This is a genomic window from Spiroplasma kunkelii CR2-3x (assembly GCF_001274875.1).
Lineage (GTDB): Bacteria > Bacillota_I > Bacilli_A > Mycoplasmatales > Mycoplasmataceae > Spiroplasma > Spiroplasma kunkelii.
This window is the reverse complement of record NZ_CP010899.1, coordinates 173015-230685: the sequence shown is the minus strand read 5'-3', so window position 1 is coordinate 230685 and position 57671 is coordinate 173015. Positions and strand designations below refer to the sequence as shown.

The window sequence follows — 57671 nt, the reverse complement described above, 5'->3', positions numbered from 1 at the left end:
CTTTACCAGCTGTTTTTCCTAATCCTGATGAAGTTCCTCGTCCTAGTCGTTTTTTACTATGACGGGCTCCATCAGTATATTGTAATCCGTTTAATTTCATTGTTATGTCCTCTTATCCTTGTAACTCTTCTACGGTTTTACCACGTAATTTTGCAATTTGATCAATTGTTCGTAAATTACTTAAACCATCTAATGTTGCACGAATCATATTAATTGGGGTATTTGATCCTAATGATTTTGTATAAACATCTGCTAAACCTGCTAATTCAATCACAGCTCGGGCTGGTCCTCCAGCAATAACTCCTGTCCCTTTGCGAGCTGGTTTAATTAATACTTTTCCTGCTCCAAAATAACCAATAACTTCATGTGGAACAGTTGTTCCCAATAGTGGTACTTTTACTAATTGTTTTTTTGCCTCTTTAATTGCTTTTTTGATTGCATCAGGAACTTCGTTTGCTTTTCCAGTCCCAAAACCAACGCGACCTTTTTTATCACCAATCACAACAACTGCCGCAAAGCGGAAATGACGTCCTCCTTTTGTTACTTTAGTAACCCGACGAATTGTTACAACTTTTTCTTCAAACATATTTTCATCACCACGACGATCATTATTACGTTCAAAACGTTGATTACCTTGCCGAAAATTATGTTGTGGTCCTTCTTTTTTTGCTGCTGGTTGATCTAAGTTTCCTGTATTTGGTTTTAAATCTGTTTTATTCTCTGCCATATCTTCTTATTGCTCCTTTTAAAATTTAAGTCCTGCTTTACGAGCAGCCTCTGCAAATGCTTTTACTTTGCCATGGTATAAATATCCACCACGATCAAATACTACCGTTGTAACTTTTTTATCAAGTGCTTTTTTTGCAATTTCATCGCCAACTTTTTCTGCCGCTGCAATATTGCTTGTTGATTTTAAACCAGTCATTTTTAATGTTGAGGCTGCAACAATTGTTTTTTGTTTCACATCATCAATTAATTGAGCATAAAAATGCCCATTTGATTTAAACACATTTAAACGAGGAACAGATGTTGTACCATTAATTTTGGCACGAACACGAAAATGTCTTCTTTTTCGTTTTGCACTACTACTTTTACTTTGTAAATTTGCCATTGTTGATATTCCTTTCTTCTGCTATTTACCAGCAGATTTTCCTTCTTTACGGATAATGTGTTTGTTTTTGTATTTAATTCCTTTACCTTTATAAGGTTCTGGCTTACGATAATTTCTGATGTTTGCAGCTACTTCCCCAACTAATTTTTTTGAAATTCCTTCTACAATAATTTGTGTTGGTTTTGGAAGTGTAATTGTAATTCCTTGCGGAATTTTATATTCAATTGGATGAGAATATCCTAAACTTAATGTTAACTTATTACCAGCTAACGCCGCACGATACCCTACTCCATTAATTTCTAATTCTTTTTTGAAACCTTTGCTGACACCTTCTAACATTCCTTGAATTAAAGAATTAATTGTGCCATGTAATTGCTTACTATGTTTCACATCATTTGCTCTAGTTGTTGTCACAACACCTTCTTTGGCGGCAACAGTAATAACACTTGGAATTGCTTGTTCTAATTGTCCTTTTGCGCTTTTTACAATAACATTATTTGGTTGAATTGTTACTTCAACACCAACTGGAATTTTTAACTCTCTATTACCAATTCGAGACATTGTTTTGCTCTCCTTTAAATATTTCTATCACACATAAGCAATAACTTCCCCACCTAAGTGAGCTTTTTTTGCTGCTTTGTCTGTCATAATTCCTTGGTTTGTTGAAATAATTGCAATTCCCATTCCATTTAAAACTTGAGGTACTTCTTCAACGGTTACATAAACTCTTAAACCTGGTTTTGAGATTCGTTTTAATCCTGAAATAACTTTTGTTTTACCTTTATACTTTAAAGTTAACGTTAAGTCTTTTTTAATATCTCCTGATACTTTAAAGTCTTCGACATAGCCTTCTTTTTTCAAAATTTCAGCAATTCTTACTTTCATTTTACTTGACGGCATTTTTACACTTTTGTGTAAACGTTGATTAGCATTGCGAATTCTTGTTAACATATCAGCGATTGTATCAATCATCATAATTAATTAGTCTCTCTTTCTATCATGAAGCTTTTCTAACCCCAGGAATTTGTCCTTTACTTGCTAAATTTCTAAAGCATAAACGACATAAATCAAATTTACGTAACACAGCATGAGGTCGTCCACAGTTGTTTCCACATCGAGTATAACCTCTTACCTTGAATTTTGGATGGCATTGTTGTTTAACTTTTAATGATTTTTTGGCCATATCTTCTTTCCTCCTATTTTTTAAATGGCATTCCCATTTTTCTTAATAATGCTCGAGCATCAGCATCATTTGTTGCACTTGTGACAATTGTAATATCCATTCCCCGTACTCTTTTAACTTTATCATAGTCAATTTCAGGGAAAATAATTTGTTCTTTAATTCCTAAGGTATAATTTCCACGCCCATCAAAGGCATCTTTATTAAGCCCACGGAAATCTCTTACTCGTGGTAAAGCAATGTTGATTAGTTTATCTAAAAACTGATACATTTTTTTTCCACGTAAAGTAACTTTTGCTCCAATTGGCATTCCTTCACGTAATTTAAAGGAAGCAATTGAATCTTTAGCTTTGGTAACAACTGGTCGTAACCCAGTTATTAATGCTAATTCATTTGTAATATCTTCAATTACTTTACTATTTTGTGTTGCATCCCCAGCTCCCATGTTAACAACAATTTTTTTAACAACAGGAACTTGCATTATTGATTGAAAACGTTGCTCTTTGAATAATTCTTTAACAATTGTATTCTTATATTTTTTTTCTAAATTAACATTCATTATTAATCATTATTCCTTTCTACGCTAAATGCGCTTTTGATTTACGAGCAATACGAACTTTTTTACCATTATCAGCAATTTGATAACTAATTTTAGTAATTTCTTTTTTATTTTTTGGATCAATTAATGCAACATTTGAAATATGAACTGAAGCGGGAACTTGTTGAATTCCTCCTTCAGTGTTATCTTGTGAAGGTTTAACATGTTTAATATTTGTAATTCCTTCAATTACCACACGACTTTTTTCACGTAAGACACGAATGATTGGACCTTCTGTTCCTTTATGTTTTCCGGCTATAACTTTCACTAAATCACCTTTTTTAAATTTAACTTTATTCATAAATAGCCTCCTATAATACTTCTGGTGCTAATGATGCAATTTTTACAAAACCAGCATCTTTAACTTCCCGGGCGATTGACCCAAAAATCCGTGTTCCACGTGGGTTTTTATCATCTTTAATTAATACTACAGCATTTTCTGAAAATTGAATTTGTGTTCCATCACTTCGTTTTAAACCACGTCTAGTACGCACGATAACCGCTTTAACAACTTGTCCTTTTTTGACAATTCCACCAGGGGTTGCTCTTTTAATTGTACATACAACGATATCCCCAATATTAGTAAACTTTCGTCATGAACCACCCAAATTTTTAATTACTAACACTTCTTTTGCCCCAGAGTTATCAGCAACTTTTAATCTTGATTCTTGTTGGATCATTTTTTTATTATCCTCTTCTTACTAACCAATTGCTTTTTCAATAACTTGAATTAGACGAAAGTGTTTATTTTTTGATAAAGGACGCGTTTCCATAATGCTTACTTTATCTCCAATGTGGGCTTGATTTTGTTCATCATGTGCTAAATATTTTTTTGAATACTTTACACGTTTTTTATATAAGGGGTGATTTTTATATGTTTCAACTAAAACAGTAATTGTTTTTTCAGCTTTATCTGAAATAACACGTCCTTGTAAGACTTTACGACTATTTCTTTCCATTATTTTTTACCTGTCCCTTTCTTAATTGTTTTGTCATCGGCTTTTTTTGTTGTTTTACCAGCGGATAAGATTTTATCATGATTTTCTTTTCAATTTGAACCATAAGTATATTCTTTTGCGTTAGGGTCTTTTGTTTTTAATTCTAAATCAATTTTAACTCCTGAACCACGCCCTTTTGCAGTGCCACCCATCGCAACAGAACTTTTAATTGCTGCTAATTTTTCTTTTGCATTAAGTTCAGTTGTTTTTTTAGTTGTCTTAGTTGGCTCTGCTTTTTTTGTTCCTTTTGGTACTTCAATGTCTGCTTTAGCCGGAGTAACTGATTTAACAGTTACTGTTGTTTTGTCGCTTGGTGTTGTTTTACTTTTTGCTGTTGGTTTCTTTGCCGCAGCTTTTTCTTTAATTAAAGTTTTTAATGTTGCATCTTTATCAGTTTTAGTTTCTTGTATAACATCTTTTTTATTCACTGAAAGTTTTTTCACAACTGCTGTAGCTGCTTTTCCAATTGTCGGTTTTTCTTCTCCAACAACTTTTTTCTTATGAGATTCTTTCCCACCGGCTGGTTTCTTTGCCGCAACTCGTGTTTTTTGTTCATCAAGAACATTTGCTCCTCCTGTTGTTGAAACAACAGCTTCTTCTGTTAAGTCCATTGCGTCATTTAATGGTAAATCCATTAAACCTGGCATTTCTTCTTTAGCAGCTTGTTGCTCAGCCATCATTTGCTCAATTTTTGCCTTGCGTTGTTTTGCAAATGCTTGTGATTCTTTTTCAATTTTCGCATATGTTTCATTTAAATTAACTTTAACATTAATTGCGGTGTTTTCCCCAGCATTTTTATGAGCAGATAAGATTGTTAAAATGCGAGCAATTTGTTTTTTTAATTCCCCAATGCTATGTGGTTTTTCTAAATTCCCCATTGCTGATTGGAATCGTAACGCAAATAATTCAGCACGTGATTCTTCTTCCAGTTTTTTCAATTCTTCAACTGATTTTTTGGTTAAATCATTCATTTCTTACTCTTCTCCTTTTTTAACAATCTTACATCTTACTGGTAATTTATGCATTGCTAATCGTAATGCTTCAAGGGCAGTTTCTTCAGAAACACCTGCTACTTCAAACATGACCGTTCCTGTTTTAACAACTGCTACTCATTCTTCAGGTGAACCTTTTCCTGAACCCATTCGAACTTCTAATGGTTTTTTTGTTTTTGCCATATGAGGAAAAATTCTAATTCAAACTTTTCCTCAACGTTTCATATAACGTGTCATTGCAATCCGCGCTGCTTCAATTTGGCGGTTTGTAATTCAGGCTCCATCTAGTGATTTTAATCCAAATTCTCCAAAATCTACTTTCGTATTTCCTTTTGCTTTTCCTTCATATTTAATACGATGCGGACGACGATATTTTGTTCTTTTTGGTAATAACATTATTTTGCCTCCTTAGCAGCGGGGTGTGATTTTGGTCCTTGATAACGACGATTATTGTTTGAACGATTAAAGTCGCGTTTTTCAAACTTTGGTTTTTCATCACTTGTAGAAACTAATTCTTTGCTTAGGATTTCTCCCTTACAAATTCAAATTTTAACTCCAATTTGGCCATAGGTTGTTAAAGCTTCGGCTAAAGCATAATCAATATCACTACGTAAAGTTGCTAATGGTACGGTTCCTTCGGTATATCCTTCTGTTCGTGCCATATCTACACCACCTAAACGTCCTGAAACAGAAGTTTTAATTCCTTGTGCTCCAGCTTTCATTGCTTTTTTAATTGCTAATTTTTGAACACTTCTAAATGAAGCACGATTAACAATCTGTTCAGCAATTGTATTCGCCACTAATTGTGCATCAGTGTCTGGGTTTTTAATTTCAACAACATTAATTTTTACTTCTATTTTACGATCGCCGATTGTAACATGTACTAATTTTACTAATTTTGCGATGTTTTTTCCTTCTTGTCCTAAGACAACACCAACACGAGCAGTTCTAATAAAGATAACAATTTCTTTTTTTGTTCGTTCAATTTCAATTTTAGAAACACTTGCTCCTTTTAATTCTTTCATTAGAGCTTTTCTAATCTTGATATCTTGATGCAATCATTTGACATATTCTTGCTTTTCAGCGTATCATCTTGAATCTCACGTTTTAATAACTCCAACGCGTAATCCTGTTGGACTAACTTTTTGACCCATCTCTTGTTATCTTCCTTTCTTATTGTTGTCCATCACTAACAGTAACTGTGATGTGACTTGTTCTCTTCAATATTTCATATGCTCGCCCATGTGCACGCGGACGGAAACGTTTTAATGTTGGTCCTTCGTTAACGAAGATTTCTTTAATAAATAAGCGATCAGCATCCAATCCATTATTATTAACGGCATTTGCTACCGCTGATTTAACTAATTTTTGAACTGGAACTGATGATTTTTTGTTTGTGTTGTTAAGAATAACTATTGCGTCTCCCACTTTTTTATTCCGAATTAAATCGGTAACTAATCTTACTTTTCGCGGCGATATTCTAATACTTCTTAAGTTTGCTCTTACATCCATTTATATAATAATACTCACTTTCTGAATTTAATTATTTTTTCTTCTTCTTATCATCGCCATGTCCACCAAATTTTCTTGTTGGTGAGAATTCTCCCAATTTATGACCAATCATATCTTCGGTAACATAAACTGGAATATGTTCTTTTCCATTGTGGACAGCAAAAGTATGACCAATAAATTCTGGGAAGATAACGCTTCTTCTTGATCAAGTTTTAACAACTTCTTTTTTATTCGCAGTATTCAATGCTTCAACTTTTTTTTGTAAATATTTATCAACAAATGGCCCTTTTTTCAGACTTCGTGACATTGTTTTACCTCCTATATATAATCTCTCTAATTTTGATTTTTACTTTCAACTAACTATTATTTGTCGGATTGACTCTAATTAGCAAGATTATTTAGTACGTCTTCTAACGATTAATTTAGTTGAAGCTTTTTTCTTGTTACGAGTTTTTACTCCTAATGCTTTTTTACCTCATGGTGTCATTGGTGCTTTTCGACCAACCGGAGCTTTCCCTTCTCCCCCACCATGGGGGTGATCATTTGGGTTCATAGCTGACCCACGAACAGTTGGACGAATTCCACGTCAGCGGTTTCGTCCTGCTTTTCCTCAATTTACTAGGGCGTAGTCTTCATTTCCAACTTCACCAACTGTTGCTCGACATTCTCCTAAAACTTTACGAACTTCACCTGATGTTAATCGAATTGTGACATATTTACCATCTTCATCTTTTCCTAAAAATTGCACTGATGAACCAGCTGAACGAGCTAATTGTCCACCTTTACCTGGACGTAATTCTAAATTATGTAGAACAGTCCCTTCTGGAATGTTTTTTAATTTCATGCAGTTTCCAACTTTAATATCTGTTTTCTCAGCACTAACAATTTGCATTCCAACTTTGATGGTTTTTGGTGCTAAAATATATCTTTTTTCACCATCAACATAATTAACTAAACAAATAAAGGCATTACGATTTGGATCATATTCAATTGTTGCAATTTTTCCAATAATATTATCCTTATTACGTTTAAAGTCAATAATACGATATTTAACTTTATGGCCGCCGCCTTTATGTCTTGTTGTAATAACTCCTTGGTTATTACGACCAGCATGTTTTTTCCGAGTTTTAATTAATGATTTTTCCGGGCGATCAGTTGTCAACACGGAATAATCTAATGACGTCATATTACGACGACTCGGTGTGACTGGTTTAAAACTCTTAATTGGCATTTTTATTTATCCTCCTATTTCGCCAATAAACAGTCCCAGATAGTGTATCCTGGAATTATTTATCTTCTCCTAATAAATCTAATTTCTCACCTGGTTTTAATTTAATAATTGCACGTTTTGTGTATATTGTCTCTCCAACAAATTTTCCCATTTTCTTTTCTTTTGGATCATAATTAATAACATTAACTTTTTCAACCTTTACTTCAAATATTTTTTCAAAAGCTTTTTTAATTTGAACTTTATTTGCTGTACGCGCAACTTCAAAAGTATAAACCCCATTCGCCATATTACGATATGTTTTTTCTGATAAAATTGGTTTTTTTATGACATTTGTAATATGCATTATGAGTACACCTCCTCAATTGCTTTTATTGCTTGTTCTGTTACTAATAATTTGTTTGCATTTAATAAATCATATATATTAATCCCAGCTGATGTAATTATATTTACCTTTTCAATATTACGTGATGATTTAAAATTAACTTCATCACCTTCTGTGGTAATAATTAATAGTTTTTCACCATTAACTTTTAAATTATTTAAAACTTTAACCATTGCTTTTGTTGAAGGTTTGTCAATTCCAAATTGATCAATTATCATAATATTTTTATCTTGAACTTTCAACGAAAATGCAGATTTAATTGCTAATTTTCTAACTTTTTTATTAACATGTTTTAAATATTTTTTTTCTGGAGTTGGACCAAAAACAATCCCTCCTCCTTTTCATTGTGGTGCTCTAATTGAACCTTGGCGAGCACGACCAGTTCCTTTTTGTCTTCAAGGTTTTCTTCCCCCACCAGATACTTCAGTTTTTGTCTTAGTTTTGTGTGTGCCTTGACGCATTGAGGCTTGTTGCGCAATAACAGCATCAAACATTGCTTGCTGATGTGGCTCAATTCCTCAAATGGCATCATTTACACTAATTTCTTTAACGCTTGTTCCATTCGCATCAAGTACTTGTAATTTCATTTTAAAATTCCTTTCTACAAAACTATTCTGTCTTTGATGCTGGTGCATCAGTGACTGCTGTTAGCGTTGTATCAACTGCTGCATCAACAACTCCTTCAACTGGTTTTTCTTCTTTTACTGTGGGATCTGGTGTTTTTGTTTCAACAGTTCTTTTAAGTAATTCTGTTGGTGTATTTGGTTTTAAACCTTTAATTGCTTCTTTAATAACTACAAACTGTTTTTTTGGACCTGGAATTGAACCTTTTACCAATAAAGCATTTTTTTCAGTATCAATTGCAATAATTTCTAAATTTTGAATTGTTACTTTTTCGGTTCCTATATGTCCAGGCATTTTTTTAGATTTTAAAATCCGATTTGGGGCAATAGCTCCCATCGACCCAACACCACGGTGATAACCTGAACCATGTCCCATTGGTCCCCGTGAATAGTTATGTCTTTTAATTGAACCAGTAAATCCTTTCCCTTTTGAAGTTCCTGTAACATCAACGAATTCCCCAGCAGTAAAGATATCAGCTTTAATAATATCGCCAGAATTATAACCATCCATATTTCTGATTTCTTTAACGAAGCGCTTAGGTGTTGTATTCGCTTTTTTGAATTGTCCTTGGTCTGGTTTTGAAACCAAACTAATTCTTTTATCTTCGACAGCTAATTGAAGCGCTTGATAACCATTTTGTTCTTTTGTCAATACTCGTAAAACAATATTATGTTCTACTTCAACTACTGTAACTGGTATTAATCTACCATCGGTAGCAAAAATTTGTGTCATACCAATTTTGCGTCCTAAGATTCCTTTCATTTCTTTCCTCCTTGAAAATACGTCATGTATATATTGTCTATAAATTAAATTTAAGAATGGTTATTTATTTCATTTCAATTTCCACACCACTTGGTAACTGCACTCTTTTTAAAGTGTCAATTACCTTTGGACCATCAGGATTAATAATATCAATAATTCTTTTATGTGTTCTCATTTCAAATTGTTCTCTTGAATCTTTGTATTTATGAGTTGCTCTTAAAATAGTAATGATATTACGATCAGTTGGTAAAGGTATTGGTCCCTTTACCTCTACTCCTGCTGCTTTAGCTGCTTCAATGATTTTTTTAATTGATTGATCAACCACACGGTGATCAAAACCTTTTAATTTAATTCTCATTTTAGTTTGAGCCATTACTTTTCCTCCTAATTTATTCATATTTTTTGTGTAAACATTGACAACGCCTATCAGTGTATCAGTGATAGGGCACAAAAGATGTTTCCACAAAATATACATGATTATTTATTTTATTGGATAATAGTCAATAATGCAAGTCTTTTTTTAAGAAAAAAATAAAATATTTTATCTTTTTTACTTCTTTGTTTCATCTAATTTATAATTAATAAATAAAATTGGAATAATTACATGTTGAAAAGTAAGGAGAAAAATGGCAAAAGAAATAGAAAATAAAACTATTATTATTATTATTATATAAAAAAACAAAGGACAATGGTTATGATTTGCGTTATCAAAAAATTCAAAAACATAAAGCACAGGTGGTTAAAATTCAACTTGAAACTTTAGCACGTAAAACATCACGAAGCCATGAAATTTACCGCAAAACAAACAAAAAACCACAGTTAGATAAAAAGAAAAAATCATTGATAAAAATAATCCAATGTATAAAATTTTATTAAATGCTCAAAAAAAGAATAAGCAATTAAAAAACCAAGCTTATAGAACAAAGGAACCTAATTATATTGATGTTAATAATATGACTGTTACTGACCGAATTAAAGTTATTAAATTAGCTAAAAAAATAGTCCTTATTATCGGCAATTATTATTAGAAAAAAACAAATGCTTTATCAGAATTAGTGTAAAAACGAAAAATTGCAATGATAGAGCAAACTTGCCAAAATAAAAAAAGAACTAAAACCAAAAAAAATATAATCTGGTTGTTCTTTTTAAAAATTACTTATGATAACTTTCATTATTAATAATCTTAAAACTACGATATATTTGTTCTAATAATACTAATCGGCATAATTGATGTGGTAAAGTTATTGCTCCAAAACTTAATTGAAAATTAACCTTTGACAATAATTCATTATTATTAAAGCCATGACTGCCTCCAATAATAAACAATAACTTTGATTTTTTAAATTCTTTAACTTCCTTAATATATGCAGCAATTTGTTCACTTGTTAAAATTTGACCTTGTGATGCTAATAATACTTTATAATATTCTGAATAATCTAATAGTTTTTTTATTACTAATGCTGTTTGATCATTAATTGTTACTTGTTCATTCTTATTATTAACTTCTTTTAATTCAATAATTTCTAATTTTGCATAATGCTTAATTCGTTCAAAAAAAGTTTCACAGCCAATTATTAGATATTTTTTATCTAATGAACCAATTGTCAGAATTTTAATATCCATTATTTATATTAGTCAGTAATTGAATCAACATTAATTGTTCATTTTAGAGCTGGAAAAGTATAAGCTGTTTCTGATGTTGGGAATTGACCACGTTTACCAACTTCCTTATCTTCTTCATCGGTTAAAATTCCTTTATTATCATTTTTTTTAACAAAACCTAATGCAATTTTAATATTTTGATCAATCTTAGCAGCATCTGGAATCGCATTAAAATTATAGTGATGATAATCATCATCTTTTAAACTCTCAAAGTCATAAAAACCATAACTTAGGAAAAATCATTGATGACCATAAGTTGGACTATCTTTTGTAATATTTGGATTTTCGTAAACAAGATAATTTGCATAACCTACTAATTTATCAATTGTTGCTGTAAAAGTAAAACGATTATGTTCTCCTTGAAACTCAAAGCGAATTGTAACATTAGGAATAACAATTGCAAGATAACGTGCTGATTGATATCCACGATTTTGATCAATTTGATCATAGCCTTGATTATAGTCATTTTTTGGATCATTTAATCATTCAAGAATCGATGCTATAGGTGATAATACTTTTAATGATGAAGGTGTATGAGGAGTTTTTTTGCCATCTGGTCAAGTTTGTTCTTTAACTCATTCTTTATTCTTTGTTTTTTCTACATTTCCAGTCATTGTCACCAAATTATCATTTGTTTTATTTAAAATTGTTTTATTTTCATTTGCAAGGAAAGCAACTTGACTATAGTATGAGTCATAACTAGTTGAATAATTGTTAAAAAATTCTTCTCATAATACTTTTTGATTAATTTTTTTACTATTATCAAAAAGATCTTGCGCATCAGTTTTTGCAGTTTTAATTAGTTCATCCTTTTGCCCTTTTAAGCCAGTTGCAATTTGCTCATCAGTTCACTTTGCTCCTTTACCAGTTATTACACTATTATCTTTTGTTAAATTTATACCATGTAAAATAGGATTAATTGCATTATTAATTAAACCCAATTGCCCCCCCTGTAAACTGTATTCATAAGGAGCACCATTTTCATCTTTTCCTGATTGGGTTACATCATCAATTCCATTTGTTGATTTACAAGTTGCTATTGGAACATGACTAAATTTTTGATTTCCATTATATATAAAAGTAGGAATAGGATTTCCTTGTGGTGCACCACTACAAGAAACAGCTGATGCTGATGATGCTGTAACCAAAGTTGTTGTTGCAAAAATTGATAATAACTTACGCATTATAGTCCTCTTTTCTTAAACACTAATTTATTTTTCACTAACTAATATAGTATCCTAAATTTTTCTATTTTGCAAACCATAATCAGCAAATGAACCGTGTTTTTTTACAAACAATAATTCAACACTCCCAGTTGGACCATTTCGATGCTTTGATAAAATTAATTGTGCTTTTTCTGTTTCTAACATTGGTCCTTCCATATTATTTGAATCGTGAGAAGTGTAATATTCTTCTCGAAATAAAAACATAATAATATCCGCATCTTGTTCAATTGCTCCTGAATCACGTAAATCAGACATAATTGGCCTTTTGTCTTCTCGTTTTTCAACTGACCGTGATAATTGGGATAAACAAATAATTGGAACCTCTAATTCACGTGCTAATGCTTTAAGTTGCCGCGAAATTGTTGAAACTTCCTGTTGACGTGAATCACCAAAATTAGTTCCAGTGCTAAGTAATTGTAAATAATCAATAACAACTAAACCAACTTCGTTTTCACGACATAATTTTCTTAACTTTGACTGTAATTCAATAACTTTCAAACTTGGTGTATCATCAATAAATAAATTTGTTTGTTTTAAAAAATCTGCCGCCTTGGTAATATTTTCTCAATCACGTGTTTTTAACCCTTTACCAGTTCGAACTTTAACAGAATCAACTGTTGAATAACTTCCTAGCATTCTTTGAATTAATTGTTCCGCTGGCATTTCAACTGAAAAAATAGCAACTGCTTTTTTTGATTGATCAGCTGATTTAACAGCAAAATTTAAAGCTAATGCTGTCTTCCCCATTGAAGGACGTGCCGCCAAAATAATAAAATCCCCTTTTTGAAAACCTGATGTCATACCATCTAAATCACGAAAACCACTTGGACTTCCTGTTAACATTTCACCGGAATTTTCTAACAATTCAATTTTTTGAAGTACTTTATCAACTTCATCATATGAAGTTTTAAATAAATTCCCTTTTCGCTCTTTTTTAACATCTAAGATTTCTTTTTCTGCATGACTAACAACTTCATCAATTGGCTGATGAGCATTAATCTTACGATTAATACTATCAACAACAGCCTTTAATCGACGTGAGGTTGTATTTTTAATAATAATATCTAAATATTCAGATAAATTAACATCTGTTGTATATGATTGAAATAAATCAGTTAAAAATTCAATGCCACCAACTTTATTTAAAATATTATTTTTTAACATATAATTGCTTAATGTTGTAATATTAATAGCAACCTTTGCTGAAAATTGTTCTTGTAAAGTTTTAAAAATTACTTTGTAATTCATTACAGTAAAATCTTCTTCTGTTAAAATTGAAAAAACTTCTTCAGCTGCTGTAATGGAGTGTGCAATTATTGCTAAAACATTTTTTTCCGCATCATTAATAACATTAAGTTTATTTAATTCTGTTTTATTGATGTTTTCCATTAATTAACTCTCCTTTTTTTCTACCATCACTTTTAATGTTGCAATTATATTTGGAGCTAATTTAATTTTTAGGTAATGTAACCCAAAACTTGTTAAATTATTATTATCAATAAATTTCTTTTTATCAACTTTTAAATTAAATTTTTTTGCTAATCAATCTTCAATTTGTTTTAAAGAAACAGAACCAAATGTTTTATTATCATGAACTTTTAATTTAAAATTCAATGTTAATTCTTCTAATGTTGCTTTTAATTCTTCTAAAGAAGCTTTTACTGCTGCTTCTTGTGCTGCTTTCTGTGATAAAACAACATTTAATTTAGCCAAATTAGCAGAAGTTGTTGAAATTGCAAAACCTTCTTTAATTAAATAATTTTTTGCATAACCATCAGCAACATCAATTACATCATTAACTTTTCCTTTTCCTTTAACATCTTTAATTAAAATAACTTTCATCATAATCACCTACTACAAATTATAACGGAAAACTTCTTAAAATAATTTTAATAAATAAAAAACGAATTATTTTCTTCGCTTTTTAAGCAATATCTAATAAATATAACGATAGCACCGCTTTTTTAAAAACTTTATCCAAACGTTTTTCAGCTTCGCTATCTTCTTGATATGTTAAAGAATTCCGATATTTTGTATGTTGTAAAAAACTAAAAATATCATATTCTAACTTAGGATTAAAATCTTTAATTTCAGCTCGTTTTTCTTCTAACAGTGGTAATAACTTATTTAAAGCAATTAACTTAGCACTAATATTACCATTATTTGCAAAATACTCAGTAAAAATTATTTCTTTATTAATTTTGTTATCATCATTATCAATATTTTTTAAATTTTTATTTGACATTAATCTTGGTTTTCTTCTTATCTTGCTATTAATACCAGTACTATTGTCTTTAACACCAAAACGTTTTACTTTTAATCCATTATTAATTGTATCAACAATTTCAATACCAAATCAATCTAATAATTCATAAATTTTTGTTGGATAACTATTAAAAGCAACTGATTTATAATTATTCAAAGCACTAATTGTTGGCCCATTCGTTTCCATTGATAAATTAGTAATATTTAATGTATATTCACAAAATTTTAATAATTCTGAATCTTCAATAAAAAAATTATCAATTTGGTTATAAATTAAATCATAATTTTTTCCTTCGTTTTTCTTATTTATTTTTTTCCCTAAATTCAAATCTAAATCATTTGTTAAATCAATACTATAACTTTCTTTAATAATTCCTAATTCATGTAATTCATTATTTGCATCTAAATTAATATCAAAAAATAAAATTGCTTTATCAACATTCATTCCAAATAATTTAGTTGATGAATTGTCTAATGATGACTTAATAAATTTATCATTAATCATAACTACTCAATCTGCAAGGATTTCTTTAAAATTCGTTAAAAAATATGCATATCTTTCGTTTTCATTTTTATCAAAAATTGACATCCTTCACCCCTGTTTATATTCTGTTTTAAATTAAATATATTATACCAAAAAAAGCAATTATATTAATCCCCTCTCACAAAAATTCAGGATAATAGTAATAAGCAACCATTAAATTCAATTAAAAAAGCATATTAATAATTTAATATGCTTTTTTAATTAATTGTTTAAATCTATTTTGAAATGGTGGACCCGAACGGGATCGAACCGTCGACCCCCTACGTGCAAGGCAGGCGCTCTCCCAACTGAGCTACGGGCCCAAAATTCTTATAAAAAAATGGTCGGGCTAAATGGACTTGAACCATCGACCTCACCCTTATCAGGGGTGCGCTCTAACCAGCTGAGCTATAGCCCGAAAACTTAAATAATTATAACATTAATTTTATTTAAAAAACAACCATAAATTTAAAATATTTTAAAAAAAATAAAAAGCAAAATTAATTTTGCTTTTTATTCTACAATTGGGTCTAATTCTTCAATATCAAGTGCCCCTTTACGTTTTGCTTTTTTACGATTCTGTTTTTCTAATTTTGTTTGCATTTTAACTGCTTTTAATTCTTCTTTCAATAAACGTTTTGTTTCTTTTTTTGAAATTTTGGAATTGTTATTAAATTCTTGTTCATTTGCAAAATTAAAGAATTCATCATCATTAGCTACATTAATTGGTTTTGCCACTTGTTTTGGTTGCTCATATTGTTCTGACTGTTTTGATTGTTGATTAAGAAAAACCGGATTAGAAACAAAAGCTTGTTCATAGTATGGTTGATTGTTGGTTGGTTGGGAATAATTTTCTTGTTGTTGCACTTCCTCTGAATAAACATTTGGAGTTATTATAGGCTCTGAAACAGTAACTGGAACATCATTATATTGTTGTCCTAATATTTCATCAGTTGCAACCGTATTATTTGGGCCTTGATTAATAATTGTTTGGGGATTATATTCTTCAACCGGCGATTGAACTAGTTGTTCTTCATACCCATTATTTGAATATTCATCATTTTTCTGTGTTCAAGGAACTGTATCATCTTTTAATTGATTATTTTTTTTTATATTCAAATCATTGCTAGCATTATTTCAACCCGGTTTTAAACCTTCATTATTTTTAATGTGCGGATTTCTTTCAAAATGTTCATTATAAACTGAATTATTATGCCCACAAGTACATCCTCATGGTCCATAAGGATTATTTTGTTGTCCATAATAATTTGGATACATACCATGACACATTCCTCCCATTTGCGAAATTGGTGGCATCATCGAATAAAATGTATATGGTTGTGGGGCTACTTGTTGCGCTGGAGCTGGTTGTTGAATAAAAAATACTTGTGGTGAAGTACCATTGGTCGAATATGGCGTAATAATTTGCTGAGGTTGCGATGAATATTGAGGAATTGAAGTTCCTGATGAATAATTATTTGAAAAGGCAGGGGTTGGTGATAATGTTAAAGTGCTAATAAACACTTCTGCATCACGACGACTTCTAAATAGCGCAATTTCACTATTAGTATCATGTGACTTTACTAAATATCCTTCTTCATTTGGTAAAATATAAAAACCATTATTCATTTTTTGCACCTCATTTTTCCCTATTTTCTACCCATAATTGTTACTATGAATTTTACCATAAAAAAGTAAAATAATATATAGTATCATATTTATTTTTTAAAGAAAAGCATACTAATTAAAATTATTTTAATTGTAAATTGTAAATGCCAACCGATAAAAAGTTAACTATTAATTTAATTAACTTTTTTAAGTTAATTATAGGAGGTTGAAATTATGCAAACAAAGCAATATTTTATTTTGCAGTCGCTAGTGAAAAAGTATGATAAAGATAATGTTATTAATACTGTTAATAAGATTGCAAAAGATATTGAAATTAAAAAGTAAAAGAATAAATTATTCCGCGTAATTTATTAGCGGATAATTTATTCAATAATGTTTTTTAATGGAGCGGAGCGACAACGAGCGGAGCGAGTTTGCAAATTTCAATTTTTTAATTTTTTAGAAGGGAGTTATATTGTGCCAACTTGATTAACAATAATATTTAGTATTATTATTTTATTGGGAATTTTTGCTTGAATTGGTTTATCAATTTTTCAAAAAATTAAACAAATTCGAGGAAAGAAAAAAGATAAAAAAAAATTGAAAGAAAGGAGGATAAAAAATAATGTTAGGTATGTATAGTTGAAAAAATACATATATGGTTGAAAAATTTTATGATGTTAAAAAGGGGAATTTTTTGAATGATTTAACTGATTTTATTTATGCTTTTGCTGTAAAATATAACATGTATGATGTATCTAAAAAAATTGTCGACAATATTGAGCGTTATAAAGAAAATCATTATCCAAGAGTATGCTAAGTTATTTTTTCATATTTTTATCTCCTTATTTAAAATGTTATAATTATAATATATAAAAATTAATATTCGTAGTAGATTAAAATCTATTTTAGATATATTAAATAATACAATTAGACCTTGTTTGGAAAATTTTACATCAAGACAATATTTTAAAAAAATTTTTTCAAATTAAATTAATGTTTGCATATGATTAATAAAATCTATTTTTTTGTTATGTTTAATTTTATAATTTTGAAAATAAATATTAAAAATAATATTTTTATTTTGTTATTTTTTGTAATTATTGATTTTTATTTTTAATTTGTTATAATATTATTAACTTTTTATAGTTTAGTTTTACAGTATACAAATATTTAATTTTTTTCAAACATAAACCATATGGTTTTGCACAATATTTTGTTGTTGTTCCTTTAGGCGGGCAGTTTAATTGTGCTTGTAGTTCAGTTAAACTAACTTTGCCAGCATAACAAGCTAAAATATTTTGTGTCAACATGCGAATTTGATAACGAATAAAAATTTTCCCTCTAAAATGAATTTCAATTTTTTTTGCTTTGTTTCGTTTAACCCAAATTTTGTTAATTGTATGTACTGTTGCAATATCTTCGGTTGGTTTAACCCCTGCAAAATAAGCAAAATCGTGTGTTCCAACAAAAATTTGACTAATTTGATGTAACTTTTTAACATTTAATGGTGCATTAACTTTAAGTTCATAACGGTGGTTAAAAAGATCATACTCTTGATCATTAATTGTATAAACATATTCTTTTACTTTTACAGTTCGAACACTAAAATTTTCAGCTACAAACTGATATCCTTTAATATTAATATTTGGTGGTAAAGTTTGACTAACGGTTTTAATAAAAAAAGCTAAATGTCTTGGTTGAAATGTTAGTTTTACTAATACCTTTTGATCACAAGCGTGCACACCAGCATCAGTTTTACTAGCTCCTAAAGTTCAAATTTTTTGATGACAAATACCAAAAAATGCTTTTTCCAATTCACCTTGAATTGTTCGAGCATTTTTTTGTTTAACTCAGCCACTATAATCATAACCATCATATTCAATACTTAATAATAAATATAACATTATCATCCTAAAACAAATTCATCAATATGTGGAATCCGAATTTGTAAAAATCCTGTTTTAATTTTACCAAATATTCATGCATTAGAATTGTTATCTCAATGTCAAAGTTGATAAAAAGTTTCATATTGTCCGATTGTTACTGATTGAGCAATAATAATGCAAGCAATTCCAACTCCAAAAATAAATAATAACACATCAGGAAAATGAATTCGATAATGACGATAACGTGTTCGTTTGGCATGGGGGTCATAGCCTCGAGCATCCATTGCATATGCTAAATCTTCAGCTTTTTGAAATGCTGATACTAATAATGGAATAATTAACGCTGTTGTTGACTTAATTTTATCTTTAAAATGACCATTTTTAAAATCAACCCCACGTGAGGCTTGCGCTTTCATAATCCGTCCCGTTTCTTCAATTAAAGTTGGAATCATTCGTAAGGCAATTGAAATAATTGTTGATAAAATATGAACTGGAAAACGCACTAATTTTAATGGACTTAATAAATCTTCTAACGCTAAAGTTAAATCTAATGGACGCGTTGTTGCCGTTAAAATTGTTGTAATTAAAATCATTAAATAAATCCGACATGCCATATAAAGGGCATTAAAAATAGCTTTTTCTGAAAAAGCAAATCAACTTTTTCCTCCCGCAGCAACAGGTCCTGTTGCTGTTGATTTTCCACCTCAATGTCATCCAATATAACCATCCGTAACCAAAAAACAATTAATTAACAACAAAATAATAAACATAAATAAGATTGGTTTTAGTAATGATCGTAATAACCTTGGCGGTAATTTGGCTAAAAAGAACAAACTAAAAATTGTTATTCCTAAAATGGAATAACCGGTAAAACCAGTTGAAAAAAAGATTGATATCATTAATAAAAACAACATAAATAATTTTACCCGTGGATCCATTCGATGAATTGGGGAATTATAAGCAATATAACGTCCAAATGATAAGCGCATCTCTTTTATCCCTTTCTTTTTTGTTCTTTATGTTCAATAATTTTTTTTGCTAATTGGTCAATAGTACGAATATTAACATTTGTTAAATCAAGACCTTTTTCTTGCAATTGATAAATCAAATGATAAATTTTTGGTGGTTCAATTAATAATTCTTGTAATAAATTTTTATCCTTAAAAATTTCAAATGGTGATCCAACTTTAAAAACTCGGCCTTCTTTTAAAGCAATAACTTCATCAGCAATTTCTAAAACATGGTCCATGTTATGCGTTACTAAAATAATCCGTTTATTTTGTTCCTTATTAATCCGTTGAAATAACTTAATAAAATCCTCTTCACCTTCAGGATCTAATCCAGCGGTTGGTTCATCTAAAATTAGAGTATTACCTTCCATCGCTAAAATTCCCGCAATCGCAACCCGGCGTTTTTGCCCTCCTGATAAATCAAATGGTGAACGCTCTAAATAATTTAATGGTAAACCAACCATTTCTAGGTATTTTTTTGCATTTTCTCGAGCAACTTCTTTAGTTTCGCCCAAGTGAACTGGACCAAACATAATATCTTTTTCAATTGTTTCTTCAAATAATTGATATTCTGGAAACTGGAACACTAAACCAATTGATTTTCGTAATTGTTTAATATTTTTAATGCGTTTTTGTTTTGCTTTAATAATAAAACCATTTGTATCAACCACTCCTGTCGTTGGAATTAATAAACCATTGATATGTTGAATTAAGGTTGATTTGCCACTTCCTGTTGATCCAATAATAGCAGTAATTTTCCCAGGTTTAATAACAACATTAATATCTTGCAAGGAAGTATATTCATAAGGTGTTTTAGGAGAATAAACATAAGAAACATTTGTGAATGTAATATCAACATTTTGTAATGCTTCAATTTTAGGTTGTTTTTTTACTTTTGACATATCTCATCCACCAACTCTCTAAGATTTAGTGTATTTTTCACTTTTAAACCATTTAAGCGTAAACTATCAACGACTTTTGAAACAAAAGGAACATCTAAATGAATTGATTTTAAAAACTCTTCATCATACAAAACTTCATGTGGTTTTCCACATTTAACCATTTGACCTTTATTCATAACAATAGCTTTATCAGAATTTAAAATTTCATCCATATCATGCGTAATTGAAATAATTGTTTTTTCACGTGATTCTTTTAAATCCACCATAATTTGTTTAATTTCTTTTCGTCCTTTTGGATCTAACATACTTGTGGCTTCATCAAAAATGATAATATCTGGTGATAATGCTAGTGCTGAAGCAATTGCAACCCGTTGTTTTTGTCCTCCTGATAGCATTAGTGGTTCATGGTCAAGAAAATTATTCATACCAACTTTTGCAGCAGCTTTTTCAATAATTGCTTGCATTTTTTTTTGCGGAATTTGGCGATTTTCAAGTCCAAATGCAATATCATCACGAACTGTTGATCCAATAAATTGATTATCTGGATTTTGGAACACAATTCCTAAAAATTTTCGAATTCCTGTAATTGTTGATGAATGAACTTCATTACCAAAAACTTCAATTTTCCCTTTTTGTGGGCGTAAAACACCAATAATAATTTTACTAATTGTTGATTTTCCACTACCATTATGTCCAATGATTGTAACATATTCCCCATGGTTAATTTCAAAACTAACTCCATCAACAGCATTAGGATGATTTTCCCGATAGCGAAATTCAACATCAGTTAATTTTAATGAAATATAATTTAGTTTTTCTAACTTTACATTTATTTTTTTTGTTTTTTTGGCCATTTCTTCTTATCCTTAATGTTTTTTTACATAATATTTTAATTATATACTCAATATTTAAAAATATTAATTAAAATTTTATCTTTCCAATTATACCATTAATTATATATAAAAATTATAAATACACAATAAATCATTACTTTTTGAAAATTATCTGCGCTCTATCAATAACCGCCATCATTAAAAGGATTATCATCTAAGTCAATATTTTGAACATAGACATCTCGTGGTTTTGCTCCATTTTGTGGACCAATAATCCCATTTTCTTCTAAAGCATCAATTAAACGACTAGCACGATTATATCCAATTGAGAATTTTCGTTGAATTAAAGATGTCGAAGCTTTTTGATTTAAAATCACAAAACGTTTAACTTCTTGATAGAATGAATCAATATTGTCGTTTTCATTGCTACTTCCTGTTTCACTATTTATTTCAAAATTTAAAAAATCTTCATCATAATCAGGTTCTTGTTGAGCACGGCAAAATTCAACTAATCGTTGAATTTCATCATCAGAAATAAATGCCCCTTGCGCACGGATTGGAATATTTTGCCCGGCAGGCGCATATAACATATCACCATACCCAATTAGTTTTTCAGCCCCACCTTGGTCTAAAATTGTACGAGAGTCAATTGCTGAAGTAACTGAAAAGGAAATTCGCGATGGAATATTTGTTTTAATTACTCCGGTAATAACATCTGTTGAAGGTCGTTGTGTTGCAATCACCATATGAATTCCAGCGGCACGAGCTAATTGCGTAATTCGCATAATTGAATCTTCAATATCTTTTCCAGCTGTCATCATTAAGTCAGCTAATTCATCAATTATAATAACAATATAAGGTAAGCGATCTTTTGCTATAACTTTTTTATTAAACGATTCAATATTACGGACTCCACGTTCTGATAGCATACTATAACGACGTTCCATTTCAGCAATTATTTTTTTTAAGGCAGAATTTGCTAATTTAGTATCTGTAATAACTGGCGCTAATAAATGGGGTAAATTATTATAAACAGCTAATTCAACCTGTTTTGGGTCAATTAATAATAATTTAACTTCCGATGGTTTTGTTCGTAATATTAACGATGATAAAATGGTGTTAATACAAACAGATTTTCCACTACCTGTTGAACCAGCAACTAATAAATGTGGCATTTTATCTAATTCAACAAAAATAATTTCTCCGTTCACACTACGACCAATGCCAACTAATAATTTACGATCTTGTTTTTCTAATGGTAACCATTCCATAATTTCACGTAATGTTACTTTATTACTAATTTCATTAGCAATTTCAATTCCAACCGCTGACTTTCCCTGAATTGGGGCTTCAATTCGAACATTTTGAGTCGCTAAAGCATATTTTAGATCATTTTCTAAATGCATAATTTTGTTAACTTTCACTCCTGGTTGCATTTGAACTTCAAATTTTGTAATAGTTGGGCCAATATTAATTCCTTGGACACTAGCAGCAATATTAAATTGTTGAAAAACTTGATTAATTTTCACTGCTTTCTTTTGCGCAGCAATTTTATTTCGTTCATTATTACGACGATTATCTTCCTTTGGACTTAATAAACCTAAATTTGGTAATTTGTAATGTGGATTATTAAAAGTATTTTGGCGCAAAATAGTTTGACTATTTTTTTTATTAATCTCAATTGACTTGGGTTTCATAGCACGGTGGAGTGGTTGATACGGCATGTCAAAATTTTGTTGTTCCATTAATGGTGGCTCATAATTAGAATAATATTCATCTTGATATGGTTCTAATGGATGATTATATTCTGAATTACTTTGTCAATGATAAATTCCTTCATTAATATCAACTGTTTCAAATTGCTCTGATGGCGTTGAATTAAATTCTTCTGTTGGTAATTGTTCATCATAAAATGATGTTTGCTTTAAAATTATTGAATTACTACTTCGATTAATTTTTCCAAAAGGCGTGATAGTGATATCAGTTGCTGAATTAAACTTATCGCGTGCAACATCAATATTAATATCTTTTCCATAATAAGAACCATACACTGGTAAATCATCAAGTTTTTTATTAAGCGTATTATTACTACGGCTACTACGGCGATTACGTGGTTGAATATATTGATCCGGTGTTAATTGCATTCGTGAACGGTGCGGCAATTGCGAAGAATGTGCTGACTGTGAAAGCCCTGAATGATAATCATTAAAACGTTCTTTTGCATTAAAAGGTTCTTTTCGTAATTCTGGTGTAGAACTAGTTTGATTATCAAAACGAACATAATTTTGTTTCATTTTTTTCTTACCAACAAAATCATCGGCAATTAAATCATCAATTAAATGTTGGTCATGTAAGGTTGTATATGACGGCATTTGAATTGTAATATCTGATGCTTCTGTTGTATGCATAACTTGCCGAGCTGAAAATAATTCCTCATCGGGAATATTAAAATTTTGGTAAATATTTTGCTTTTGACGTCGATTTGCTGATAAACGTAATACACGTACACCTTGTTGCTGACGTTGATTTTTTGGTAAAAACATCCCAATTGCTGTTCCGGTTGCGACTCAACTTCATCATAATAAAAAAACTGATAAACACAAAATTAGTGAACCAAAAATGGTAGTATAACTAGCAATCCCGGCTAAAAGATTGCCAATCATACCCCCTCCAGCATATAAAGTAATTCAAGCACCATTTAAACCAACAAATGTTATCGGATGGTTTGGATTAGGATTAAAAATTGATGCATCTTGTCAGCGTTGCAAATAATTCTTAACAACATCTAAAAAAACAGTTTTATCAAAATATGCCATTTGCTCGTTAGCATATTGATAAATTAACAAAATGCTACTTACCAATCAGCAGAACAAAATGATAAAGGTTACCACCATTCAAATTAACCGTGATTTTAATCAAATCCGTACTCCAATAAAAATTGTCAAACCTAACACTAAGCATACAAAATACATTAAATACTTAAACCAGCCAAATGCAAATGTAAATAAAACATCATCAATAAATTGCCCAATTAAAGTAATTCGCCCTATGGCAAGAATAGTAAAAAACGTCACTAATAATGCCCCAATTACTCACCCGATTGAATCATTACGACGCTGCTTTTTTTTGACTTTTAAGATTGCAGTTTTCTCATTCTGATCATCATAAGATTTCTTTTCCATAGTGCAGCCCTCCTAAAATTCTAAATATTTAAAAATTACTTTAAATATGACCATACATTTTAAAAGCTTCAAATATTTATCTACTATAAATATATCATAAAATTAAATTTCATTCACAATTGCTAAAATAATTGGTGTTTTTCCTGTTTCTGTTTTAACAAATGAACTAATTGTCGATCTAATTTCATTTTTTACTTCATTGACATCATACATTTCACCAACAACAGCTTTTTTATAATGTTTCTCAATAATTTCAATAATAACTTTTTGCATTTTACGGAAAATATCATTATTTTCTTGAATATAAATTACTCCTCGCATTTGGGTGTCAATTAAAGAAACCAATTCCTTTGTTTTACTATCAATTGAAACTCCTATAATAACAACTCCATCAGTAGCTAATTGCTTTCGTTCATTTAAAACAACTGCTCCAATGTCACCAACGCCAATTCCATCAACATATAAATCAGCGGTTTTTACCTTATTGCTTTTTTTCGTATATTCACCATCAATAAATTCAAGACCTTCACCATTATCAACAATAAAAATATGTTCTGGATTAATCCCAGCTTCAATTGCTGCCATTTTTGCTTGCACAAAATCTTTATATAAACCTTTCACTGGCACAAAATATTTTGGATTAATAATTGAACTCATTAATTTAACATCTTCATAACTTGCTGTCATTGTTCAAACTTTTTTATCCGATAAAGCAATTGTTTTTGCCACAGTTCGTGCTAATTCATCTAAAACATTGGCATGATTTAATTCACTTCCTGGGTTTGGCGGTGTTGCTAAAATAATTGTATCACTTTCTTTAATATCTAGAATATCATCATTACCAGAAGCAATTTTAATCAAACGACTATATAAACGTTCTCCACTACCAGTTACAATAATTAATGATTTTTCTTCTTTAACTGCTTCTTGTAATCCTTTTAAATTAATTCCATTGAAATTTAGTTTTTTACTATCCGATAACACTTTTAATGATTCTAATAAAGTTTGACCATAAATTCCAACTGAAATATTATTTTCACGAACTAAATCAAATAACTCACTAATTTTATGTAAATCTTGATCAAAACAAGCTAAAATAATACGATCTTCTGTTTCTTTAACAGCTCGTTCAATATAATTTTTAATCTTATGGTTTGGTGCTGTATAATCACGGCGTGAAGCTGATGAGGCTTCTGATAAAAATAATAGTACCTTATTTTTAGCAATAATTTGATTTAAATGTTGTAAATCTGTTGCAAAATTAGGGTCTGCTTTAGCATCAAAAATATAATCTCCAGTATAAATAATTGTGCCATCAGGTGTATGTAATGCAAAACCAAAACTATTTGGCATATTTGTTGTTGTTGAAAATACTTCAACCTTGCATAAACCAAAATCAAGAATATCTTTTGCATTGATAACATGAAAACATTCTTCTTTACCACGAACTTTAAAACGTTGTAAATGGAATTTTAAAATATTACAAGTTAAATCACTTCCATAAACTGGGAATGCCAATTCTTTTAAAATATAAGTAAGTGCTTCAGAACATTCATACGAAGGTTTTGTAATAAAAACACCTTTAATTCGAGTACGGTTTTCCTTTAGATAATCAAAATTAGGAATTACTACATCAATTCCTAAAATTCCACGTTCCGGATTTTTTGTTCCCGCATCAAAAATAAAAATATCTTGTTCTACCTCAATGCAATATAAATTTTTACCTCGCTCGTCTAATCCACCAAGAGCGAAAAAATTAATTTTTGCCATAATTAAAATCGTCTACTTTCTATTCGTTGTTCATTAATTAATACTTATTTACATTTTATTTTTTAAATACATTTATACATTTTTCCCCTTAATACAAATGTAATCTCTCTAAATAAATGTAATCTTAATTATTATACATTACTATTAAAAAAAATATCCAAATAATCGGAAAAATATCATATTGCTATTATCATAACACATTTTTTGAGTTAAAATAATAATATTTAAAAGGATGTGAAAATAATCTTGAAAGCAATTTTTCCAGGTAGTTTTGACCCAATTCATGATGGTCATCTTAATATTATTAAAAAAACAAGTACTATCTTTTCAAAATTATATGTTGTAATTACGAATAATTTAGAAAAATCAAATCAAACAAACATTAAAACGCGCGCTGAACAAGCTGCCATAGCTTGTCAAAACATTAATTTAAATATTGAAATTGTTATTAATGACCAAATGTTAACTAGTAATTTTGCTAAACAATTAGGGGTTAAATATATTATTCGAGGACTACGAAATAATAACGATTTAAAATATGAAATGAAGTTAGCTTTTGCTAATAAACAATTAAATAAAGATCTGGAAACAATTTTTTTTATTGCCGATTATGGTTTGAATGAAATTTCTTCAACTTTTTTAAACCAAATTAAGCAATTAAAAAAATAAAAAATATTGAAACTCAATATTTTTTATTTTGTCTTTTATTTTCCTAATAAATTAAACATATTTTGTTTATAAATCTCAACTCCTGATTGATCAAATGGATTTATCTCTAACAAGTAAGCTGACATTGCACAAGCTTTCATAAATCAATATGCTAAATAACCAAACATTTTATCATCCATTGTTGCAAATTCTAAAACAATATTTGGAACATGCCCAACTTTTGCATGAGCAGCAACAACGCTTTCAACAGCAATCGTATTTACTTCATGCAATGTTCTTCCAGCGAGATAATTTAAACCATCGGTATCTACTGCTGCTTTTGGCAGATTAAGATCAATTTGTGGTTCTTTAATTGCAATAACTGTTTCAAATAAAATATTTTTTGTCCCTTCTTGAATGAACTGACCAAAAGAATGTAAATCTGTCGAAAAAACACACGATAATGGTAGCAAACCCTTTGATTTTTTTCCTTCTGATTCCCCAAATAATTGTTTCCATCATTCGGTAATCATCTGCATTTGTAACTCATAAGTTACAAGCATTTCTGCTTTATATTTTTCCTCTTGATTTAAAATATAACGTCCAACAGCATATTTATATGCATGATTAGTAAAATCATCATTTAAAGTATCTTGATAAGCTTGTTGTGCTCCTTTAAAGACATTATCAACATTAATACCACTTACTAACATTGCGAAAATACCAACTGGGGTTAACACTGAATATCTTCCCCCAATGTCATCCGGAATAACAAAGGTTTGATAACCTGCTTTATCAGATAATATTTTTAGAGCACCTTTCTCTTTATCTGTAATAGCAACAATTAAGTTGGCTGCTTTTAGGCTTCCTTCTTTTTTTTCTAAAAGCTCTTTGCAAAGACGAAATGCAATTGCTGACTCAGTTGTTGTCCCTGATTTAGACACAACACAAATTCCAAATTTTTTATCTTGAAGATATTTCAAAACTTGTACTGTATAAGTTGAAGACATTGTATTTCCAATATAAATGATTTCTACTTTTTGTTGACTATATAGCCCATTAATCATTTCAATTGCTGCTCGCGCACCAAGATAACTCCCACCAATTCCAATTACCAATAAAACGTTAATTTCACTAGCTAATTTGTTTGCTGTTTGTTTCATTTTTGCAAACTCTGCTTGATCATAATTATTTGGTCACTCAACTCAACCAAGGAAATCATTTCCTAATCCTGTTTTATTATGAATCATTTGGTGAATATCTTTAACTCGCCCTAAATATTTGTTAAAAACAGATTCGGCTAATGCATTAGTAAAATCTACTTTAATCATTTTAATAATATGCCTGCTTTCTATCTAACTAAAAAACCTTACATTTGTAAAAATTTTAATTTATTTACCTGTTAGTGAATTAATTTTTTCACTTAACATTTGGAATCCTACTCCTGTTTCTTGAATTTGACTATTATTCTTTTTCAATAATTCAGGTCTGCAATTTTTATAACTTAATTTTACTTGTTTCTTAACTGGGTCATAGTCTAGTACCTCTACTTCAACATTGTCACCAATATTAACAAATTCTTTGATATCTCTTACATAGTAATCTGAAATCTCACTAATGTGGATTAATCCAGCAGCATTTTTTAATTCACAAAATGCACCAAACGGTGTAATGTTTGTAACTTTTGCAAAAACTTTTTTTCCTTTTACATACATAATTCGTCACATCCCCTTTCTGAAACTGTACTAATTATACCACTAGAACTATGAAAATCATTTTCTAAATAATAAAATATTAATAAAATATTTTGCATAAATATCTAGCATAAAAAAGTATCGTTTATTATTTTAATAAATTAATTCGATACAATCCGTTATTTTCGCTATTATTTTCTTCTTGTTCAGTCTTTTCTTCTTTATATGAATCAGTGTAATTACAATTTGGATAATTAGTACACGCCTTAAAACGTTGACGTCGCTTATTAAATTTCAAAATAATTTCACCAACGCCACATTCTGGACAAGGACCAAATTTTGGACCAGTCTGATGAATATAATGACATTTTGGAAACCCTGAACATGCAATAAATTTACCGTATTTTCCATACCGATATACCAAATCATTTCCACATTCTGGACATTCAATCCCCGACTTCTCAACTGGGATTTCTTCCATTAATTCCATTGTTGCTTCAATGCGTGGCTCAAATCGTTCTCAAAATTCTTTTAATAATGGTTTTGGTTCTGCGTCACCGTGTGCAATCATATCCAAACTTTTTTCAATTGTTGAAGTGTATGTTTCGTTAATAATATCACTAAAATATTCTTGTAATTTATCACTTGTTAAAATCCCTTTTTCAGTTGCTTTAATTGCTTTGTTTTCTACAATAATATAACCACGATCTTTTAATGTTTGCATAATTGGTGCATAAGTTGATGGACGTCCAACCCCAATTTCCTCTAATGTCTTAATTAATTTCGCTTCAGAGTAATGACTCGGTGGTTTAGTAAAATGTTGAATTCCATATAATTCATTTAAATTAATAATTTGATTTGGTTTTAACATTGGCAACTTTACAATTTCTTCATTACCTTCTAAAAAATAACATTTTAAAAACCCATCAAATTGAATCGTACTTCCTGTCATCCGAAATTCATAATTATTATTATCTAAAATAATTGCTTTACTTAATAACTTTGCATTCGCCATTAAACTAGCTAACGAACGATTATAAATAATTTTATATAAACGTATTTGATCACGACTTAAATATTCTTTTGCCGCTTCTGGTGTCATTGTTAAATCAGTTGGACGAATTGCTTCATGAGCATCTTGCACATTTTTTTTATTTTTTGGTTGTGTTTTAACTCCACCTAAATATTCTGTTCCATATTTAATTGTAATATAGTCAAAAGCATCCTGAACAAACTTATCACTTAATCGAATTGAATCTGTACGCGGATATGTTATAAATCCAGTAATATTATCTTTAACTTTAATTCCTTCGTATAATTGCTGAGCGATTAATGATGTTTTATTTGAAGCAAAACCCATTTTACTACTTGCTTCTTGTAACATTGTTGAAGTAGTATGTGGATTCGGTGATTTTCGTTGTTTTTCACTTTCTTTAATTTGAACAACAACAAAATCTTTTTTTAAAGCTTTTTTAACTTTTAGAACATCTGCTTCTACTTTTAATTCAATTTTATAATCCTTAAATTTTGTTAATTTAACAACTGCCTTTTTATATAATCCTTCAACAGTCCAATATTCCTCCGGCACAAAGTTTTGCCATTCTTTTTCTCGTTCAACAACTAACTTTAAAGCAACCGATTGTACTCGTCCAGCTGATTTTGACTTAATCTTTTTCTGTAACAATTTGCTTAAGCGAAAACCAATAAAACGGTCTAAAATTCGTCGAGTTTCTTGTGAATGAACTAAATTCATATCTAAATCTGTTTGATGTTGAAATGCCTCTAACACTGCTTCTTTTGTAATTTCATTAAAGCGAACACGGCGAGATTTCTCACCACAATTTAAAACTTCATTTAAATGATAAGCAATTGCTTCTCCTTCTCGATCAGGGTCGGTTGCTAGAATAATCAAATCTGCTGCTTTGGCTTCTTGTTTTAATTTTTTAATAATTTCTTTTTTTCCACGTTCCATTTTATAACTTGGTTCAAAAGTTTTAATATCTACTCCTAACCCATACTGACCTTTTGTTGATAAATTACGAATATGTCCTTCTGATGATAAAACTAAATAATTTTCGCCAAGATATTTTTCAACTGCTTTTGTTTTAGTTGGGGACTCCATTATTACCAGCGTCTGTGCCATGTTTTCTCTCCTTTATTTTTTAAAACACATCAATAATTATTATACATAATATTTTAAAAAACTATTTTGAAATTTATTATTCTAAATTAAAATATTTTTTTATTTTAGCAATTATTGTATCAATTCCTTCAGTAACACTAGTAACAGTAAAATACAAAATAACAGTTATTGCAATTAATAATAAAATAACACTTAAAACACTGATCGTAATTCAAAAAGCTTTAGTATTAAATTTTGATTTAGTAACTACTCTAAATTTATTTTTTTTAATTTTTTTTGTTTTATTTTCTTTTGCATGATAAAAATTTTCAATTAATTGATCATATTGTTTTTCTGTCAATCCAAATTGGGCAATTGCTTCATAATGATCCATTTTAAGATGACCATATTCATCAAATATTTTTGGATAAATCTCACTAGCTCGTTTTTCCCCTAATGATGTTTTAATTGTATAATCCTTATATGTCACAAAAGCTGGTTTTGTATCCTTTACTTTATCAATATCAATAAATGTTATTTCATCATCTAAAACATCTGTTTCTATTATTTCTGGATTAGATTCCATTAAATCAAAGTCTGGTGATTTGACACCTAAAAAATCATAAATATCTTCAGCAGCAACCTTATTAACATCATTATCATTTTTTAAAATATCATTGTCATTTTTCTCAGGTGAATCTCCTACTTTAAATTCATCATTAAAAAAGAAACTATGCGTATCATCTTCAGGATTAAAATTATTATCTGAATCATCTTCAAAATCAAGGAAATTAAACTTATCTTCTACATTATTTTCAGTTAAAGATGAACTTTTTTCTGGTTCAGAATTAACAATTATTGGAGAAACTTTTTTTTCATTTAAAGCATCAGATTCGTCAGATTTTGACTTTAATAATTTAGAATCAATACTATCTGTTGGTAAATGTACAGAATTATTATTACTTGAATTATCATCCTTTTCTGCTCAAGTATTAACCAATTTTTGGTTTAGTGCTTCTGCTTCTTGCAAATTGCGTAATGAAGTATCTAATGTCTGTTTTAAGTTTTGATATTCATCAAAATTAGATTTTTGTCGACTGCCATGACGCCCAATAAACTCATCCAAAATATCAGAAATATGTAATTCTCAATTATATTTTTCTTTAAAAATTAATGGTAAACTTGGACGACGAAAATCATTATAATATCGTTCTGCCCCTAATAATGGAATGCTAGAATTATAAGGAGATAAATAATAAAATTCTCTAACAGGTTGAAATTTATATTGAAAATTATCATTAATTCTAGCATTATTGGTTAAATTATTAAAATTTTGTCCAACATTATGTGGGCTATATTGATATGGTTGTACTAGTGAAAAACTTTGTTTTGGTTGCAGTCCTGTCATTGGATACTGAATAATTGGGGAATATTGATATTGTACAAATAACGGTGGATATGGAGGTTGCGGAATTGAATACTGAATTAATGGTGGTGTTCCACAACCATAAGAAGGAAAAACAGGATATTGATAATAATTAAAAAAATTCGGATGGTGATGAATCCGACAATTATTGTGACAATTACTGCTATGATCCTTTTTACTGTTTTCACACATATGTTTACCCTACTTATATTAATAGCTTATGTTTATTATATCATAAAATAATGTTTTCTTATATTAGCGTTATTAATAAAGATGCTTTTTTATTTTTTGGGGGAAAATAAAAAGAGTTATCTTATTTATAATTAGTTTGTTAAAAAATTAATTAGAAAGGTACCCTATGTCTTATGATTATAAACCAAATATCAAACTTACTAAATAAATTTAACATTGATTTACCTACTTTATTTAAATTTGCTAAAGTAGAAATTACACTTAAAAATTTATTAGAATGATTTCAACATAAAAATATTGATTTTTTAGAAAAAATTATTAAATCTGCAATTAAATTAATTGATTACAAACTATTAAAATCTGAATATGTCCAAACGCGTTTTATTTTAAAAGAATTGTTTCAAAGAACAATTATTTTTCAACATGGAAAAACCACATTTTATCGGCGAAAATATTTAATAAAACCAGAATATCAAAATAAAAATAATCCTAATTATGTATATTTCTAATCATATCTATTTATTTATTAAACTTAGCAAATTATTTTTAAATTATTTATTTACTAAAAATTTATTTGACAAATAAATTAAAGATGTTTTTTAGTATTTTTTCTCTTTTTCAGTTGGTAACATAAAAATGTATTTATTCTTTAAAATTATTAAAAAAAATATAAATAGTTAGTATTTTTTTAAAAAAGAAAAAGGCCCAAAATAAAATAGTAGGATTAACTGATGGGGAAGGGCTGAGGTAACGAAAGGAAACATACTAAAATGAAAGGAATATTATGCAACGTAATTAGTACGGTTATAAGTAGTACTGCAATAATTCCATTAAATGGAGTTTTTAATCAACAACAAGAAAATTGGCAAAGAGAATACTAAAACAAATATCAATCATAGTTGAAAGAATAATTTTGGCAAAGAGAATGTCGAAAAAGATATAAATTATCGTTGAAAGGGAGACTATAAAACTTGGACGTCGGATAGTTCAAATACCTATGAACTAATTAATTGAAAAGACATTGCTGACATCAAGTACATTAATGGTTTTAGTTATTATTTCCCAACATTTGTAATAGACGGTACAATGAGTTGTGGACTATACGGTGGATTTGGATACATAAGTCAATATTATTCTTTAAAAACTGCTTTACTTAGTGGTACTACTAATACAATACAATTTACTTGTAATGCTTTTGTAGGACCCGAACACTATACAGCGATAATTTTAAAATTATGAACTTCCGGAAGTTCAATTTATTGAAAATAAGATGCATTTTTTAAAGGAAATTGAACAAGTTATATAGATATTAACTTAAAAAAGGTAACTTTTATTACAAGATTTGAAACAAACTACAGTGATTCTTAAAAAACAACTACTGGAAATGAAAACTATTTTTAATAGTTTTCATTTTTTATTAAGTAACACAACTGTCCCAAAGGATTTTTAATTAAATTAAGTAACACAACTGTCCCAAAGCAAAAATAAGTAAATTTGACAAAATAAAAATAATTAAATATAGTTAAATTATGTATATCAAATACATATAAATAAAAAAAGAAAGGAATAATATATTATGAATATAAAAAAAATATTAAGTTTAATCGGAGCAACAGCTATAACAGCAAGTGGAGCAGTACCTTTAATGGCAATGAGTCAAAATAATTCTAAGTATGAAATAGAAAAATTTAAAAAAGATTATTGTCAATTTTGTGATAGTTTTAATTGTAAAAATAAAATAAAAGAATTAGAAGTTAAATTAGAAAATAAAAGTAAAGAAGAAGATTACGACACTGAATTAAAAGAATATTATACTTATATTAATAGTTCAAATATTATGATAAGTCCATTAGAAAATTTTTGTAGTTTAAATGGTTCTTTGGATAAAAATAAATATAGTAGAATGAAAGAAAAAATAGCAAAATCTCAAATATTCATAGATTTAGTAAATAAATATTCATCTAGAAAATGTTGATAATTATTATAAATAATAATTAATTATTTTAAATATAAATAAACCAAGTGAAATATTATAAGAAATTAAATTATAATAAAAAATAAATTAAAATAAAAAAACATTTATGAAAATGTTTAATGTATTCAAACCAATAAAGGTTTTCAGGCAGGGAACTTTAAATATAAGTAAATGTTTTTTTATTTTTGTTTTAGAAAGGAAAATAAAAAATGAATGTAAATATAAATCCTTATAATCGTTTGACGGGAGAGGTTCTATATAGGCCTTATATTGATAGTAGTAATTTTATTAATCAAAAATATTATGTTAAAAAAGTATATTATGGACCTTATATTAAAACGATTGTATTACCCTTAGAATGTATTAATAAATTTGGTAAAGGAAATCCAACTGGGATTAAAAATATTGGTGAAAATGAGACTAAATTATTAAATAGTCGTGTTCGCTCACAAGCAAATTGTATTCGTAAAGCAATTCACAATTTTAGTGGTTGTAAAAATATGGGTTTTTTAACTTTAACTTATGCTGAAAATGTCCAAGATATTAAAAAAGCGAATCATCATTTTAGATTATTTATTAGGAGATTAAATTATTATTTTTCTAAATATAAGAAAAATAAATATAAAGATTTAAAATATCTTGTTGCTTATGAATATCAAAATCGCGGAGCAGTTCACTTTCATATTATATTTAGTGAATATATCCCTAATAAAGTAGTTAGAAAGTGTTGACCTTATGGATATAATAAAAATTTACCAGTTGAAACCGGTACAAATGAATTTATTAGTAAATATGTTGCTAAATACATTGTAAAAGCACAAAGTGAAGAAAAAAGTAAAAATATTTATGACTTAAATATCAAGGCATATCGTTTTAGTGCTAATTGTACCGACCCTATTGTTAAAGTTGGTGTTATTGAAATGTGCGAAATGGAATTAATTGCTTCATTAAAAGGGACAAAACATAATTTTATGTTTAATAATAAAGATGGTTATTTAATGGGTGTTAGCATTGATAGTGATTGAAATAAAGACTATTTTTGACAAATGGAAGAATATGTTCCATATGATAAAAAAATATTTCGGTTTTTTCATAAAATATCTGATTTAGATAGATACCGAATACGGAAAAAATATGATAAATACATTAATTTAGGTAAACAAAGGTACATTAAAAAAAGTACCTTCCAAATGGAAAGTACTAGTTGTGCAGTATAGTTCAGGCAGAACCCATACCACATAATTAATTAAAACAAAAAAAAAAAAAAAAACAAGTTGAGAATTTAAATTTATAAATAAATTTATTTTTTGTTATAAAAATATGTAATAGTTGACATATTTATTTTGTTATATAAAATTAAATTAGAATATTATTTATAACATTTAGTTATATTTAAGTATTCAAACCAATAAAGGTTTTCAGGCAGGAAACTTTAAATATAAGTAAATGTTTTTATTTTGTATTTATATTTACATTCATTTTGTATTAATTTTTTATTAAATTAGTTTTATTTTTAACATTTATTTTATTTAAAGTTTTAAACCTTGTGAAACCTTTATTTACATATATGTAAATGAAAGGAATTTTTTAGTTATGTTTAAAGTTTATTTAAGTGATATTAAGTTTAATCAAGTTATTAAAGATAAGTCAAATAAAGAAAATTATTATGATGTATATACATTTTTACGAGTTGAAGGTAAAAAAATAATTGGTAAAGAATACCAAGATAAATGGGTTCGTAAAGATAGTGAATTTCAAAATAGTTTGCCCGAAATGATTGAAGGTAGTTTCTATAATGTAGAAATTGGTTTTAACGGTAAAATATCAAAAATATTGCCTTATGAAACCGAACAAGATTTTATTAACAAATATTCTAGTAATTCATCAATAACAGAAAGCAATACTTAATATGCAACAACAGTTATGTATAGTTTGTGTTAGTGATACTATTTGAGAAAATGGGTCTCATTATTGTTGGAATTGTGTTAATGAAAATGTTACTTTAATTAATAATTATTATTCTAGGTTAGATTATGACAAAAAATAAAAATAAATTAATTGCTAAATTAGAGGAATTAATGTTAAGGTCATATCCAGTTTCATCAAATGAAATTAATAATGAACATTGAGCAATAGTAAAGAAAAATTAATATGAAAAAGAATAAAAATAAATTAAATATTAATTGAGATTGAATTATTTTTATAGTTTTTTGTTTGTTATTAGTTGTTTGGTTTATATTGTTTTTTGTTTATGTTGGAGTTTTTTAATGAAAAAACAAACTAAATTATATAAACAGCGATTAGAATATTTAGTTAATGTTATACATCAATGTTTATCTATTAAAATACCATTATTTATGTTAAGAAAAGCAATTAAATTGTATCTTAATCATAATGTTATTGATATTGGTGTTATGGAAGAACAACATTTTAAATTATTAGTGGAGCAAGTCAAAAATTATATGTTAAATATAGAAAGTAAAGGTGATAATTAATGACCGTAACGACTGTTTTTGCAACAATTATTTTAGTAATTGCAATGTTAATGTTATTAGTTTTTTTAACAGTTAATACAATATTTAGATTTAAAAATAAATATTTAATTTGCCCGCATTGTTCTAAAAAAGTAGAATTTAAAGAATGGGGAAAACGAAAAATTAAAAAAGCAGATAAGTCTGTTGAATAAGTTAATATCAATCAAATACCTTCGCAAGTATAAAAATTGATTTTAGTTTTTAATGTTAATTACTAAAATCAAGGTTAGAGTATGCGAAGGTTTTATTATTAAATAGAAAGTGTTTTAAGTGAGGTGTTATTGATGAATGTAAATTTTTTAGCGGGTGACGCTGATGTTATTAAGCAAATAGGCGATTTTGCTGCTATTCTTGCTGATTGAGCGATTACATTTACTAACTGATTTATTACTTTTTTAGGGTCACATATGTTATTAATTATTCCGTTAGTTTTAATGTTTGTGGTTTTAGGAATTGAAACAATCAGAAAGTTAATCCACGGTTATTAATATTTAATAATAAACTCTAATCTTGATTTTAGTAATTAACATTTAGGAAAGGAATAAGAAAAATGCGAAGTGTGTGAGATTTATATTATGAATTTATGACAATTATTTTTGGAGTTAATCATCCTCCTATTTTAGATATTGTTATATTTGTTGTATTTTTAATACTTGTTTTTGGAATGTTATTTTTAATTTTGAGTTGTATTTTTAGGTGAATAAAATAATGGACTGAAATACTTTTTTGCAACGAATATATCAAGGACTTTTGCAGATTTTTTATTTTATTCCAAAAACTAAAATTGATAACTTTGTTGGTGGTTCTATTGATAATACTACTTATGCAGTGATTATGATAGGTGTTTGATTAGTAGTATTTTTCTTAATTTGATTATCAATATTTATTTTATATAAAACAATTAGATTGGTGGTGTAGATATATGTTTAAAAATTATTTTAATTTATTTAGAAGACAAAAAAATATTAAAGTTTCTTATTGATATGTAAATTGATTTATGGCAAATATTTTGTTCTATTTTTTTATTGTTTGTTTTAATTTACAGTTTATATATTTTAGTTCTACATCAGTTATAGATATTATTCTTTTTATTTTTTTAGTAATTTTTAATATTATTTTCTTTTGGTCTTTTTTTAGTAATCTTTTCCAAACACGGAAATTAATTAAAATTGTTAAAAGTAGTCCAATATCAATTATTAATGGTGCTTTGGGTACTGGTAAAACTTTATTGATTACTTATTTATCGCAAATTGCTAAGTTTGATAATGTTTATTCTAATTATTTTATTAATGATGAAAAAATTGGAGTTTTAGGTTTAAACCATTTGGATTTTAAAAATAAAAATTATAAGATACCACCAAACGATAGTTTAATTTTATTTGATGAAATATTTTTATATATGAATGGTGCTAAACCAGAAGAAAATAATAAAAAGTTTAATGGTTTAATTCCATATTTTTTATTATGTCGTCAATTTGATAATAATATTATTTTTGCTGGACAACGAATTAATCAAAATTGAGTTGAATATAGAGAAATTACTAATATGATTATTGTTCCTATGCAATGTATTAAACCAAGTATATTTTTTCCTTATTTTAAAATGAAAATAGGTTTTTTTGATGATTTAGATGATTATTTAGTATGAAAAACAGAAACAGTTAAACGAACAGCAAACGGTAAAAGAGTTCGCAAAAAATCTAATAAAGATATTGGTATTAATTTTGTTAAGATAACAATCCCTTTATCTATTGCAATGCAATATGATAGTAAATATTTAAAATTTGTACGTGATTTAAAAAATGATAAAGTACCAAGTTATATTAAACAAAATTGACCTAGTATTGTTAAAAAAGATATTACGCTTAATGAATTAAGAGAGATGGGGATGGAACATTTATTAAAAAATTTGGGGGAGTTATAAATAATGATTAATTTATTTGCTAATGATGTATGAAATGGTGCTATTAATACCATAGTTGATATTTTTATGAAAATAATGGACTGAATGTGAACATTAAAATTGCCGGGTACAAATATTCCTTTATTTGTAATTTGAGTAATTGGTGGTGTTATAAATGTTGTTTTATTATTAGTTAATAGTTCTCGTGGTTTAAGTTCAGTTTCTCGTGCAAGTTTAGAAGCAAGTTCTAGTGTAGCAAGAGGCGTTAAGGGCAGTGTGTCGTTTGTTTTTCAAACTGGTCGTGGTATGCAAAAACATTTTAAAGACCGTAAACAATTTAAAAATAATCGTAATAAACAACAGTTATCAAGTCTAGCAAAACAAGCAAAAACAAGAGAACAAGGTTTTAAAAGAGTACATACAACTCAAAGAATAAAAAAATAAGTTGGGGGTCTATATATGATTAAGTTAATATTTTTCTTTGTTATTGGTTTAACTGTTGGGTTTGGTTTTATTGCTAATATTATTGTTGCAACAGATTTAGGTTTTTCAACTGTTAAACATTATTTGCAGTCTACTAATGATTTTTATAAATTAGTGGCACAGTTATTTATTATTGCGACACATCCTATTTTCCAGTTATATATCGCGTTTGGAATTATTATTATGGGTATTAGAATTATTTTTATTGTTTAGGGGGTTAAAACAATGCGAAAACGATTATTAGATATATTTATTATTTTTTATTTAATATTTGGCTGAATATTTCTTTTTTGTAGTGTTACAACTATAAATTATATTAGTTATGTTTGTAAAGTAGAAACAAGAAATAATGATAGTTTTAGTGATTTAACTTATGCAAAAGCAAATGAATATGATTTTCAGTCTACTTTAATGCTACGACAAGATTATTTTATGCAAGGTTTAGACCCTAGTAATTATGCATTTAGTTTTGGTGTTGAAACTCCTTTTATTCCAAATGTAAGTGCTGATAAAAATGATAGTAATTATTGATTTAATAAAATTAAAAATACTGCATGAGATTATTTATTAAGTTGAAATTCAGCCGGTATTTTTAATGGTGCTATGGGTAGATTAATAATAGATTATAAAACGCCAAATAAATTGTTAGATATTTTTATTTATAAAAACAATATAAAATATGAATTTACTTTTAATTGAGAAATTATAGAATATTTATTTATGCCGATTATTGCCAATCAAAGTTATAAACATTTTGATATGAATTATTTAGTTTTAAATTTTAATTATAAAGAATTGATTAATATGGATATTCTTAAAAAATCTAACAGTAATTATTTTGTTAATGATGTTAAACAAAATTTTTATTCGTTGGATAATTTATTTCAAATTTTAGATTATTTTTATTCTAATGTTTTAAGAGTTATATTTGATATTTCTAATTTTAGAGAATTTATTTATTTTACATCTCATAATGGTAATTTAGGTTTTGTATTTTTTGTAAAAAATGGTTTTTTATTATATCCAAAATCAATGGTTTTTAATATTTTAAGATTTCCTGATACAGATATTTATTATTTAAAACCACAAGTGCAATTATATAATGCTTATACGATAAATAGTACTAATGATTATTTTTCTTATTATTCAAATTGAAATTATAAGACTGATATTTTACCTTCTAATAATGATAAATGAACTCAATCAATAAAATTATTAGATATGACAGATAGAACAAAATATCAAGGTTTTAATGTAATTAGATTTAATACAACTAGATTAACAGAGGATAGGTCTATTTCAATTAATGGTTTTAATTTTAGTCTTTATAATGCCACTGATTGAAATAATGAAATTAATAGTGGTGATATTTGAAAAATACCTTATAAAAGTTGTAGTTGATATAATATTGCTTGTCATATTCAAAATGCAGCAATTTGGATTGTAAATAATTTGCCTGGTATGAAAGAAATTTATAAATTTGTTAATGGAATAGTACATGTGTTTAGTAATGTTTCTGAATTGTTTAATAATATTAGTAATTTATTTGCTTTTGATATTACATTTAATATTATGTTAAGTTCTATATTGGTTTTAGCAATGGTTAATGGACTTTTACGCTATTTTTAGTAGTAGTAAAAATAATGTTGTTGGTAAAAAAGTAAGGTGGTGTGGTGGTTTATCCACGCACCACCTTACTTAAATAGGGGTAAAAGTCGCGGAGCGACTTAGGGGCGAAGCCCCTTTACTTGATTAAGTAACACAACTGTCCCAAAGGATTTTTAAAAATATTAAAATTTTAAAAAATTAGATAAAATTGACAAGATAAAAATAATCAAATATAGTTAAATTAGAATAAAAAAAACATTTATCAAAATGTTTAATGTATTCAAACCAAAATAAATGGTTTCACTTCACGAAACTTTAAATATAAGTAAATATTTTTTTATTTTTGTTTTAGAAAGTAAATAAAAAATGAATGTAAATATGAATCATTATAATCATTTGACTGGAGAAGTTCTATACAGACCTTATATTCATAGTAGTAATTTTGTTAATCAAAAATATTATGTTAAAAAAGTATATTATGGTCCTTATATTAAAACAATTGTATTACCGTTAGAATGTATTAATAAATTTGGTAAAAGCAATCTAAATGGTATTAAAAATACTGGTAAAAATGAAACTAAATTAGTAAATAGTCGTATTCGTTCACAAGCAAGTTATATTAGTAAAACAATTCATAATTTTAGTGGTTGTAAAAATAATTGGTTTTTTAATCTTAACTTATGCTGAAAATGTCCAAGATATTAAAAAAGCAAACCATCATTTTAGATTATTTATTCTCATTTTAGATTATTTATTCGAAGATTAAATTATTATTTTTCTAAATATAAAAAAAGTAAATATAAAGACTTAAAATATTTAGTTGCTTATGAATATCAAAAAAAGGAAGAATACATTTTCATATCATATTTAGTGAATATATCGCTAATAAAGTAGTTAGAAAATGTTAATACCCAACTATCTTAACAACTATTCACAAGAAAAACAAAGTTAAAAACAAAATCACAATTCAAACACCAACCATTAAAGTTAAATATTCATTTTTCATTAAATTCCACATTGTAATACTTTCAATATTCGTTTTATCTATAAACAAAAATATATGAATAAAAAACTCTTTATTCCTTTAACCATAACACGGAAAAAGTTTAATACTTTAATAATCAAAAAAACTGCAAACGGAATTAAAATAATTCACGCTTCACCTAAAAAAACCATTATCTCAGGTAAAATATTTGTTATACCTTATTTAACTTTTCATAATGCACTAGTTAAACCAGTTCAAATACCATTCATACCCTCAGTAATATTTTTAGGTTTATTTGCTAAAAAATTAACTGCTGTTGTTAAATACATACCTAACATTATTTTTTATCCTCCTTTCTTTCAATTTCTTTTTTTTCTTTTTTCTTTCCTTGAATTTGTTTAATTTTTTGATAAATTGATAAACCAATTCAAGCAAAAATCCCTAATAAAAATCCCTAATAATAGCAACACTAAATATTGTCGTTAATCAAGTTGGTATATTACATCTCATTTCAAAATTTTTAAATATCGCGTCACGCTTTGCGTGTTCGCTACTCTCAAAATAAACAATATTGAATAAATTACCGCTAATAAATTACGCGGATAATTTATTAATTTTCTTTTACATTATTAATTACTATTTTTTTACAGTATTAATAACAATATCTTTTCCATATTTAATTAATAAGGACCGCAAGATAAAATAATGTTTCTTTTCAATAAAAAATCAACTCCTTTCAAAGTTGATTTGTTGCATTTCGATTACAAAATGCACCTGGTTAAATCTGTTAAATGATTTTTAAAATCTTTTTTTTAAGGTTTCTAATAGTGTACTAAAATAATATAAATCAGTAACAAAATTATCTAAATTATCTTCTTGTGTTAATATTTGATGTTGAATACTATTTAAATCCTCTTTAATTCTTTACCTCTTTGCCTAAAGTAGTTAATATTTTCTATTTTTTTAGACTTAATTATATCACTTTTTTCTTTCTTGAAATGATGGTTGTATTAACTTTTATTATTTTATAAGCTATTAATAAATAGTTTGATTAATTAATTTTTCTTAATTTAATTATTACTCAAATTTTGAAAAATATTTTTTTTTAAAAAAAAATTCTAATTACTATTTAACCATTACTTTTATTAATTTTACAATAATAAAAAATTTTTTCTTAATTATACTTCCTACAAAATGTAATTTTTAGAAAAAGGTTTAAATAATTCCTATGAATTTACTTACTAATTTTTGTACCAGCTTTACCAGCTAATGCTGCTTTAACTTGTGCTAATTCAGCAATGATTGCTATTTTTTGCGACCCAGAACTAGCAAACTTCATTGCAGCTTGTACTTTTGGTAACATACTACCTGGCGCAAATTGATTCTCTGTAATATATTTTTCTGCTGCAGTTAAAGTTAAAACATCTAATGATTGTTGGTTAGGTTTTCCATAGTTGATTGCAACTTTTTCTACCGCTGTTAAAATCATCAATTTATCAGCTTTAATTAATTCTGCTAACTTTGCGCTAGCAAAATCTTTATCAATAACAGCAGGAACTCCTTGATAAGCAGCCCCTGTTTTCACAACGGGAATACCTCCACCACCAACGGTAATTACAATATGTCCTTGCTTAATTAAATCTTCGATAATTTCTTTTTCAACAATATCAATTGGTTCTGGTGATGCAATTACTCGGCGTCATCCTCGTCCAGCATCTTCCTTAACAGTAAAGCCATTTTTTTCAGCTAATGCTTTTGCCTCTGCTTCACGATAAAACGCACCAATTGGCTTTGTTGGATTATTAAAAGCAGGATCTTTCTGGTCAACTTCAACTTGTGTTACAATTGTTACAACATTTTTCTTAATTTTACGTTTATTTAATTCATTTAAAATTGCATTTTGCAAATGATAACCAATATAGGCTTGTGACATTGCTCCACATTCGGGAAATGGCATAATTGGAATTTTATTATTAACATGGGCTGCTTCATCAAAAACATTCTTAATCATTCCAACTTGTGGTCCATTCCCGTGCGCAATAATTAATTCATCACCATTTTCAATGATGTCAACCATTGCCTTCGCAGTATCTTTTACAATTTCTTGTTGTTCACTGGGGGAATTTCCTAATGCGTTTCCTCCTAACGCAACAACTATTCTTGCCATAATTTACATATCCTTTCTTTTAAAATGAAAACTTGCTTACTCAACTTGCATTGATAATAAAGGACTAGTGTTTGAAATTGGTAATAAAGTTCCAATTCCTAACAAAATAATTGTTGCAACAACAATTCCAACAATTAATGGTCATGATGCTTTTATAAAGCTACCATAAGGAACTTTTGAAATTGATAACGCTGCCATTAAAATTGCACTTGTTGGTGAAATTAAATTAATAATTCCATTTGCAAATGAAAAGGCAGTAATTGTTCCTGATGTTAAACCCGTTGCTACCCCATTAGCAACAGGACCCAAAATTGGGAAAACAGTTTGGGCAAATCCTGAACTAGATGGAATTACAAATGAGATAATTAGGAAGAAGAAGAAGGCTACCATAATAAAGCCTGTTTTCCCTAATGTTGACATTGGTGTAGATAATCCACTAACTAATTTGTTTTGCATTCCAGTATTTGTCATAATAAACCCAATCCCAGCTGCAAAGGCAATAACCAAGCAAACAGATAGAATATCAGATGAACCACTAATAAAACTATTAACGTATTTTTCTTCTCCTTTTCAATTAATTAATGCAATAATAATTGATGCAATAAAGAATAATGCTGAAATTTCCATAAATGATCATTGCCCTAATGGAGCAAAGAAATTAGCAATAAATGGGGCATGCTCACTAACTAATTTTGTAAAATTAACAAAGACAGGAATTCCAAATTTATCCCATCCAATTAATAAAAAAATCATTAAGACAAAACTAATCATAAAAATCGCCATAATTGCTTTACGTTTACCATTGTATGCTGGTAAATCATCAATAATTGCAAATTCTGCTTCATAAAAATCTTTTTTATCAAATAATGGTGATTTCCCTGGTATACGACGAACACGTAACGCATATCAAACAACAAATGAAATTACACCTGCTGTTAATAATAATCATGACACGGCTCTTCAAATAATTCCTGTTGTTGATGTTAAATCAGACACACCAGCAGCATCAGCAGCAACTTGGATAACAAATGGATTTAATGTTGAACCAATACAACCAATTCCAGCACCAAATAAAATTGCCATTACTGCTGTTAGCACATCAAAACCAGCAGATAATAAAACAGGAATAATAACTGGGTATAAGGCGATTGTTTCTTCCCCCATTCCATAAGTTGTGCCACCAACTGAAAATAAAAACATTACAATTGGAATAATTCAAATTTCACGGCCTTTCATTTTTGCTACTAAACGCCCAATCCCAGCATCTAATGCTTTTGATTCAATAACGATGCCTAAGAAACCTCCTAAAACTAAAATAAAGACAATAACATCAACTTTACTTTTAAATCCTTGCATCGGAGCTAAAAATAAGTCAAAAATTCCCGCAGGTCCACCATTATGAAGTTCATCATCAGCATCTTTTCATGAACCAGTTGTTCCTGGAATTCAAGAGATAATAATAATTAAGAGCGTAATTCCTAATAAAATTGTAAATGCTGTTGGCAATTTAAATTTAAACTTTTTTTTCTTTTTTACATCCATTTTTTGCACTCCCTTTAACCTTTTATAATTAATAACCTAGCCACGAATTGTTGCTAGCATTACTGCTTTAATAGTATGTAAACGATTTTCTGCTTCTTCAAAAACACGTGAATATTTTGATTGGAAAACTTCATCAGTAACTTCTAATTCACCAGTTCCACCAAATTGTTTAATAACTTGTTGCGCAGTATACGTATTTCCATCATGGAAACTTGGTAAACAATGTAAAAAGATTGCATCTTCTTTTGCTTGTTTCATTTTTTCCATTGTTACTTGATATGGTGTTAAATCCTTAATTCTTTTTACTCAAACAGCAGGATCTTCTCCCATTGATACTCAAACATCAGTGGCAATTGCATCAGCATCTTTTGCCGCTGTTTTATGGTCTTCAGTTAACGTAATTGACCCACCATGTTCTTTTGCAATTGCTTGTACTTTTTTCAATAATTCTGCATTTGGTCATAAATCCTTTGGCGCACAAGCAACAAAATGCATTCCTAATTTAGCACTAACAACCATATAACTATTTGCCATATTAAAGCGAGAATCACCAAAATAAACAAATTTTAGTCCTTTCATATTGCGTTGTCCTTTTTCTTCTTGCAATGTTAAAATATCAGCTAACATTTGTGTTGGGTGAAATTCATCAGTTAATCCATTTCATACTGGAACACCTGAATATTTTGCTAATGCTTCAACATCAGTTTGTTTAAACCCACGAAATTGAATTCCATCAAACATTCTTCCTAATACTTTTGCAGTATCTTCAATTGATTCTTTTTTTCCCATTTGGCTACCACTTGGTCCTAAATAAACAGGGTGCATTCCTAAATCAAATGCTCCGACTTCAAAAGCACATCTTGTTCGTGTTGAATCTTTTGCAAATAATAAAGCAACAGATTTTGCAGCTAATGGTTTTTGCTCAGTTCCAGCATATTTTGCTTCTTTCAATTGTCTTGATAAATCTAATAAATAATAGATTTCTCTTTGCGTGAAATCTAATAAAGTTAAAAAACTTCTTCCTTTTAAATTTACAGCCATATTATTTTTTCTCTCCTTTTAAAATATAATATTAAGATTTTATATATCCTCTCTTCAAATTGGCATTGACATACAACGAGGTCCTCCACGTCCACGTGATAATTCAGCTGAATCAATAACGTGCACTTTAACACCAGCTTGTTTTAAAATTTCAATTGTAATTTGATTTCTTGAATAGGCAATCACTTCACCAGGACGAATTGTAATAACATTTGTCCCATCATTTCATTGTTCTCTTGCCTGTGCAATTGGATCTTCTCCACCACATTTAAAAATTTGAACTGGCTTACCAACTTCTTCTGATAAATAATCTTTAATTGTTTCTTTAATTTCTTTAACTCCATTTTTTGTAATTTCAAAAATTTTAAACTCACCCATTGCTTCAAAAATTAATGGATGTGCGATAAATTTATCATAATCAATATTAGTAAAAACAGTATCTAAATGCATAAAAGCACGATTTTTTGTTTTTAAATCTAATGCAATAACTTTTTCATAACTAACTGAATCATTCTCAATTAGATTTTTTGTTACTATTTTAATAGCTTCCATTGATGTTCTTTGTGAAACACCAATAATTAATGTTTTTGCATTTAAAACTAAAATGTCTCCACCTTCTAAAGTTTCTTTTTCATTACGATCATATCAAAAATTAATTTTTCCTTTAAAACGGGAGTGATGTCTTAAAACAACATCAGAAAATAATGTTTCACGATTTCTAGTAACCGTAAACATTTTATGAATAGTTGCTCCATTTCCAATTGATACAAATGGATCACGTTGGAATAGAATATTTGGCATTGGATCAACCGCTAGCGGATAATTATCTGTAATTTCTACTCTTAACTCATATTTTGTTACCCCTGCTATCATTTTATTAACAAGGGCTTGATTATCTAATTTTCCTAAATAAGTACGTAACTTACTAATGTATTCTTCTTTTGCACCAGATTCTTTTAAAAACTGTTCTAGTAATTCTTGCCGCATTTTTGAATCAGTGTCTAAAACTTCAGAGACTAATTTTTCAATATACAACACCTCAACACCTAAGTTCCTAAAAGTTTGCGCAAAAAAGTCATGTTCTTTTTGCGCAACTACTAAATCTGGTGTATCATCAAACAATAATCGTTCCAATAAATCTGGTGATAAGTTAGCTAATTCATCACCAGGGCGATGTAACAATACTGTTTTTAAATTACCTATTTCTGAATAAACATTAATACCATATTTTTCTGTCATGTTACTTGTCCTCTTTCTCTTTCTACGTCTATTTTTATTAAAATTTTTTAATAAAAATTAAAGATAAACATGCAAAAATAAAAAATGCAAATTGCTGTTAAATACAGAGAATACCTATCAAATTGTAATGTCCTTTAATGCCATTTAAATAAATATACTTAAAATTGATTATGCTATCCTTTTATCAAATATATTTAATCAATACACTTTAATATATTTAATCAATACACTTTTCGATATTGCATAAGTAAAAATTGCCATTATTTACTTTTTTTATCCTTATACTTTTATATTATTCTTTTTAATTTTAAAAACAAGTCTTTAAAGTTTTTTATTATTTTTTATCACTAGAAATAAAAAAACAATAAAAATTTATTGTTTTGCTGTATTAATGATATTTGTTGCAGTTAAGATATTAATTAATAAATCGTGTAAGCATTGAATAATTTGAACTAAAGGAACGACTTTATTGCGATATTCTGTTGTTTTTTCAGAAATTTCTAATCGTTTTTCCGGACTTAATGCAATGACAAAATTATGATATACTTGTACCTCTTCAATAATTTTTTCTTTATTAAATTCTGGTAATTTAATTTTTCCATCATTATAATCTTTTTCAATTTGATCAATATTTGCTAATTGTCCTTTTAACTTTTCTTCTTCTTTTTCAGGAGAAAAATCAGTTAACATAATATCACGTTGTAAAAATAAACCTAATTGATTTACTAAATTTCAAATTTCCAAGGCATCATTAGCATTATTAATCTCTTTTAAACATTTATCAAGCGCTGGGTCAAGATCTTTAATCTCATCATCATAAATTTTTGTTAACTCATCAATTTCTACTTTCATCATATTTACAAAAAGTTTATTTAAATCAACCGGACTAGCTTCTTTCGCACTAGTCATAAAATCATTTAAAAATCGCGGTAATGGAATAATTGCGTTAAATAATTTGCTTACTTCAATTAATGTTGTAAATTTTTTCTGATCAATTTCTTCTGGTTTTTTATCTTTTAAATATTCTGCTCTAATATCATCAAATAATGGTTTGATTTCTGTTTTAACAAAATTAAATAAATCTTCAAAATTAGTTTTAAACTTTGCTCCTGCTAAAAAAGCTTCTATTTTTGGATTTTTTTCCGCTGTGTCTTTTGCATAGTCTGTTTCAAAAAGATTAATATATTTTGTTAAATAACTCATCATTCCTTTTTCAACATCTGTTCAAAAATTACTCTGTTCTGTCATTTTTTCCCTCTATTCTTCTATAATTTTTATGTATTTCAATTTTACCGTAAAATAAGAATTATTTAAGCTTAATTTATTTTTTTCTTTACTTTCTTTAATTTTCTGGTGGTTATCTAATAAATTATTTAAATTAATAACGAACGTTATTAATAAAGCAATAATGATAATTAACACAATTAAATATAAAATATAATATTCTAACCAGCAAAAATTTGGATTTAATAATAAAACGCCCTCCCGAACAGCAATAAAAATAGTATAAAAAATTGGATGAAGATAAAACTTATATAACTTTGTAATTTTGTAAATTAAATTAATCCTCCGAAGGCAAATAATAAAATTAAAAAATCAGTTTGGAAAATTCATCAACTAACAAAATATCATAAATAACTTAATCAATTTAATTGATAATAAATTAAACTATAAAAATAAGTTAAGATTAAAACAATAATTTCTAATCTAAAAAGAATGCTACAAAACACTAAGTGTTTAATTCGTTCTGTTTTTTTCATTGTTCTCCTTTTGATGATGATATTTATTATATAAAACATTTTTACTAATTTTATATTTATTTGCGACAAAATCAATTGCTTGTTTAACGCGATAATTTTGCTTTGTAATTAATTGGTCAATTTCAGTAACTAAAATTTCAACTGCAATAACAGGAACTGGAAGATTCCCCGCTCCATCAACAACAAGGACATACTCACCAAAAGCAGCATTTTCTTCTTGTTGTAAAAACAAAAGCACTTCACTTAACGATCCACGATATCATTGCTCATGAATTTTTGTAATTTCCTTACCAATGGCAATTTTACGCTCGCCAAAAACTGATTTAACTATTTTTAATGTTTCTAAAATTCGATGCGGTGCTTCATAAAAAATAATAGGATATGGAAATGATAGCAGTTGTTCTAACTCATTATTTTTTTTTGTTTTTGCTTTATTTAAAAAACCAAAAAATAAAAAATGGTTCGGATTAAGACCCGAACTAACAATGGCGTTTAAAGCAGCATTAGCACCACTAATAGGAATTACATCATAAGGATAATGTTCCAAAATATGGTTAACAGCATAATAACCTGGATCACTAATCAGTGGATAACCGGCATCACTAATAATTGCAATTGATAGGTTTTGTTCTAAATCATTTAACATTTCTGTTAAGCGTTGCATTTCATTTTCTTTATTTAAATAAATTAACTGTTTTTTACAATTAAAATAATTTAATAGTCTAATTGTGTTCCGCGTATCTTCACAATAAATTTTTTGAACATCATGTTTAATAACTTCAATTGCTCGTGGTGTCATTTCTTGCAAATTACCAATTGGAGTTGCAATTAAGTAAATTTTCGGATTATTACTTTTAAAACTATATTGTTTAATTTTATTTGCCATTATAGATACTCATTAATTTATCAAAACTAGTTGCTTTTTCTAAATATTGCACCATAATTTGATAAACTCTTTCTAATAAATCATTATTAATAAGTTCTAAGTTACTAGGAGAAAATTTTCCTAGTACTCAGTTTCGGGTTGGAATTTGGACATCTTTACCAATTCCTAAACGAATCCGTAAAAAATTTTCACTACCTAGTTTTTGAATTAAATCTTTAATTCCATTATGACCAGCACTTGAACCATTCTTTTTTAACTTAATAACATTAAAAGAAATATTTTTATCATCATAAATGACAATAATATCTTCTAATGTTAATTTATAAAATTGTTTAATTTGATAAACTGCAAATCCACTTAGATTCATAAAAGTCTGTGGTTGACAAAAAATAACTTTCTCGTTGTTAATTGTTGTTTCTCATATTAAAGAATTAAAAGCATTTTTTGGCTTTGCTAAATTAAATTTATCTACCAACTTAGCAATAGCTAAAAAACCAATATTATGTCTTGTATAAGTATATTCATTATCTGGATTCCCCAAACCAACAATTAACTTCATTATCTCACTCCTTTTTTTAATTTAGCACTCGTTGATAAATCTGTTCAATATTTCGTAAAAAATAATTGTTATCAAATAATTTTTCTAATTTTGGTAAGGCTAAATATTTTTCTATATTATTATCAATTAAAACATTTTTAAAATCAAGTTGTTGTTGTTGTACGATTAAAGTACATTTTTGAATAAAATCATAAACTTCTTCTCGTGAATAATTAGTTTCTTTCAAAATATTTGTTAAAACAACTTGACTAAAATAAATTTGATTGGCTTGTTGTAAATGTTCAATAATTTTATCCGGACTAACAACCAAATTATTAATAACACTGATCATTCGTTTCAATAAATAAACTACTAAATGATAAGTGTCGGGAATAATAATTCGTTCATTACTGCTATGGGAAATATCACGTTCATGTCATAATAAGTTATTTTCAAATGTAACATTCATATTACTACGCACTAAACGAGCTAAGCCAGCAATATTTTCCGCACTAATTGGATTTTTTTTATGTGGCATTGAAGATGAACCTTTTTGACTTTTGCTAAATCCTTCCACAATTTCAGCCACTTCTGAACGTTGGAAATGGCGAAATTCAAGCGCCATTTTTTCTAACAAACTAGCAATTTGACTAAAACTTGTAAATAATTCAATATGATAATCACGTGATGTTACTTGCGTTGTAATTGGGTCAAGGTTTAGTCCTAATTTTTTTGCCACATATTCTTCAACTTGAACTTCAACATGAGCAAAATTACCAACTGAACCTGATATTTTTGCAACAGCAATTGCTGAACCTGCAGCATCAAACCGCATAATATTACGCTCTAATTCAGCATATCAAAGTAAAAATTTTAATCCTAATGAAGTTGGTTCGGCGAACATTCCATGGGTACGACCCATAATTAATTGATTTTTATAAGTAAGAGCTTTTTCTTTTAACGCTTCTTTTAATTCAAGCATATATTTTTTAACAATATAGTTTGATTCTTTAATCAAATAATTTTGACTAGTATCAATAATATCAGTTGATGTTAAACCATAATGAATTCATTTTTTTTCTGGTCCCAATGTTTCTGATAACATTCGAGTAAAAGCAACAACATCATGCTTTGTTTCAGCTTCCAGTTCTAACATTCGTGGTAAGTTTACTCTTAAATTAGTTTTAATTTTCTTAATATCTGTTGTGGGAATTAATTCTAATTGTGCCCATCCTTCACAAACCAATAATTCTACTTTTGCTCAGGTATTATATTTATTTTCATCACTTCAAATTTTTCCAATTTCTGTAACAAAATAACGTTCAATCATTAAAAAATCTCCTTATTCATTAAAATAGTTTGTTCACGGTCAGGACCAACAGAAAATAAACTAATTGGAACACCAACGATTTCTTCTAACTTAATTAAATATTGTTGAGCATTATGTGGTAAATCTTCAAATGTTGTAACATTACTAATGTCCTCATTTCAGCCTGGCATTGTTATTAAAATTGGTTTACACATCTCATATTCTTTAATTGTACTGGGAACATAATCAATTTGTTGTCCTTGATATTCATAGCCAATACAAATTTTTAATTCCTTAATAGTAGTTAAAACATCTAATAACATAATTGCCATACTAGTATAACCACTAATTCGCAACGAATATTTCATTAAAATACCATCAAATCATCCAATTCGACGCGCACGCCCCGATACAGTCCCATATTCACGTCCTGTTTCACGAATATATGTTTCAACTTCGCCAAAAATTTCTGATGGAAATGGCCCCGTTCCAACACGAGTATTATATGCTTTAACAATTCCTAAAACATTGTTAATATAACGCGGTGCAATCCCAACACCAACCGGAATTGAAGCTGCTGTTGGATTTGATGACGTAACAAAAGGATAAGTACCATGATCTAAGTCCAACATTACTCCTTGTGCGCCTTCAAACAAAACTTTTTGATGCGTATCAATTGCATTATCAACTAAAATTGAAGTATCAGTTACTAGTGTTTTAATTTGTTGAAATAATGCCAAATATTCTTTTCAAATTAATTTTGGGTCAAACCCTTCACTATTAAAAACTTTTGTTAAAACTTCATTTTTAAATTTTAAATTATTTTCTAATTTTTGTAAAAATCCTTTTTCATCAAATAAATCACCTAATCTAATCCCAATTCGTTCTGCTTTATCTTGATAACAAGGACCAATTCCTTTTTTTGTTGTTCCAATTGAATCTTTTTGGCGATACTCTTCTTGCAATTCATCAATTTTCATATGATATGGAAAAATTAAATGGGCACGATCACTAATTCGTAAATTTTTGCAATCAAAACCATGTTCTTGTAAATAATTAATTTCACTAACTAATTTACGTAAATTAACAACACAACCATTCCCAATTACATTAATTGATTTTTTATTAAAAACACCAGAGGGAACAATACTTAACTTATATTTTGTTCCTTTAATGACAATTGTATGTCCAGCATTATCACCACCAGCTCAACGAGCAATAACATCTGCTTGTTGAGCAAAATAATCAGTAATTTTACCTTTTCCTTCATCACCCCACTGGCTCCCAACAATCGCTAGTGTTCGATAATTTGTACCACTCATAACTTATTTTCAACCTTTCTACGGTTTAATTTTAATATAAATTTACCTATTTTTTCAAATTTTTCATCTTATTTATTGTTAATTACTGCTTGCACAAAACCATTAAATAATGGATTTGGTTTATTTGGTCGAGAAGTAAACTCCGGGTGATATTGTGCAGCAAGATAAAAAGGATGGCTCGGGATTTCAATAACTTCCACTAAGTTTTTCTCAGCATAAAGACCACTAAATACTAATCCAGCTTGTGTTAATTGTTCACGAAAATCATTATTAACTTCATAACGATGGCGATGACGTTCCAAAACCTCATCTTTCCCATATAACTTATGTGCTAATGTGTTTGGAACTAAAAATGTCTTATAATTACCTAAGCGTAATGTTCCTCCTAAAGCATCAGTTTTTTCTTTGCCACGAATAATATCAATAATTGCATTTTTTGTTTCTGTTAATTCTGAAGAATTAGCATCCTGAATATAACAAACATTACGGGCAAATTCAATTACAGCTGCTTGCATCCCAAAACAAATTCCAAAGAATGGAACGTTATTTTCACGAGCAAATTGACATGCTAAAATTTTCCCTTCAAAACCACGTTTACCAAAACCACCAGGAACCAAAATCCCTTTTGCATTTTTTAATAATTGTTGATAATTTTTTTTATTAATATGTTCGGCTTTAATTCAATCAATTTTAATTTTAACCTTATTTTCATATCCAGCAATTCGTAACGATTCACTAACTGATAAATAAGCATCTGGAAGTTCAATATATTTTCCAACTAATTTAATCTCAATTACTTCTTTTGAGTGATTAATTTTTTCAACAAATTGTTTTCATCCTGACATATCAGTTTTTGTAACTTTTAAGTTTAATAACTTGCTAATTACTATTTGAGCATTTTGTTCATACATTTTTAATGGTACTTCATAAATACTAGCAACATCAGTAGCTACTAAAACATTATTTTTTTCAATATTACAAAATAGCGCAATTTTTTCAAGGACATTATCTTCTAAAACTTGTTCAGTTCTAACAACAACAATATCTTGTTGAATCCCTAGTGATAATAGTTCTCGCACTGAATGTTGTGTTGGTTTTGTTTTTGATTCTTTTGATGTTGCAATATATGGAACTAATGAAACATGCATATAAATAACATTTTCTCGTCCTTGTTCCATGCGAACTTGACGAATTGCTTCAATAAAAGGCAACGATTCAATATCCCCAACTGTCCCCCCAATTTCAGTAATAATAATATCTGCTTTTGATGTTGATGCCGCATGATAAACTTTCTTTTTAATTTCATTAGTAACATGGGGAACAACTTGAACTGTCCCACCTTCATATTCGCCACGGCGTTCTTTTTCAATTACATTTTTATATATTCGTCCTGAAGTGATATTTGATTCTTTTGTTAAATTTTCATCAATAAAACGTTCATAATGTCCTAAATCTAAATCTGTTTCAGCACCATCTGCTGTTACAAAAACTTCACCATGTTGATAAGGACTCATTGTTCCAGGGTCAACATTTAAATATGGATCAAATTTTTGCATAAAAACATTTAATCCACTTGCTTTTAATAAAACACCAATTGAAGAAGCTGTAATGCCTTTCCCTAGGCCACTGACAACTCCACCAGTTACAAAAATATATTTTGTCATTGTCTTATCATCCTTTCATCCTCAAATTAAAAAGAGTTTAGAAATTAACAGGGTTGTCACTTCTAACACTCTTTAATCTTGGTATTAATTATTTTCTTCCATTTCTTTTTCAAGAGATTTTCAGTCAATTTCTTCTGTAATACCCAATTTAGCTGCTACTGTTTCATCGTCATCATCAATAGAATAATCATTTTCAATTAAATCATCATCAACTTCTATTTCAATAAAATCATCTTCCTCGTTATCATCATCTAATGTATTAACAAAATCAAGAGTATCAATTAATGATTCTTCTTCATCATTTTCCTCTTCATCTTCTTCATCATATTCTTCATCATATTCTTCATCTAAATCAATATCTTCAAATTCTTCTGTTGTTTCAAACTGGTCAGTATAATCATATTGTTTTTTAATTTCATCATATTTTAAGAATTCACGTAACCCTCACATACCTTCACTTGTCAACACAAAACGATTATCTAACACCAAATCAGTATATAATTCTGCAATGACATATTCTTTGCTGGCTCCTTGAACTGTTACATCACTTTTTGATGCTATATTATTTCAAATATTTTCAAAAGTATCGCTATTTTTTTTCTTTTTCAAATATAAATACACTAAGTCTAATAACTCTACATTATCGTTCATTAATTTAAACCTTTCTTATTAATCATTCTCATATTTTTCTCCAATTGAAAACCAAATTGTTGTTGCTGTATTTTTATTATTATTTTTAAATGCTAAGACTTCTGAAACTTCCATAATGCATTTAATTCCTTTTGGTGTATAAATATAAATTGTTTTAGTATCACTATCATATAATTTAACTGGTTTTAGGTTATATTCAACCATAAAGTAATTATAATGGTTTTTATATTTTTTTATCAAATTATTTTTAATTTCTTCGAAATTTCTTTTTGCTGGGTTTATTTTTTGCAAAAAATTTCTTGTTGTGAACATTTTAATTAATGTAACTAAAATTTCATCATTTTCATTTTCTAACATTTTTAAATATGTAAATAATGTATAATCATCTAATGTACAATATTGATCTGGACTCATCATTTTTCCTTCCAACACTGGAATTAATAAAGTAATTATTACTTTATTTTTAAATTGATAATTGCTATGGTATAAATCATACAATCGTTTGAACATCATTTGGAAAGTTAAATCAAATCCGATGCTTAGTGGATGTAAAAAAATTTGCTTATACATATGATAACGGCCAATTAAAAATGATTCAATTGCATACTGTACTTTTAACGGAAAAACAATCTTTTTATCTTTAATAAATAAATGCCGAATAATTCACTGTGTATCAACATGACTATAACCTACACCGCTTGTTTGTCCATCACGTAATAAATAATCCATTCGGTCAGCATCTAATTGTGAAGATACTAACGATGATAAAACCCCGTCCGGATGTTTACCTTCAATCATCATACATAGTTCATTAATTTCTTCTTGACTAAATTCAAACGCTAAGATTTTATTAATATTTGTTGTTGGATTTTTAATTAATAAAGACGAATAATTTTCATGACTAATATTCTTTTTTGTGACATGATTAGTCATTTCAAATGTATGTGAAAATGGACCATGACCAATATCATGCAGTAATCCTGCTAATTTAACCAATAATTGTTCATGCGTACTATACATTTCTTGAAAACTTTCTGTTTCTAACATTTTACTAACTAAATGATAAACACCAATACAATGTGAAAAACGCGTATGCGACGCACTTGGAAAAACAAATTGTCCCCCTGCTAATTGACTAATGCGACGCAAGCGTTGAAATTCTGGAGTGTTAATTAATTTTACGGTAATTTCTTCATTAATTTCAATATCGCCATGAACACTATCTCGGATTGTTAGTGGTAATTTCATTTTTTAGTTATTGTAATTTAGTAATATTATTAATTACTTGTTCTTTCCCTAATAAATAAATAACCTTGGCTAGTTCTGGCCCATGTTCTTGATGAGAAGTAAAAATTCTAATTGGCATAAATAAATTCTTTCCTTTCATAGCATATTGTTTCCCCATTTTACTAATTAATTGCTTAATATTTGGTTCATCTCAAACTGGCAATTGACTTAACGCTGTTTTAAAAGATGTTATCATTTCTTCATAACCGCTCAATTCTGTTAACACTGTTTGTGTTGCCATTGATAACTTTGTTGGTGGTTCAAAAAATGGTTTTGTTAAGGTCACAATTTCTGCCCCATATTGAAGTTCTTTTTTATAAATTAATAATAACATATGTACTCATTCTGGTGTTTTTTTTGTTAAATCATAGCTTTCTGCTAAAAAAGGTCGAACAAAAGTTAGATAATCCTCATCATTCATTGCTTTAAGATAAT

Annotated in this window: 69 protein-coding genes, 2 tRNA genes and 2 pseudogenes (2 of these 73 running past the window's edge); 19 read left to right on the top strand and 54 right to left on the bottom strand. The window is 28.1% G+C overall.

The window, feature by feature from the left end; genetic code table 4:
* The 20 genes from rplO to rpsJ form a co-directional block, all read right to left on the bottom strand.
* Nucleotides 1-100, bottom strand: partial view of a 50S ribosomal protein L15 gene (gene rplO / locus SKUN_RS01190; RefSeq protein ID WP_053390521.1) — the 5' end (the start) only. The gene continues 338 nt to the left of window position 1, outside the view; the window shows 100 of its 438 coding nt (coding positions 1-100); it begins with the start codon at nt 98-100; its stop codon lies beyond the left edge, outside the window.
* A gap of 12 nt (nt 101-112) precedes the next feature.
* Nucleotides 113-727: a 30S ribosomal protein S5 gene (gene rpsE, locus SKUN_RS01185; RefSeq protein WP_053390520.1), complete on the bottom strand. Its 615-nt coding sequence runs from the start codon at nt 725-727 to the stop codon at nt 113-115.
* A gap of 18 nt (nt 728-745) precedes the next feature.
* Nucleotides 746-1111 carry a 50S ribosomal protein L18 gene (gene rplR / locus SKUN_RS01180; protein WP_053390519.1) on the bottom strand — a complete coding sequence of 122 codons (366 nt, stop codon included), beginning with the start codon at nt 1109-1111 and terminating at the stop codon, nt 746-748.
* 21 nt (nt 1112-1132) lie between these two features.
* A complete protein-coding gene (rplF, locus tag SKUN_RS01175; RefSeq protein ID WP_053390518.1) occupies nt 1133-1672 on the bottom strand; it encodes a 50S ribosomal protein L6 in 540 nt (179 codons plus the stop codon).
* Between the two features lie 24 nt (nt 1673-1696).
* A complete protein-coding gene (gene rpsH, locus SKUN_RS01170) occupies nt 1697-2086 on the bottom strand; it encodes a 30S ribosomal protein S8 (RefSeq protein WP_053390517.1) in 390 nt (129 codons plus the stop codon).
* A gap of 19 nt (nt 2087-2105) precedes the next feature.
* Complete coding sequence (locus SKUN_RS01165; protein ID WP_053390516.1) at nt 2106-2294, bottom strand: type Z 30S ribosomal protein S14; 189 nt, start codon at nt 2292-2294, stop codon at nt 2106-2108.
* 13 nt (nt 2295-2307) lie between these two features.
* The gene (gene rplE, locus SKUN_RS01160; RefSeq protein ID WP_053390515.1) at nt 2308-2850 is read right to left on the bottom strand and encodes a 50S ribosomal protein L5; all 543 of its coding nucleotides are present in this window, start codon (nt 2848-2850) and stop codon (nt 2308-2310) included.
* Between the two features lie 19 nt (nt 2851-2869).
* Entirely contained in the window at nt 2870-3190 is a 321-nt protein-coding gene (rplX, locus tag SKUN_RS01155) for a 50S ribosomal protein L24 (protein ID WP_004028435.1), read from the bottom strand.
* Nucleotides 3191-3200: 10 nt separating this feature from the next.
* Nucleotides 3201-3569: a 50S ribosomal protein L14 gene (gene rplN / locus SKUN_RS01150; RefSeq protein ID WP_053390514.1), complete on the bottom strand. Its 369-nt coding sequence runs from the start codon at nt 3567-3569 to the stop codon at nt 3201-3203.
* Between the two features lie 21 nt (nt 3570-3590).
* On the bottom strand, nt 3591-3851 hold the full coding sequence (rpsQ, locus tag SKUN_RS01145; RefSeq protein WP_053390513.1) for a 30S ribosomal protein S17: 261 nt from the start codon (nt 3849-3851) through the stop codon (nt 3591-3593).
* Entirely contained in the window at nt 3848-4858 is a 1011-nt protein-coding gene (rpmC, locus tag SKUN_RS11710; protein ID WP_053390512.1) for a 50S ribosomal protein L29, read from the bottom strand. The genes rpsQ and rpmC overlap by 4 nt, the downstream gene beginning before the upstream one ends.
* A gap of 3 nt (nt 4859-4861) precedes the next feature.
* Complete coding sequence (gene rplP, locus SKUN_RS01135) at nt 4862-5275, bottom strand: 50S ribosomal protein L16 (RefSeq protein ID WP_053390511.1); 414 nt, start codon at nt 5273-5275, stop codon at nt 4862-4864.
* The gene (rpsC, locus tag SKUN_RS01130) at nt 5275-6033 is read right to left on the bottom strand and encodes a 30S ribosomal protein S3 (RefSeq protein ID WP_053390510.1); all 759 of its coding nucleotides are present in this window, start codon (nt 6031-6033) and stop codon (nt 5275-5277) included. The genes rplP and rpsC overlap by 1 nt, the downstream gene beginning before the upstream one ends.
* A 19-nt stretch (nt 6034-6052) precedes the next feature.
* The gene (gene rplV, locus SKUN_RS01125; RefSeq protein WP_004028427.1) at nt 6053-6391 is read right to left on the bottom strand and encodes a 50S ribosomal protein L22; all 339 of its coding nucleotides are present in this window, start codon (nt 6389-6391) and stop codon (nt 6053-6055) included.
* Between the two features lie 31 nt (nt 6392-6422).
* Nucleotides 6423-6698 carry a 30S ribosomal protein S19 gene (gene rpsS / locus SKUN_RS01120; RefSeq protein WP_053390509.1) on the bottom strand — a complete coding sequence of 92 codons (276 nt, stop codon included), beginning with the start codon at nt 6696-6698 and terminating at the stop codon, nt 6423-6425.
* An 87-nt stretch (nt 6699-6785) separates the two neighbouring features.
* Nucleotides 6786-7622, bottom strand: a complete 837-nt coding sequence (gene rplB / locus SKUN_RS01115; protein WP_053390508.1) for a 50S ribosomal protein L2 — start codon at nt 7620-7622, stop codon at nt 6786-6788.
* 55 nt (nt 7623-7677) lie between these two features.
* On the bottom strand, nt 7678-7965 hold the full coding sequence (rplW, locus tag SKUN_RS01110) for a 50S ribosomal protein L23 (RefSeq protein ID WP_053390507.1): 288 nt from the start codon (nt 7963-7965) through the stop codon (nt 7678-7680).
* On the bottom strand, nt 7965-8591 hold the full coding sequence (gene rplD, locus SKUN_RS01105) for a 50S ribosomal protein L4 (RefSeq protein WP_053390506.1): 627 nt from the start codon (nt 8589-8591) through the stop codon (nt 7965-7967). Before rplD ends, rplW begins: the two co-directional genes overlap by 1 nt.
* Nucleotides 8592-8613: 22 nt before the next feature.
* Nucleotides 8614-9390 (bottom strand): 50S ribosomal protein L3, encoded by a 777-nt coding sequence (gene rplC, locus SKUN_RS01100; RefSeq protein ID WP_053390505.1) that lies wholly within the window; start codon nt 9388-9390, stop codon nt 8614-8616.
* 64 nt (nt 9391-9454) lie between these two features.
* Complete coding sequence (rpsJ, locus tag SKUN_RS01095) at nt 9455-9763, bottom strand: 30S ribosomal protein S10 (protein WP_053390504.1); 309 nt, start codon at nt 9761-9763, stop codon at nt 9455-9457.
* A 484-nt stretch (nt 9764-10247) separates the two neighbouring features.
* On the opposite strand from rpsJ, the gene SKUN_RS10150 reads away from it, so the two are divergent.
* Nucleotides 10248-10418, top strand: a complete 171-nt coding sequence (locus tag SKUN_RS10150) for a hypothetical protein (RefSeq protein ID WP_235511240.1) — start codon at nt 10248-10250, stop codon at nt 10416-10418.
* Between the two features lie 124 nt (nt 10419-10542).
* Here SKUN_RS10150 and SKUN_RS01085 read toward each other — a convergent pair whose 3' ends face one another.
* The 8 genes from SKUN_RS01085 to SKUN_RS01050 form a co-directional block, all read right to left on the bottom strand.
* Nucleotides 10543-11013, bottom strand: coding sequence for a 23S rRNA (pseudouridine(1915)-N(3))-methyltransferase RlmH (locus SKUN_RS01085; RefSeq protein WP_053390503.1), 471 nt, complete (start codon nt 11011-11013; stop codon nt 10543-10545).
* 8 nt (nt 11014-11021) lie between these two features.
* Nucleotides 11022-12236, bottom strand: a complete 1215-nt coding sequence (locus tag SKUN_RS01080) for a lipoprotein (protein WP_053390502.1) — start codon at nt 12234-12236, stop codon at nt 11022-11024.
* Between the two features lie 54 nt (nt 12237-12290).
* The gene (gene dnaB / locus SKUN_RS01075) at nt 12291-13667 is read right to left on the bottom strand and encodes a replicative DNA helicase (protein WP_053390501.1); all 1377 of its coding nucleotides are present in this window, start codon (nt 13665-13667) and stop codon (nt 12291-12293) included.
* Between the two features lie 3 nt (nt 13668-13670).
* On the bottom strand, nt 13671-14123 hold the full coding sequence (rplI, locus tag SKUN_RS01070; protein WP_235511238.1) for a 50S ribosomal protein L9: 453 nt from the start codon (nt 14121-14123) through the stop codon (nt 13671-13673).
* A gap of 79 nt (nt 14124-14202) precedes the next feature.
* Entirely contained in the window at nt 14203-15132 is a 930-nt protein-coding gene (locus SKUN_RS01065) for a hypothetical protein (protein WP_053390499.1), read from the bottom strand.
* A 181-nt stretch (nt 15133-15313) separates the two neighbouring features.
* A tRNA-Ala gene (locus SKUN_RS01060) sits at nt 15314-15389 on the bottom strand.
* An 18-nt stretch (nt 15390-15407) separates the two neighbouring features.
* Nucleotides 15408-15484, bottom strand: a tRNA-Ile gene (locus SKUN_RS01055).
* Nucleotides 15485-15579: 95 nt separating this feature from the next.
* On the bottom strand, nt 15580-16695 hold the full coding sequence (locus SKUN_RS01050; RefSeq protein ID WP_053390498.1) for a hypothetical protein: 1116 nt from the start codon (nt 16693-16695) through the stop codon (nt 15580-15582).
* 372 nt (nt 16696-17067) lie between these two features.
* On the opposite strand from SKUN_RS01050, the gene SKUN_RS01045 reads away from it, so the two are divergent.
* The 3 genes and pseudogenes from SKUN_RS01045 to SKUN_RS11870 all read left to right on the top strand — a co-directional run.
* Nucleotides 17068-17316 carry a hypothetical protein gene (locus SKUN_RS01045; RefSeq protein ID WP_053390497.1) on the top strand — a complete coding sequence of 83 codons (249 nt, stop codon included), beginning with the start codon at nt 17068-17070 and terminating at the stop codon, nt 17314-17316.
* Nucleotides 17300-17494 carry a spiroplasma phage ORF1-like family protein gene (locus SKUN_RS01040; RefSeq protein WP_053390496.1) on the top strand — a complete coding sequence of 65 codons (195 nt, stop codon included), beginning with the start codon at nt 17300-17302 and terminating at the stop codon, nt 17492-17494. Before SKUN_RS01045 ends, SKUN_RS01040 begins: the two co-directional genes overlap by 17 nt.
* Nucleotides 17495-17552: 58 nt before the next feature.
* Nucleotides 17553-17666: pseudogene (locus SKUN_RS11870) on the top strand (IS30 family transposase); the annotation flags it as partial.
* A gap of 132 nt (nt 17667-17798) precedes the next feature.
* Here the strand turns inward: SKUN_RS11870 and SKUN_RS01035 are convergent.
* The 6 genes from SKUN_RS01035 to SKUN_RS01010 all read right to left on the bottom strand — a co-directional run bounded on the left by SKUN_RS01035 (nt 17799) and on the right by SKUN_RS01010 (nt 26260).
* The gene (locus SKUN_RS01035; protein ID WP_053390495.1) at nt 17799-18581 is read right to left on the bottom strand and encodes a tRNA pseudouridine synthase A; all 783 of its coding nucleotides are present in this window, start codon (nt 18579-18581) and stop codon (nt 17799-17801) included.
* Complete coding sequence (locus SKUN_RS01030; RefSeq protein ID WP_053390494.1) at nt 18581-19552, bottom strand: energy-coupling factor transporter transmembrane component T family protein; 972 nt, start codon at nt 19550-19552, stop codon at nt 18581-18583. Before SKUN_RS01030 ends, SKUN_RS01035 begins: the two co-directional genes overlap by 1 nt.
* A gap of 5 nt (nt 19553-19557) precedes the next feature.
* Complete coding sequence (locus SKUN_RS01025) at nt 19558-20475, bottom strand: energy-coupling factor transporter ATPase (RefSeq protein ID WP_053390493.1); 918 nt, start codon at nt 20473-20475, stop codon at nt 19558-19560.
* Nucleotides 20463-21329, bottom strand: a complete 867-nt coding sequence (locus tag SKUN_RS01020) for an energy-coupling factor transporter ATPase (RefSeq protein WP_053390492.1) — start codon at nt 21327-21329, stop codon at nt 20463-20465. Before SKUN_RS01020 ends, SKUN_RS01025 begins: the two co-directional genes overlap by 13 nt.
* A gap of 158 nt (nt 21330-21487) precedes the next feature.
* Nucleotides 21488-24490 (bottom strand): DNA translocase FtsK, encoded by a 3003-nt coding sequence (locus tag SKUN_RS01015; RefSeq protein ID WP_053390491.1) that lies wholly within the window; start codon nt 24488-24490, stop codon nt 21488-21490.
* Between the two features lie 102 nt (nt 24491-24592).
* Nucleotides 24593-26260 carry a ribonuclease J gene (locus tag SKUN_RS01010; RefSeq protein WP_053390490.1) on the bottom strand — a complete coding sequence of 556 codons (1668 nt, stop codon included), beginning with the start codon at nt 26258-26260 and terminating at the stop codon, nt 24593-24595.
* A 246-nt stretch (nt 26261-26506) separates the two neighbouring features.
* Here SKUN_RS01010 and coaD point away from each other — a divergent pair, with 246 nt between their 5' ends.
* Nucleotides 26507-26929, top strand: coding sequence for a pantetheine-phosphate adenylyltransferase (gene coaD / locus SKUN_RS01005; RefSeq protein WP_053390489.1), 423 nt, complete (start codon nt 26507-26509; stop codon nt 26927-26929).
* A 35-nt stretch (nt 26930-26964) separates the two neighbouring features.
* On the opposite strand, the gene SKUN_RS01000 is transcribed toward coaD, so the two are convergent.
* From SKUN_RS01000 to SKUN_RS00985, 4 genes are all read right to left on the bottom strand, one after another.
* On the bottom strand, nt 26965-28239 hold the full coding sequence (locus SKUN_RS01000) for a glucose-6-phosphate isomerase (RefSeq protein ID WP_053390488.1): 1275 nt from the start codon (nt 28237-28239) through the stop codon (nt 26965-26967).
* A 60-nt stretch (nt 28240-28299) separates the two neighbouring features.
* On the bottom strand, nt 28300-28623 hold the full coding sequence (locus SKUN_RS00995; RefSeq protein ID WP_053390487.1) for a S1 RNA-binding domain-containing protein: 324 nt from the start codon (nt 28621-28623) through the stop codon (nt 28300-28302).
* Nucleotides 28624-28750: 127 nt separating this feature from the next.
* Complete coding sequence (gene topA / locus SKUN_RS00990) at nt 28751-30745, bottom strand: type I DNA topoisomerase (RefSeq protein ID WP_053390486.1); 1995 nt, start codon at nt 30743-30745, stop codon at nt 28751-28753.
* A gap of 76 nt (nt 30746-30821) precedes the next feature.
* A complete protein-coding gene (locus SKUN_RS00985) occupies nt 30822-32342 on the bottom strand; it encodes a hypothetical protein (protein ID WP_053390485.1) in 1521 nt (506 codons plus the stop codon).
* Between the two features lie 173 nt (nt 32343-32515).
* Between SKUN_RS00985 and SKUN_RS00980 the strand changes: the two genes are divergently transcribed.
* The 14 genes from SKUN_RS00980 to SKUN_RS00915 all read left to right on the top strand — a co-directional run bounded on the left by SKUN_RS00980 (nt 32516) and on the right by SKUN_RS00915 (nt 41550).
* Nucleotides 32516-32851 carry a hypothetical protein gene (locus SKUN_RS00980; protein ID WP_053390484.1) on the top strand — a complete coding sequence of 112 codons (336 nt, stop codon included), beginning with the start codon at nt 32516-32518 and terminating at the stop codon, nt 32849-32851.
* A gap of 325 nt (nt 32852-33176) precedes the next feature.
* Nucleotides 33177-33611, top strand: a complete 435-nt coding sequence (locus tag SKUN_RS00975) for a hypothetical protein (protein ID WP_053390483.1) — start codon at nt 33177-33179, stop codon at nt 33609-33611.
* A 307-nt stretch (nt 33612-33918) separates the two neighbouring features.
* Entirely contained in the window at nt 33919-34320 is a 402-nt protein-coding gene (locus tag SKUN_RS00970; RefSeq protein WP_053390482.1) for a hypothetical protein, read from the top strand.
* Nucleotides 34321-34526: 206 nt separating this feature from the next.
* Nucleotides 34527-35534: a rolling circle replication-associated protein gene (locus SKUN_RS00965; RefSeq protein WP_053390481.1), complete on the top strand. Its 1008-nt coding sequence runs from the start codon at nt 34527-34529 to the stop codon at nt 35532-35534.
* 376 nt (nt 35535-35910) lie between these two features.
* Nucleotides 35911-36225 (top strand): hypothetical protein, encoded by a 315-nt coding sequence (locus tag SKUN_RS00960; protein WP_053390480.1) that lies wholly within the window; start codon nt 35911-35913, stop codon nt 36223-36225.
* A 359-nt stretch (nt 36226-36584) separates the two neighbouring features.
* Nucleotides 36585-36812 (top strand): hypothetical protein, encoded by a 228-nt coding sequence (locus SKUN_RS00955; protein WP_053390479.1) that lies wholly within the window; start codon nt 36585-36587, stop codon nt 36810-36812.
* Nucleotides 36812-37003 (top strand): hypothetical protein, encoded by a 192-nt coding sequence (locus SKUN_RS00950; protein WP_053390478.1) that lies wholly within the window; start codon nt 36812-36814, stop codon nt 37001-37003. The genes SKUN_RS00955 and SKUN_RS00950 overlap by 1 nt, the downstream gene beginning before the upstream one ends.
* A gap of 132 nt (nt 37004-37135) precedes the next feature.
* Nucleotides 37136-37339 carry a hypothetical protein gene (locus tag SKUN_RS00945; RefSeq protein WP_053390477.1) on the top strand — a complete coding sequence of 68 codons (204 nt, stop codon included), beginning with the start codon at nt 37136-37138 and terminating at the stop codon, nt 37337-37339.
* A 220-nt stretch (nt 37340-37559) separates the two neighbouring features.
* Nucleotides 37560-37769 carry a DUF2649 family protein gene (locus SKUN_RS00940; RefSeq protein WP_053390476.1) on the top strand — a complete coding sequence of 70 codons (210 nt, stop codon included), beginning with the start codon at nt 37560-37562 and terminating at the stop codon, nt 37767-37769.
* Between the two features lie 4 nt (nt 37770-37773).
* The gene (locus SKUN_RS00935; protein WP_053390475.1) at nt 37774-38775 is read left to right on the top strand and encodes a hypothetical protein; all 1002 of its coding nucleotides are present in this window, start codon (nt 37774-37776) and stop codon (nt 38773-38775) included.
* A 3-nt stretch (nt 38776-38778) separates the two neighbouring features.
* The gene (locus tag SKUN_RS08175) at nt 38779-39198 is read left to right on the top strand and encodes a hypothetical protein (protein WP_083436082.1); all 420 of its coding nucleotides are present in this window, start codon (nt 38779-38781) and stop codon (nt 39196-39198) included.
* 15 nt (nt 39199-39213) lie between these two features.
* On the top strand, nt 39214-39450 hold the full coding sequence (locus SKUN_RS00925; RefSeq protein ID WP_053390474.1) for a hypothetical protein: 237 nt from the start codon (nt 39214-39216) through the stop codon (nt 39448-39450).
* 12 nt (nt 39451-39462) lie between these two features.
* A complete protein-coding gene (locus tag SKUN_RS08690; protein WP_053390473.1) occupies nt 39463-40866 on the top strand; it encodes a spiroplasma phage ORF1-like family protein in 1404 nt (467 codons plus the stop codon).
* 345 nt (nt 40867-41211) lie between these two features.
* The gene (locus tag SKUN_RS00915) at nt 41212-41550 is read left to right on the top strand and encodes a hypothetical protein (protein ID WP_053390472.1); all 339 of its coding nucleotides are present in this window, start codon (nt 41212-41214) and stop codon (nt 41548-41550) included.
* A 199-nt stretch (nt 41551-41749) separates the two neighbouring features.
* Here SKUN_RS00915 and SKUN_RS08165 read toward each other — a convergent pair whose 3' ends face one another.
* The 16 genes and pseudogenes from SKUN_RS08165 to gltX all read right to left on the bottom strand — a co-directional run.
* Nucleotides 41750-41911: a DUF2649 family protein gene (locus SKUN_RS08165; protein ID WP_083436081.1), complete on the bottom strand. Its 162-nt coding sequence runs from the start codon at nt 41909-41911 to the stop codon at nt 41750-41752.
* 256 nt (nt 41912-42167) lie between these two features.
* Nucleotides 42168-42328, bottom strand: a pseudogene (locus SKUN_RS11545) (hypothetical protein).
* Nucleotides 42329-43064: 736 nt separating this feature from the next.
* Nucleotides 43065-43997 carry a carbamate kinase gene (gene arcC / locus SKUN_RS00905; protein ID WP_053390471.1) on the bottom strand — a complete coding sequence of 311 codons (933 nt, stop codon included), beginning with the start codon at nt 43995-43997 and terminating at the stop codon, nt 43065-43067.
* Between the two features lie 36 nt (nt 43998-44033).
* On the bottom strand, nt 44034-45539 hold the full coding sequence (locus SKUN_RS00900) for a YfcC family protein (protein WP_053390470.1): 1506 nt from the start codon (nt 45537-45539) through the stop codon (nt 44034-44036).
* A 36-nt stretch (nt 45540-45575) separates the two neighbouring features.
* Nucleotides 45576-46580, bottom strand: a complete 1005-nt coding sequence (argF, locus tag SKUN_RS00895) for an ornithine carbamoyltransferase (RefSeq protein WP_053390469.1) — start codon at nt 46578-46580, stop codon at nt 45576-45578.
* Nucleotides 46581-46619: 39 nt separating this feature from the next.
* Entirely contained in the window at nt 46620-47819 is a 1200-nt protein-coding gene (locus tag SKUN_RS00890; protein WP_053390468.1) for an arginine deiminase, read from the bottom strand.
* A gap of 372 nt (nt 47820-48191) precedes the next feature.
* Nucleotides 48192-49067 carry a hypothetical protein gene (locus SKUN_RS00885; protein WP_053390467.1) on the bottom strand — a complete coding sequence of 292 codons (876 nt, stop codon included), beginning with the start codon at nt 49065-49067 and terminating at the stop codon, nt 48192-48194.
* A gap of 308 nt (nt 49068-49375) precedes the next feature.
* Nucleotides 49376-49579, bottom strand: coding sequence for a hypothetical protein (locus tag SKUN_RS10140; RefSeq protein WP_053390465.1), 204 nt, complete (start codon nt 49577-49579; stop codon nt 49376-49378).
* Nucleotides 49557-50465, bottom strand: a complete 909-nt coding sequence (gene rsmI / locus SKUN_RS00870; RefSeq protein ID WP_053390464.1) for a 16S rRNA (cytidine(1402)-2'-O)-methyltransferase — start codon at nt 50463-50465, stop codon at nt 49557-49559. Before rsmI ends, SKUN_RS10140 begins: the two co-directional genes overlap by 23 nt.
* Nucleotides 50455-51024, bottom strand: coding sequence for an aminoacyl-tRNA hydrolase (gene pth, locus SKUN_RS00865; protein WP_053390463.1), 570 nt, complete (start codon nt 51022-51024; stop codon nt 50455-50457). Before pth ends, rsmI begins: the two co-directional genes overlap by 11 nt.
* Nucleotides 51025-51040: 16 nt before the next feature.
* Nucleotides 51041-52333 carry an adenylosuccinate lyase gene (purB, locus tag SKUN_RS00860; RefSeq protein ID WP_053390462.1) on the bottom strand — a complete coding sequence of 431 codons (1293 nt, stop codon included), beginning with the start codon at nt 52331-52333 and terminating at the stop codon, nt 51041-51043.
* Nucleotides 52333-53634, bottom strand: a complete 1302-nt coding sequence (locus SKUN_RS00855) for an adenylosuccinate synthase (protein ID WP_053390461.1) — start codon at nt 53632-53634, stop codon at nt 52333-52335. The genes purB and SKUN_RS00855 overlap by 1 nt, the downstream gene beginning before the upstream one ends.
* A gap of 68 nt (nt 53635-53702) precedes the next feature.
* Nucleotides 53703-55298 (bottom strand): CTP synthase, encoded by a 1596-nt coding sequence (locus SKUN_RS00850; RefSeq protein WP_053390460.1) that lies wholly within the window; start codon nt 55296-55298, stop codon nt 53703-53705.
* Nucleotides 55299-55382: 84 nt separating this feature from the next.
* A complete protein-coding gene (rpoE, locus tag SKUN_RS00845) occupies nt 55383-55949 on the bottom strand; it encodes a DNA-directed RNA polymerase subunit delta (protein WP_053390459.1) in 567 nt (188 codons plus the stop codon).
* A gap of 18 nt (nt 55950-55967) precedes the next feature.
* On the bottom strand, nt 55968-57197 hold the full coding sequence (locus tag SKUN_RS00840; protein WP_053390458.1) for an HD domain-containing protein: 1230 nt from the start codon (nt 57195-57197) through the stop codon (nt 55968-55970).
* 7 nt (nt 57198-57204) lie between these two features.
* Nucleotides 57205-57671: the final stretch of a glutamate--tRNA ligase gene (gene gltX / locus SKUN_RS00835; protein WP_053390457.1), read on the bottom strand. The gene runs 982 nt beyond the window's last position; the window shows 467 of its 1449 coding nt (coding positions 983-1449); its start codon lies off the right edge, out of view — the gene reads right to left on this strand; it ends in the stop codon at nt 57205-57207.